Consider the following 57,671-nt stretch of genomic DNA (forward strand, 5'->3'; position numbering starts at 1 on the left):
AAGCCAAGGCGCTGCGCAAGCTGCGCCACCCGACGAGAAGCGAGCATTTGCGCTCCTTCCTCGACGAGTGATCACAGAACCCCCGGCCCAGGCCGGGGGTTTTGCTTTATGCAGATTAAATGCCCCGCACGACCCCCCCTCCGAATAGCCCGTCTACACTCGAAACATTCCCCCAAGCCGTAACGAGACCGTTATGCCCAGATGGCCGACCGTGCTTTTTTTGCTGTCGCTGATGACCTGGACCGCAACGGCTGGCGCGTTGACTCTTACCGACGAAGAACGTAGCTGGCTGACGGCTCACCCGGAATTGCGCCTGGGCGTGGACGCGTCCTGGCCGCCGTTTGAATTTCGCGACGAGCATGGGCGTTATCAGGGCCTGGCAGCAGACTACATCAACGTCATCCGTCAACGGCTGGCCATCAAACTCACGCCCATCGAGCCAGTCAGCTGGACTGAAGTCTTGCAGCAGGCCAAACAAGGCAAGCTAGACATCTTGCCGGGCATCATGTCGACTCCAGAGCGTCAGACGTATCTGTCGTTCACCCGGCCTTATCTCGACTTTCCGATCGTTATTCTGGCTCATGTCGGGGGCCCCCAACCGCGCAAACTCGAAGACCTGTACGGGCTTAAGATCGCCGTGGTGGAAAACTATGCCCCCCATGAACTCTTGCGCACCCACCATCCCGACCTGAATCTGGTGGCGATGCCCAATGTCAGCTCGGCCCTGCAAGCGCTCGCCACTGACGCAGTGGATGCCGTAGTGGGCGATCTCGCCTCCAGTGTCTGGAGCCTGCGCCAGCTCAAGCTCGACGGGCTCTATGTCAGCGGTGAAACACCCTATCGCTATCAATTGGCGATGGCCGTGCCCCCGAACAGCAAGCTGCTGGTCAGCATCCTGGACAAAGTCCTGGCAGACATGACCCCGAGTGAAATCAGTGCCATTCAGGAACATTGGGTCGGTAACGTCCTGGACCATCGAACCTTCTGGCTCGACGTGCTGATGTACGGCCTGCCAGGATTACTGTTTCTGGTGATCGTGCTGGCAGTGGTGATCCGGATCAACCGCCGGCTCAGTTCGGAAATTGCGCGCCGGGTCGCTCTGGAACAGGAGCTGCGCAGCAGCGAGTATCATTACCGCGGGCTGGTAGAGAGTCTTTCGGCGATCGCCTGGGAAGCCCAGATCAGCGATTACACCTACAGTTATGTGTCACCTCATGCTCAAGATCTGCTTGGTTATCCCCTGTCTCATTGGCTAATTCCGGGCTTCTGGCGCAACATCATCCACCCCGCGGACCTGATCCGGGCCCAGACCTTCTGCGACCGTGAAGTAGCGGCCGGGCGCGATCACAGCGTCGATTACCGGGTTATCACCGCTGACGGCCGCTGCCTTTGGGTTCGCGATATCGTCAGCCTGATCGAGCACGCCCATGAACCGGTACTGCGCGGGCTGATGATCGACATCAGCGAAGCCAAGCGTACCGAAGAGGCGCTGCGCCTGTCGGAACAGAAGTTCGCTTCGGTGTTCCAGCAATGCCCGGATATTCTGGTAATCGCGCGGCTATCCGACGGCTGTCTGCTGGAGGTCAACGAAGCGTTCGAGGAACAGATCGGCCTCAAGGCCGAAGACGTCATAGGTCAGACCGCCACCGATCTGAATATCTGGGGCGTACCCGGCGTGGGGCCGGGTTTGTTGCAGCGCTTGCAGGCCGGCAGCATCCGCAATTTGGAGATGCCCTTTCGCCGCAGCAATGGCCAGGTGTTTACCGGCCTGATTTCCGCCGAGCCTTTCGATCTCGATACGACCCCGGCCCTGGTGGTCGTCGTGCGGGATATCAGTCAGCTCAAGGAAACCCAGCAACAACTGCAAACCTCCGAAGAGAAATTCGCCAAGGCCTTTCATGCTTCCCCCGACGGCTTGCTGTTGTCCCGGCAGAGCGACGGTTTGTTGTTGGAAGTCAACGAAGGTTTCAGCCGTATTACCGGTTTCAACAGCGCAATGTCCGTGGATCGGTCGGCCCTGGATCTGGGGATCTGGGTCAACCTCAACGAACGCAAGCAGATGCTCGAGCTATTGCACCGGGATGGTTTCGTCCGTGACTTCGGTTGTCACATCCGCCGCAAAGACGGGCAAATCCGGCTTTGTGAGGTTTCAAGCCGGCCGTTGCCCATCGGCGATGAGGACTGCATGCTGACCATCGCCCGGGACATTACCGAGCGGCACCTGATGCAGGAGAAACTGCAACAGGCCGCCACGGTGTTCGAGAGCACCGCCGAGGGTGTATTGATCACCGACACCCAACAGCACATCAGTGCAGTCAATCGTGCATTCACCGAAATCACTGGCTACAGCGAGACTGAAGCATTGGGCCACACCCCTCGCCTGCTCGCCTCGGGTCTGCACGACAGCGCATTTTATGCGGCGATGTGGCATCAATTGACCGCAGACGGTCATTGGCAAGGCGAGATTTCCAACCGGCGCAAGAATGGCGAGCTCTACCCGAGCTGGCTGACCATCAGCGCGGTGCGAAACCGGGACAACTTCATCACCCACTTTGTTGCGGTGTTCGCAGACATTTCCAGCCTCAAACACGCTCAAGCCAAACTCGACTACCAGGCGCACCACGACCCGCTGACCGGTCTGCCAAACCGCACACTGTTCGAGAGTCGGCTACTGACTGCGCTGAATAGTCAGCAGGAAAACGGCGGCCAGGGCGCGGTGCTGTTCCTCGATCTGGACCGCTTCAAACACATTAACGACAGCCTCGGTCACCCGGTCGGCGACCTGCTGCTCAAAGGCATCGCCGTGCGCCTCAAGGAGCAACTGCGCGATATCGATACCGTGGCGCGATTGGGTGGCGACGAATTCATCATCCTGCTCCCCGGCCTGCAACAGTCCAGCGATGCCGACAACATTGCCACCAAACTGCTCAATTGCTTCGCCGCCCCTTTCCAGGCTGGTGAGCACGAGTTTTTCATCAGCGCCAGCATTGGCACCAGCCTGTACCCCAAAGACGGCTGCGACGTCGCCACGCTGGTCAAGAACGCCGACGCCGCGATGTATCGCTCCAAGGCCAAGGGCCGTAACCGGGTTGAAAGCTACACCCGCGATCTCACCGCCCAAGCCAGCGAGCGCGTGGCGCTGGAACATGAACTGCGGCGTGCCATCGAGCGCAATGAGCTGTTTTTGTACTACCAGCCCAAAATCAGCCTGGACGATCATCGAGTGGTCGGCGCCGAAGCGCTGATTCGCTGGCATCACCCCACCTTCGGCGATGTACCTCCCGAGCACTTCATTCCCCTGGCCGAAGAAAACGGCATGATCCTGCAAATCGGCGACTGGGTACTTGAGACCGCCTGCCGACAGATGTACGAGTGGAGTCAGGTCTATGAGTGCCTGGGCCCACTCTCTGTCAATCTTGCGGGTGCGCAACTGCGCCAACCGAACCTGCTAGGCCGGATCGAGCAATTGCTCAAGGACAACCACCTCAAACCCGATCTCCTGCAACTGGAGATCACCGAAAACTTCATCATGAGTCAGGCCGAAGAAGCGCTGGCGGTGCTCCATCAACTCAAACGCCTGGGTGTGCAACTGGCGATCGACGATTTCGGCACCGGCTATTCGTCCCTGAGCTACCTCAAACGCCTGCCGCTGGACATCCTCAAGATCGACCAATCCTTCGTCCGCGGCCTGCCGGACGACCCACACGACGCGGCGATTGTTCGTGCAATCATTGCACTGGGCCGCAGCATGCAATTCACCGTCATCGCCGAGGGCGTCGAGACCCTGGCGCAGCAGCAATTCCTGACTGCGGAGGGCTGTGAACAGATCCAGGGGTACATCGTCAGCCCGCCATTGCCACCAGACGAATTCGCTGCGACGTTTCTTCATACAACCATATTGGATTTTTCGGATAGCACAGCCGAGAAACCATCGCTATAATCCGCGGCCTACTGAGGGCCTATAGCTCAGTTGGTTAGAGCAGGGGACTCATAATCCCTTGGTCGTAGGTTCGAGTCCTACTGGGCCCACCAAACAAGAAAGCCGCGCAAATGCGCGGCTTTTTCGTACCTGACGCGTAGGTTTGTTTTGCTGAAGGTTTCGAACTATCGGATGACGTCCGATGACCTTGTAGGCAAACTCCTAGAATCGCGTAATGGGCGCATTTGGGCACTTTGCCGCCTTGTTGGGCTTTTCTTCGACGGGATACTCTCCGGACTTCGCTGCCAATGCAGCGATCGGGTGTGGTAACCCGGTGAAACCAGCGCAACAGTGCTCTCATCACGAACACAGGCAGTTTTTATGCTTGTGATCTTGATATGGCGGCTGTGCGTGGGACGCCCTCGGGCGTGCCGGTTTCCTTGGTTCCCGGTTTACCACCCTGCGTACAGCTGCCACCTTTTCGTGTGGTAACGAAAAGGACAGCTCCTCGAACCCAGGAGTAAAACCATGACCAAAACAATTCCGCCCGCAACTGCAGAGCTGAAAACCATCGGCCTCACGCCCTTCACCTATTGCTCGGATCAGCCACTGTTCCACGTCAGCGCTGGCGTCCCCATCCTCGACGCATTGACTCAAACCTCCGACCTGCTGTTTCTCGCCAAATCATTTGCCGAGGACGCAGCCTTCGCAAAAGACACCGACCGCCACGCTTGGGCCGCACATTACCTGACGGCGATGAGCAAAGCGGTGATTGATGATGTGGTGAAAGTGCTGACACCGAGACCTGTCCGCACGGCGACGGAGTCCGAAGAATAGCGGTTACTACGCCATGAGATACGGATGCGCCAGATCCTGGAAATGCTAACGCGGCCAAATCCGTTTGAGAGACAGCAAAAAGCCCCGGTGCTTTCGCACCAGGGCTTCTTGTAAATCTGAATATCGGCCTCTCCTTTCACGGTTTCCCGCTTATCCTGCTCACTGGGCTAGGAGTGGCTGGCGCCACCGAAATCAACACCTCTTGCTTCCAAGGTTCCGGTCCGTGCTGACGAGGCGAAGATAGCGTTTGCATCAAATAAGAGCAACCGCGCACTGACCAATTATTTTGGCGCAGCAGAGTATTCTCCGAATGCGTTACCGATTTCACGTATGGATCCTACCTACGCAATTTTCCTAAAAAAACATTGTGGGGCGTGGTGCAGCGCAATGTAGACCAGTATCGTCTGGCAAGCTGATTTATAAGGGAACCGGTAATGGCCGTGGGTAATTACATAGAAGCGGTTGAGATCATCCGGCGACTGGAGGGAGGCATCACGCGTCCCTTTCTGTGCCGCGCCAGCAATGACAAGCACTATGTGGCCAAGGGTTTGGAATTACCGCCCACCGAGCGCATAGCCGAGCTGCTCTGCGCCCGGCTGGCAGCTCAATTTGGCTTACCGATCCCCGAGCATGGCTATATCTATATTGACCCAGCCCTGCTGCGCTATAACCTGGAAGCACGAAACGATCTTGGGCCTGGAGACAGCTATGCTCTCGCCTATGTCGCGGACGCTGCAGATATGTTGTATTCGCAAGTACAGCAGGTTCCAAGCGACCTACAAAAAGCCGTCTTCATCTTTGATTACTGGGTAGGTAACGGTGATCGTCAGTTAGGGCCATTCGGCGGCCGACCCAACCTGCTGATGTGCGGCCTCGACAATCAGCTGCAGTTGATCGATCACAATCAAGCGTTCCAATGGCCGCTAGATGCTCAAAAATTCGCACAAAGCCATGTGTTTGGGCCGAGCAATCGGACCTGGCAACTGGATCTGGTCGACAAAGTTGAATACGGCCAGCGGATGCACGACACTGCTATGCGGTTTCGTGACCTATGCTTGGACATACCCGATGAATGGCGTGAGTCTATCGGCAAACCGGGGCTCGACATTCTCCTCGAAGGAATCAAAAGTAACCTGATGCTTTGCCAATCGGACGAGTTCTGGAGCGTCCTGCAATGAAATACACCTGCCTTTACAGCATCGTGCGCTTCGCGCCTTTTGCCGAAACCGAAGAATTTGCCAATGTCGGCATTGTTCTCTCGGCTCCGGCCATAGGGCGCATGGAGTACAGGCTCGCCCGTAAAAACCTGAAACGGGTCAATCATTTCTTCGAGTGCAGCAACCTATTCGCCAAGGCCATGGAAATTGCCCAGAACGAATTGGATAACGTTCGCCTCATGACAACAGAAGCCCAAGAGTCGCAGATCGTTAACCACTTTCGTTTCCTGACCGAGCCGAAGGAGTCACTGATTCGCTTCAGCCCCATGCGCTCAATATTGGTGGAAAACTTCGACGCGGCCCTCGGAACGCTATATAGCCGCTATATCGAACGCCAAGGCATAGGCCGTGATCGTCGCGAAGAGAACATGGTTCGAGAAATTCGAACCCTGTTCTCGGAAGCATCGATCCGCAATTTCCGCGATGACACCCTGATCGGCGACCTGACCAAACTGCACCTGCCCTTGGTTCACCGAAACGAGATAGTGGCCGCTATCAAACCATTGGCTTTTGATCAGGCCGAGCCAAGCGCGATACTCGACCACTGCGACCAGTGGCTGATGAAGTTCGTACGCGCCGAACAAGAAGGGATTATTCAACTAAAAAACGTACTAATCCCTATCACCACTCCCGCCGAGAATGAATCGCCCCGCCACCGTAAAGCGGTGCAGGTTGCCAAGACCAGCATCCAGGAGCGCGGCCTGCAGTTGGTCGACTTCCAGGCTACGCAAGCAATCGCTGCCTTCGCGCAGAACTACGCTCGGTAGTCTCATCTGACGGCGATAAGCAAAGCGGTGATTGATGATTAGTGAAGGTGCTTGTACCGCGACCCGCCCGGACTGCATCCAGCGGCGTCCTGAATGTTTACGCCCAAACACTCAACGCTGGAATAGCCTGCACTGGCCGCAACCCTTCAAGCATTTCACCCGTCAACACAACCTCATACGTATCCGCCGGCCTACCCCACTGCTCCACAATGACCATGCGCTCTACCAAAAGCCCTGCCAATCCAGTAATCGTATCGGCCAATGCCTCTACGATTTGTTGAGTCCGCGACCACACACGATCAGTAATCTCTTTAAGCTCGGCAGTTATGCGCTCGGACGACGCTGGGTCCGTATCGGGGTAGGCGATATTACGCAGCAAGTGCCGTAACTCTCTTATTTTCGCGTAGTCCTGTTCCGCTCCAAACTCTCCTTTCAGGATGGCTGCCGCTTTCGACTTATCGACGCGTTTCTCGGGCGAATGCTTTGCAGGTAATGTCTGCGCCATGGCTCCGGCGAAGAGGACCATCATCCGACGTTCCAAATGTTCCTTCATTGCTTCGATCGACGAAATTGACCGAGTCAAGGTAATGGAAGCCCCCCCATGGTGCGTCAAGACCATAGTAACTTTCAGGGTCACATCACCCGTTTCAAAGCCCAGGGCTCGGGCTACGACGTAATGTCCCATTTCGTGATTGGCAATCTGCAGTGCATAGTCGCGCAGAGCCGCAGGCATGCTCTTCATTTCGATCCCCTCGCTTCACAGCCCTTGGTGCGCATTCGACTACGAGTGACAATTTGTGTCCATCCAATTAACCCTTTGAGGGCATGGACTGCCTGTAATATGCCTGCCCATTGCTCTGTACCGCTGGAGATGTCCCTTTGCCTGACACCCGCCCACCCGTTCTCGACGAAATCGACCGCCAATTGATCGCGGCCCTGCAGATTAATGCCCGCGAAAGCGTGGCCATGCTCGCCCGGCAACTGGGGATCGCGCGCACCACCGTCACTTCACGCCTGGCGCGGCTGGAAAAAGCCAAAGTGATCACCGGTTACGGTGTGCGCCTGGGTCAGCGAGTGGTGGATGGCGGATTGCAGGCGTACGTCGGGATCACCGTGCAACCGCGCTCCGGCAAGGAAGTGCTGCGTCGTCTTAGCGCGATGGCACAGGTGCAGCAGTTGTGTGCGGTGAGTGGTGAGTTTGATTATGTGGCGTGGTTGCGCACTGATTCGCCGGAGCAACTTGATCAGTTGCTGGATCAGATTGGCAGTGTGGATGGCGTGGAGAAGACGACGACTTCGATCATCTTGAGCAGCAAGATTGATCGGGGGCAGCCGGTTTGAGTTTCTGCCGGTAGGTCTTGGGTGTCTGGTCTGGCCTCTTCGCGGGCAAGCCTCGCTCCTACACAATGTGTAGCGATACCTAGTCATATTGTTCAAACAATTAGCAAAACGACGACACATTGCGTCTTATTAACGTGTTCTACGCTCTCTAGAATGGCTGCCATCTTTTCCTATACTCAGACGCGCACCCTGCGTCAGGTCGCCAGTAAGGTCAGCCATGAACAAGAACAATCGCCATCCTGCAGACGGTAAAAAACCGGTCACCGTTTTCGGCCCGGACTTTCCTTTCGCCTTCGACGACTGGATCGAACACCCGGCCGGGCTGGGCAGTATTCCCGCGCAAAATCACGGCGCCGAGGTGGCGATTGTCGGGGCTGGTATTGCAGGCCTGGTGGCCGCCTACGAATTGATGAAGCTGGGGCTTAAACCCGTTGTCTACGAAGCCTCGAAAATGGGCGGCCGTCTGCGCTCCCAGGCCTTCAATGGCGCTGAAGGCATCATCGCCGAACTCGGCGGTATGCGTTTCCCGGTGTCGTCCACCGCGTTTTATCACTATGTCGACAAACTCGGCCTCCAGACCAAACCGTTCCCGAACCCGCTGACACCCGCTTCGGGCAGCACCGTGATCGATCTGGAAGGCAAAACTCATTACGCACAAAAACTGGCGGATCTTCCTGCACTGTTCCAGGAAGTGGCTGACGCCTGGGCGGATGCTCTGGAAGCCGGCTCGCAGTTCTCCGATATCCAGCAAGCGATCCGCGACCGTGACGTGCCGCGCCTCAAGGAACTGTGGAACACCTTGGTGCCGCTGTGGGACGACCGCACGTTCTATGATTTCGTCGCTACCTCCGAAGCCTTTGCCAAGCTCTCGTTCCATCACCGTGAAGTGTTCGGCCAGGTCGGTTTCGGCACCGGCGGCTGGGACTCGGACTTCCCCAACTCGATGCTGGAAATCTTCCGAGTGGTGATGACCAATTGCGACGATCACCAGCACTTGGTAGTCGGCGGCGTGGAACAAGTGCCGTTGGGCATCTGGCGCCATGTGCCGGAGCGTTGCGTGCACTGGCCCGAAGGCACCAGCCTCAGTTCGCTGCACAGCGGCGCGCCGCGCTCCGGCGTGAAGAAAATTGCCCATGCGCCGAACGGGCGTTTTACCGTTACCGATAACTATGGCGATAAACGCGAATACGCGGCAGTACTGACCACCTGCCAGAGCTGGCTGCTGACCACCCAGATCGAGTGCGACGAAAGCCTGTTCTCGCAAAAGATGTGGATGGCCCTGGACCGCACCCGCTACATGCAGTCATCGAAAACTTTCGTGATGGTCGATCGCCCGTTCTGGAAGGACAAAGATCCGGAAACCGGTCGCGACCTGATGAGCATGACCCTCACCGATCGCCTGACCCGCGGCACCTACCTCTTCGACAACGGCGACGACAAGCCAGGGGTGATTTGCCTGTCGTACTCGTGGATGAGCGACGCGCTGAAAATGCTCCCGCACCCGGTGGAAAAACGCGTGAAGCTGGCACTGGACGCGCTGAAGAAGATCTACCCGAAAGTCGACATCGCCGCACGGATCATCGGCGATCCGATCACCGTGTCGTGGGAAGCCGACCCGCATTTCCTCGGGGCCTTCAAAGGCGCCCTGCCCGGCCACTACCGCTACAACCAGCGCATGTACGCGCACTTCATGCAGGACGACATGCCGCCCGAGCAGCGCGGGATTTTCATCGCCGGCGATGATGTTTCGTGGACGCCGGCCTGGGTCGAAGGCGCGGTGCAGACGTCGCTCAACGCGGTATGGGGGATCATGAAACACTTCGGCGGTGAAACTCACGCCGAAAACCCGGGTCCAGGAGATGTGTTCAACGAGATCGGTCCGATCGCCCTGCCCGAGTAAGAGGAATCCGAAATGCGCGTAGCCCTTTACCAATGTCCACCGCTGCCCCTGGATGTCGCAGGTAATCTGCAACGCCTGCATAAACTGGCGCTGGAGGCCAAGGGCGCAGACTTGCTGGTGCTGCCGGAGATGTTCTTGACCGGCTACAACATCGGCATCGATGCGGTCAGCGTGTTGGCGGAGGTGTACAACGGTGAATCGGCGCAGCATATCGCGCGTATTGCCAAAGCGACGGGGATCGCCATTTTGTATGGCTACCCGGAGCGTACCGAAGACGGGCAGATCTACAACGCCGTGCAGTTGATCGACGCCAATGGCGAGCGGTTGTGCAACTACCGCAAGACTCACCTGTTCGGCGACCTCGATCACTCGATGTTCAGCCCCGGACCGGATGAATTTCCGCTGGTTGAACTCAACGGCTGGAAGCTTGGCTTTTTGATCTGTTACGACCTGGAATTCCCGGAAAACGCCCGACGTCTGGCGTTGGCCGGTGCCGAGCTCATCCTGGTACCGACGGCGAATATGATTCCCTACGATTTCATTGCCGACGTCACCGTCCGTGCCCGGGCCTTCGAAAACCAGTGTTATGTGGCCTACGCCAACTACTGCGGGAGCGAAGGTGAAATCCAGTATTGCGGCCAGAGCAGCATTGCCGCGCCGGATGGCAGCCGCATCGCCCAGGCTGGACTTGATGAAGCACTGATTGTCGGTGAGCTGGATCGTCAACTGATGATCGATTCCCGCGCCGCCAATCGCTACTTCCTCGACCGCCGTCCCGAGCTATACGGCGAGCTGAACAAGCCCTAATCCGCTAGCATTAGCACTTCTCTGTTCTGGAAGTGCTCATGCCTGCGCTGAATCATCCTCGCCTTCACACTGAAACCCTGGCCAACGGCTTGCGGGTGACGCTGCGTCATGCTCCCGATTTGAAGCGCTGCGCCGCCGCGTTGCGGGTCGCTGCCGGCAGTCACGACGTGCCACTGGCCTGGCCGGGGCTGGCGCACTTTCTTGAGCATTTGCTGTTCCTGGGGACAGAGCGCTTTCCCGCAGAACAGGGGCTGATGGCCTACGTGCAAGGTCATGGCGGGCAGGTGAATGCGCGGACCAGCGAACGTACGACGGATTTCTTTTTCGAACTGCCGCCTCAGGCGTTTAGGGGTGGACTGGAGCGCCTGTCAGACATGCTCGCTCATCCACGTATGAATCCGGACGATCAGCGGCGGGAACGGGAAGTGCTCCACGCCGAATTTGTCACCTGGTCGCGGGATACTGCGGCTCAACGGCAATTTGCGTTGTACGACGGCTTGACGGTGGCACATCCGTTGCGGGCATTTCATGCCGGCAATCGCTACAGCTTGCCGGTGCCGCAGGCGGAATTTCAGAAAGCACTGAAGGACTTCCATCAGCGGTTTTATCGCACCGGGCAAATGGCTCTGAGCCTGGTCGGGCCGCAGAATCTTGAAGCATTGCAAGTGCTGGCGGAGCAGTTCGCGGCCACGCTGCCGGTTGGGGATAAAGTCGCGCAAGCCGCTCCCCTGTCATTGATGGACGGATCGGCGAAAAGTTATCAACAGGAGAGCGAACGACGACTTGATCTGCTTTTTGCATTCGAAGCGTTGCCGGACTCATCTGCCCAAGCATTGATGTTTCTATGCCACTGGTTGAACAGCGCCAAACCTGGCGGACTGCTCGCGCATTTGCAGCGTCAGGGTCTGGCTGACAATTTGAAAGCTGCGCCGCTGTATCGCTTTGCCGGGCAAGCCTTGTTGCATCTGGAGTTCACTGCATCATTCGGGTCGGCCAATGCCATTCGCCAACAGTTGATCGATTGGTTGAGCTTCTTCGCTCAACAGGATTGGGCTCCGTTGCACGAGGAATATGCGGCACTGCTTGAGCGCCAGCAGCAAGTCAATGGCGCCTTGCAACTGGCACGCCTGGACAGCGAACAACTGGAAAATGGCCTGTCCGAAGCCGGTGTTGTGGCACTCACACAGATCCTGCGCGAAATCGGCACTGTGGATAACTTCAGTGACCACTGGCGATTGCCCGCCGCCAATCCGTTTTTGCGCTCCTCAACATCGGCGTCCAACGCCGGGCTGATCCGCGGTCAGACCAGTGCTCACCGTGGTCTGCGCACCTTTGCGCAGGATCGCTCGCGCAGCCGTCGCCACCCTTCATCGATGCAGTTCAGCCAAGCGCTGGGGGACAAGAGTGATGAAGGCGCAGTGTATCTCCATTGGCGGCTTGAGCTGCCCGCCACTGCCGATCTGCAAGCCAAACTGCAACGCAATCTGCGCGATGTATGTGAAGAGGCCCGTCAGGCTGGGGTCGAATTGTCCTTCAGCGCCACGGGCAACCAATGGCTGCTGAAACTGACTGGCTTGCAGGAACCGATGCCCAGCGTCCTGGAGCATGCGCTGAAATATCTGACACAAACTGATGCCGATTCGCCTCGAGGCGAGCCTGAAACCCCGTTGATGCCGATCCGCCAGTTGCTTAAATCACTGCCTGAACATTGCCTGGAGTCGGCGATACGCTCTGACGATGCAAAACACCTGTGGGCAACCGCCCATTGGGATGGCCTGGCTCTGGGTTTCAGCCCGCAGACCCAATCGGCCATGGGCCTGGCCCTGAGCCGGATCCCCGGCACGCCGGACAATCAACAGCCCGCACCGCCCGTGATCAATGCTCGACAGCTATGGAGCCACATCGACACCGCATCCAGCGAACACGCGATACTGCTTTTTTGCCCGACCGCCAGCCAGGAAATCGTCGACGAAGCCGCATGGCGCCTGCTCGCGCACCTGTGCCAGACGCCGTTCTATCAGCGCCTGCGGATCGAATTGCAACTGGGTTATGCGGTGTTCAGCGCGCTGAGGCAGATTCATGGCCAGACCGGGCTGCTATTCGGCGTGCAATCACCGGATGTCGCACCCGTGGAATTGCTTGGGCATATCCAGCAATTCCTCAATGGACTGCCAGCGATTATCGACAACCTCGATGACGTCAGCCTCAACCATCAGCGCCAGACGCTTTCCGATCAATTCAACGACAGTGTGCTGTCCATCAAAGACGCTGCAGAACTGCTGTGGCAGGCCAAGCTCGCCGGCCACTCGTCGGATTATCTGCCGCAACTGAGTACTGCCATCAGGCAACTGGATCGCGTCGCATTATTGAGCGCCGCGAGACGGTTGATCTGTATCGACGGCGGCTGGCGCTGCTTGGCCAACAGCCCTTTGCCGGGCATGCCGTGGCAAGCGGCAAAATGATCATTACCGGGGCTACAATAAGCTTTCTTAAAGATTCACAGGCAAACTCTTTGAAATTTTGAGTAACATAGCAGCCTAACTATCTGCAACGCCTATACCTATAGATAGCGCTGTCTCACCACCTCTAAAGGAGTCAACTTATGTCCTGGACCAAACCTGCTTACACCGACCTGCGTATCGGCTTCGAAGTCACCATGTACTTCGCAAGCCGCTAAGCTCTGCCGTCTGGTAGAGAATGCAGTGCTACGCCTCGGCTCGCCGGGGCGTTTTTATTTTCAGCTTTCAATGATGGAGCGGCCATGTTTGTCCAGATTCTAGGTTCCGCCGCCGGCGGCGGTTTCCCCCAATGGAACTGCAACTGCGTGAACTGCGCAGGTTTTCGCGACGGCAGCCTGCGGGCCGAGGCGCGTACCCAGTCGTCCATCGCGATTTCCGATGACGGCGTGAACTGGGTGCTGTGCAATGCTTCGCCGGACATCCGCGCCCAGCTCCAGAACTTCGCGCCGATGCAGCCCGGTCGCGCACTGCGTGATACCGGCATCAGCGCAATCATCCTGATGGACAGCCAGATCGATCACACCACCGGCCTGCTCAGCCTGCGCGAAGGTTGCCCGCATCAGGTCTGGTGCACCGACATGGTCCATGAAGACTTGAGCACCGGTTTCCCGCTGTTCACCATGCTGACTCACTGGAATGGCGGGCTGACCTGGAACCGTATCGAACTCGATCAGAGCTTCACCGTCCCGGCCTGCCCGAACCTGCGCTTCACCCCGCTACCCCTGCGTAGCGCTGCACCACCGTATTCGCCGCATCGCTTCGACCCGCATCCGGGCGACAACATCGGCCTGATCGTCGAAGACCTGAACACCGGCGGCAAACTGTTCTATGCACCGGGCCTGGGCAAGGTCGACGTATCGCTGCTACAGATAATGGCCAGTAGCGATTGCCTGTTGGTGGATGGCACGATGTGGGACGACGACGAAATGCAGCGCCGTGGCGTTGGCACGCGTACTGGCCGGGAAATGGGCCACCTGGCGCAGAACGGTCCCGGCGGCATGCTGGAAGTGCTGGAACAATTGCCCAAACAGCGCAAAGTGCTTATCCACATCAACAATACCAACCCGATTCTCGATGAAGATTCGCCGGAGCGTGCGGAATTGGTTCGGCGTGATGTTGAAGTGGCGTATGACGGCATGAGTATTGTGTTGTAGCGGAGGGCCTCTTCTGTAGGAGCGAGGCTTGCCCGCGAAGGCGCCCCACCAAACACCACAGAATCCACCGGTTGTTCCCCCGGAGAACCGCAATGACTGACACCGCAATGTCCCCCGCCGAATTCGAAGCGGCCCTGCGCGCCAAGGGCGCCTACTACCATATCTATCACCCGTATCACGTGGCGATGTATGAAGGCCGGGCGACCCGCGAGCAGATCCAGGGCTGGGTCGCCAACCGCTTTTACTATCAGGTGAATATCCCGCTCAAGGACGCCGCTATCCTGGCCAATTGCCCGGACCGCGAGATTCGTCGCGAATGGATTCAGCGCCTGCTGGACCACGACGGCGCCCCCGGCGAAGAGGGCGGCATCGAAGCCTGGCTGCGTCTTGGGCAAGCGGTCGGCCTCGACCCGGATCAACTGCGCTCTCAGGAACTGGTGCTGCCCGGCGTGCGTTTCGCCGTGGATGCCTACGTCAACTTCGCCCGCCGGGCCCGTTGGCAAGAAGCCGCCAGCAGTTCGCTGACTGAGCTGTTCGCGCCGCAGATCCACCAATCGCGCCTCGACAGCTGGCCGCAGCATTACCCGTGGATCGACCCGGCCGGTTACGAATATTTCCGCACGCGTCTGGGCCAGGCGCGCCGGGATGTGGAGCACGGTCTGGCGATCACTTTGCAGCATTACACTACGCGGGAAGGTCAGGAGCGCATGCTGGAAATTCTCCAGTTCAAACTGGACATTCTTTGGAGCATGCTCGATGCCATGAGCATGGCCTACGAACTGAACCGCCCGCCGTACCACAGCGTGACCGAACAGCGGGTCTGGCATAAAGGAATCATCGTATGAGTTTCGATCGCAGCAAAACCCCGACATGGCGCACCGGCTATCGCTTCCAGTACGAACCGGCGCAAAAAGGCCATGTGCTGCTCTACCCGGAAGGCATGATCAAACTCAACGACAGCGCCGCGCTGATTGGCGGTTTGATTGATGGCCAGCGCGATGTCGCGGCGATCATCGCCGAACTGGGCGGGCAGTTTCCCGACGTGCCTGAGCTCGGTGACGACATCGAGCAATTCATGGAGGTTGCCCGTGCTCAGCACTGGATCGAACTTGCCTGATTCCGTGTCAGACAAGTTACCGCCCAAGCCTGAAATCGGCCTGCCACTGTGGTTGCTGGCCGAGCTAACCTATCGCTGCCCGTTGCAATGCCCGTACTGCTCCAATCCATTGGATTTCGCCGAGCAAGGCAAAGAATTGTCCACTGAACAGTGGATCAAAGTCTTTCGCGAAGCCCGGGAGATGGGCGCGGCGCAGCTGGGCTTTTCCGGCGGTGAGCCACTGGTGCGCCAAGACCTCGCCGAGCTGATTGCTGAGGCGCGCAAGCTGGGTTTCTACACCAACCTGATCACCTCCGGCATCGGTCTCACCGAGCAGAAAATCAGCGACTTCAAGAAGGCCGGTCTGGACCACATCCAGATCAGTTTTCAGGCCAGCGACGAGCAAGTGAACAACCTGCTGGCCGGCTCAAAAAAGGCCTTCGCGCAAAAACTCGAAATGGCCCGCGCGGTGAAGGCTCACGGCTACCCGATGGTGCTGAACTTCGTCACCCATCGGCACAATATCGACAAGATCGACCGGATCATTGAGCTGTGCATCGCCCTTGAGGCGGACTTCGTCGAACTCGCGACGTGCCAGTTCTACGGCTGGGCCCAGCTCAATCGGGTTGGCCTGTTGCCGACCAAAGAACAATTGGTTCGCGCCGAACGCGTCACCAATGAATACCGAGCCAAACTGGAAACCCAAGGGCATCCGTGCAAGCTTATTTTCGTCACGCCGGACTATTACGAAGAACGCCCGAAAGCCTGTATGAATGGCTGGGGCAGTATTTTTCTGACAGTCACGCCGGACGGAACCGCCCTGCCCTGTCATGGCGCCCGACAGATGCCGGTGCAATTTCCCAACGTGCGCGACCATAGCATGCAGCACATCTGGTACGACTCGTTCGGTTTCAACCGCTTTCGCGGCTACGACTGGATGCCCGAGCCGTGCCGCTCCTGCGACGAGAAAGAAAAGGATTTCGGCGGCTGCCGCTGTCAGGCGTTCATGCTCACGGGTGACGCGAACAACGCCGACCCGGTGTGCAGCAAGTCGCAACATCACGGCGTGATTCTCAAGGCCCGCGAAGAAGCCGAACACGCGACCCAGACCATCGAACAATTGGCCTTTCGCAATGAACGAAACTCACGCCTTATCGCCAAAAGCTGAACCCTTGAGCGCCGCCAGGGCTGTGGCGGCCGGCATCGACTTCGCCGAGCTGCAGGTCGGGCAACATGGCCTGTTCTGGAACGAGTACCGCCCCGAGGACGCCGCCTGTCGAATCTGGCAGTGGCGCGACGGCCAGGCTCGTTGCCTGACGCCACCTACCTTCAGTGTGCGCAGCCGGGTGTACGAATATGGCGGCGGCGCGTTTTGCCTGACCGATGACGGGCTTGTTTTCGTCAATGAGGCTGATCAACAGCTGTATCGGCAATCGCTGACGGGTGAGACGCCTGAGGTGCTGACTTCAAGTGAATGCCGCTACGGCGATTTGCACTTCGCCAACGGGCAAGTGCTGGCGGTGGAAGAGAACCGCGATCGACATCGCCTGGTGGCTATCGATCTGACTGATGGCCAACGTCATCTGCTGGCCGAAGGCGCCGATTTCTACGCGGCTCCGACCCTGAGTCCTGACGGTCGACGTCTGGCCTGGATCGAGTGGAATCGCCCGGATCAGCCCTGGACCGCTACTCGCCTGATGGTTGCCGAGCGCCAGAACGATCACACCTTTGCGCAACCGCGCTGTGTGGCGGGTGACGGTGCTCAGGAATCGCTGCAACAACCTCGATTCGATGACAGCGGTCGTTTATTTTGTCTGACGGATCGTGGCGGTTTCTGGCAGCCTTGGGTGGAGTCGAGCGACGGTCTGAGCCCACTTCCAAGCACTGCAGCCGACCATGGACCGGCGCCTTGGCAACTGGGTGGTTGCACCTGGTTGCCGTTGGGCGAAGACAGTTATCTGACGAGTTGGACCGAAGGCGGTTTTGGCCGATTGGGGCTTTGCCATGGCGATGGTTCCTGTGACGATTTTACGGGCGACTACAGCCGCTTCCGCCATCTCGCACAGGATGAGCAGTTCATCTACTGCATCGCCGCTTCGCCGGTCAGTTCGTCGGCAGTCATTGCCATTGACCGCGAAACACGACAGGTCAAGGTTCTGGCCGGCGGTATAGCGCCATTGCCCACCGAGCAGATCAGCCGCCCGCAAACCCTGCGCTACCCGAGCGGTTCGGATGAGGCCCACGGTTTCTTCTACCCGGCGATGACCGGCGACACGAAACCGCCATTGGTGGTGTTCATTCACGGCGGCCCGACTTCGGCCTGCTACCCGATGTTCGACCCGCGAATCCAGTATTGGGCACAACGCGGCTTCGCCGTGGCCGACCTCAATTACCGAGGTAGCAGCGGCTATGGCCGCGCTTATCGCCAGGCATTGCATTTGAGCTGGGGCGATGTGGATGTGGAAGATGCCTGTGCGGTGGTCACCTACCTCGCCGAACGTGGGCTGATCGACAACGATAAGGCGTTTATCCGTGGCGGCAGTGCTGGTGGCTACACTACGTTGTGCGCACTGGCCTTTCACAAGGTCTTTCGTGCGGGCGCCAGCCTGTATGGCGTCAGCGATCCCGTTGCGCTAAGCCGCGCCACCCACAAATTCGAAGGCGATTATCTGGATTGGTTGATCGGCGACCCGGTGCAGGACACTGAACGCTACGCCGCGCGTACGCCATTGCTGCATGCGAACAACATCAGCGTTCCGGTGATTTTCTTTCAGGGTGAACTCGACGTCGTGGTGGTACCGCAACAGACACGCGACATGGTCAAGGCGTTGCAGGACAACGGTATTCTGGTCGAAGCGCATTATTACGCGGATGAACGCCATGGCTTTCGCAAGGCCGGCAATCAGGCCCATGCGCTGGAGCAGGAGTGGTTGTTTTATCGGCGGGTGATGGCGCTCGCAGGCTGAAACCGCGTCGCGCCGTTCGCGGGCAAGCCTCGCTCCTACAGGGATAACATCATACCCGCAGGAGCGAGGCTTGCCCGCGAATGCTATTTACCTGACGCCGCGAAACTCAGCGCTTGGCGATGATATACACCGCATGCACGATCCCCGGAATATAACCGCACAACGTCAGCAGAATATTCAGCCAGAACGCCCCAGCGAAACCGACTTGCAGAAACACACCCAAGGGCGGCAACAGAATGGCGATGATGATTCGAATAAAGTCCATCGGGTAGCTCCTGATTGAAGTTGGCTCGTGTGAGCCATATAGCTAATCGACCTGTACCGTTCGTCAGGGTTCAGTGCGAATTCAGCTCATACCCTACACGCTAAACCTGCTACATGCCTTGAGCCTCAATGAGCTGAGCACTTTTCTGCAGGCAAAAGAAAACCCCGCCGAAGCGGGGCTTTGCAGACTGTTTCCCTGACATCCATTTCACTCCACCGTCCTGGCAGAATCCTACGTGTCCGTGTTGTTGCTTTGCGCTTCCTGCGCGACGTCCATGTGAAGTAGATTAGCTGTGGATCCAATCTTCGCCTATGGGAAAACAGCAGCACGTTATGTAAGAGAATGCTTACATAACTTAAAGGGTCAGAATTGTCCTGCGTCCAGCAGGAACAGCGATTCGCTACCCGCCTTTACCGACGCGCTCAACGAGTGAATACGCGGCAGCAGTCGTGCGAAATAGAACCGCGCCGTACCGAGTTTGCTCGCGTAGAAATCGTCCTGCGCTTCTTTACCTAAGGCTGCCTTGGCCATCAGTGCCCACATGTAGGCATAGGCCATGTAACCGAAGGCTTGCAAGTACTCGACCGACGCCGCGCCGATTTCGTTCGGGTCGTTTTTTGCCCGGTCCAGCAACCACGCGGTCAGTTCGTCGAGAGTGTCCACCGCATCATTCAGCGGCTGGGTGAATTCCGCCAGATCAGCACTGGCCGTCGCGATGAAATGACGAATCTCATCAGCGAACAGATTGTAGAACGCCCCGCCGCTGCCGACGATCTTGCGTCCTGCAAGGTCCAGCGCCTGAATACCGTTGGTGCCTTCATAGATCTGAGTAATTCGTACATCACGAACCAGTTGCTCCTGGCCCCACTCACGGATGTAGCCGTGACCGCCAAAAACCTGCTGGCCGTGAACCGTGGTTTCCAGACCCAGGTCGGTCAGGAAAGCCTTGGCCACCGGCGTCAGCAATGCAACCAGGTCTTCTGCTCGCTTGCGGGTGGTGGCGTCTTCGCTGAACTTGGCGGTGTCCAGTTGCATCGCTACATAAGTGGAGAAGGCACGGCCGCCTTCGTTCGAAGCTTTCATGGTCAGCAACATGCGACGCACGTCCGGGTGAACGATGATCGGGTCAGCCACCTTGTCCTTGTTCTGGGCGCCGGTCGGCGAGCGGCTTTGCAAACGATCGCGCGCGTATTCGATGGCGTTCTGGTAGGAACGTTCGCCAGTGGCCAGGCCCTGGATACCAACGCCCAGACGCTCGTAGTTCATCATGGTGAACATCGCCGCCAGGCCTTTGTTCGGCTCGCCGACCAGGTAACCCACGGCTTCGTCGAAGTTCATCACGCAGGTGGCGGACGCCTGGATGCCCATCTTGTGTTCGATCGAACCGCAGTTCGCCGGGTTACGCGCACCCAGGCTGCCATCGGCATTGACCATGAACTTCGGCACCAGGAACAGCGAAATGCCTTTCGGCCCCGCCGGTGCGTCCGGCAGTTTGGCCAGCACCAGGTGGATGATGTTCTCGGTCAGATCGTGCTCACCGCCGGTGATGAAGATTTTGGTGCCGCTGACTTTGTAGGAACCATCGGCCTGAGGCTCGGCCTTGGTGCGGATGATCCCAAGGTCAGTACCGGCGTGCGGCTCGGTCAGGCACATGGAACCGGCCCAGACGCCGGCGTACATGTTCGGCAGGTATGCGGCTTTCAGCTCTTCGCTGGCGTGGGCATTGATCGACAGGCAAGCGCCGGCGGTCAGCATCGGGTACAGACCGAACGACAGGCTTGCGGAGTTGACCATTTCTTCAACCTGCGCCGAAACCGTCTTGGGCATGCCCATGCCGCCGTAAGTCGGATCGCCACCGACACCGACCCAACCGCCTTCGGCGTAAGTCTGATAAGCCTGTGGGAAACCGACCGGGGTGGTGACGGAACCGTCGGCCCAGTGGCAACCTTCTTCGTCAGCTGCACGGCTCAGGGGCGCAATGCTTTTGCTCGTGACCTTGCCGGCTTCTTCGAGAATGGCTTCGACCGTATCCGCATCGACAGTCTCGGCCAGCGCAGGCAGTTCGGCCCAGAGTTTGGCGACCTCGAAAACTTCATTGAGGACGAAGCGCATATCGCGCAGGGGCGCTTTGTAGTCAGCCATGGCAAACCTCGCAAGATCTAAACAGGTGGTTCGTTGGAATAGTGATTTCGTTGTGTCCGAGTGTACCTCAACAACTTTTACGACACATAGGGTCATGCCATGACTGATTTGTTATTTTTAGTCACTGAGAGCCAGGCGAATATTCTAGGTCCGACAAAACGCATTCGCGGGCAAGCCTCGCTCCTACGGTTTTATGTCGTTCGCGCAATATGCACACGACGAAGACCTGTAGGAGCGAGGCTTGCCCGCGAAGCTTTTCAAATATTCGTCAGAGCGCAAACAATTCAGCCGGTAGCTTCATCAGACAATCGCTGCCTGCTTCGATGGCCGCGCGATGTGCGGCGGTACGCGGCAGCAAACGCCTGAAGTAAAACTCGCTGGTCGCCAGTTTTCCCCGGCAGTAATCGGCATCGCCGCTGCCCGCCCCCAATTGCGCCTGAGCCACCAACGCCATGCGCAACCACAGATAGCCGAGGATGATGTAGCCGCTGTACATCAGGTAATCCACCGAGGCAGCGCCGACTTCATCCGGATTTTTCATCGCAGCCATGCCGACCTTGGCAGTCAACTCGCCCCACTGCTGATTCAGACCATTGAGTTGCGCCACATAGCTGCCGAGTTGCGGATGTTCAGCGTTTGCCGCACAGAACTTGTGGACGATTTTGGTAAAGCCGCGCAGCAGCTTTCCCTGACTGCCAAGAACTTTGCGCCCAAGCAAGTCGAGCGCCTGAATACCGTTGGTGCCTTCGTAGATCGGCGCGATCCGGCAGTCGCGAACCAGCTGTTCCATGCCCCACTCACGAATGAAACCGTGACCGCCAAACACCTGCATGCCGAGGTTGGTCACCTCCAACCCGGTGTCGGTCATGAAGGCTTTACAGATCGGTGTCAGGAACGCCAGCAAATCCTCGGCGTCCTGACGCGCCGTTTCATCCGGGCTCAGATGGGCAACATCCAGCAACTGCGCGGTGTAATAGGTCAGCGCCCGGTTGCCTTCGTTGAAGGCCTTCATGGTCAGCAACATCCTGCGCACATCGGGATGCACGATGATCGGGTCGGCGACTTTTTCCGGTGCTTTCGGTCCGGTCAGCGAGCGCATTTGCAGACGGTCGTTGGCGTATTTGATCGCCCCCTGAAAGCTCGCCTCACCCAGACACAAACCTTGCATGCCGGTGCCAAGCCGTGCGTGGTTCATCATGGTGAACATGCAGTTCAGGCCCTTGTTCGGCTCACCGATCAAGAAGCCCTTGGCCTCGTCAAAATTCAGCACACAGGTGGCCGAGGCCTTGATGCCCATTTTGTGTTCGATCGAACCGCAGCAAACACCATTGCGCTCGCCCGCCTCGCCCTCGGCATTGGGTAGGAATTTGGGAACGATAAACAACGAAATACCCTTGGTACCGGCAGGAGCGTCCGGCAGTTTGGCCAGCACCAGGTGAATGATGTTGTCACTCAGGTCGTGCTCGCCGGCGGAAATGAAAATCTTGCTGCCAGAGATCGCGTAACTGCCATCGACCTGAGGCACGGCGCGGGTCTTGATGATGCCCAGATCGGTGCCGCAATGGGCTTCGGTCAGGCACATGGTGCCGGTCCATTGGCCAGCAGTGAGTTTGCTCAGATAGGTTTGTTTCTGTTCTTCGGTGCCATGGGCGTGAATCGCCGACATCGCACCGTGAGTCAGGCCGGGATACATGCCCCAGGAGGTGTTGCTGGAATCGACCATTTCACCGATGACCAAACCCAAAGAACTTGGCAACCCCTGGCCACCATAAGCCGGATCCGCCGCCAGACCCTGCCAGCCGCCTTCAACGTATTGCGCGAAAGCCTGCTTGAAGCCTGTAGGCGTTGTGACCACGCCGTTGTCGAAATGGCAACCTTCTTCGTCGCCGCTGCGGTTGAGCGGTGCGAGAACGTTCTCACAGAATCTCGCGCCTTCTTCAAGGATCGCATTGATCATGTCCGGGCTGGCATCAGTGGCGCCCAGCGCGGCGTAGTTGCTGTGAAAATCGAAGACGTGGTCGATCAGAAAGCGCATATCGCGCAGGGGAGCTTTGTACTCGGGCATGGTCATTTCTCCGGCAGCAGATTGCTCAACCTACTGCCGCCAACCACGCCTCACAATTACAGTCCAGACGCTGAATGCGCCATCATCACTCAACCCGCAGCGGCGCCCATGCGCACCGCGCCACGGCGGTTCTGACCGAAGGCCATCACACAGTTTCGCCCCGCGCCTTTGGCGTTGTAGAGCGCCTGGTCAGCGGATTTGAGCACCTCTTCAGGCGTGCGCTGTTCCAGCCGTTCAGCGACACCGAAGCTGACCGTGACCGATACACTCGAAGCGCCTGAACCCGTGCGGCGTTGGCGTCCCTGCTGGTCATCCTGAGGGCGGTCGTTCTGATTGCGCAGCTGGATGTTGTAGGTGGCGATGGATTCGCGGATGACTTCCAGGTGCGGCATACACTCTTCGAGGGTTTTGCCTGCGAACACCAGAGCAAATTCTTCACCGCCGTAGCGATATGCCCTACCGCCACCGCTGATTTTTGACAGCTTGCTGGCGACCAGTCGCAGCACTTGGTCGCCGACATCGTGACCATGGGTGTCATTGAATTTCTTGAAGTGATCGACGTCGCCCATGGCCAGCACGTAATTGCGTCCCAACCGTTGCATGCGTTCGTTCAGGGCGCGGCGACCCGGCAGACCGGTGAGTTCATCGCGAAAAGCCATCTGATAGGCCTCATGGGCAACCGCGGCGGCGATCATCAGCATCACCTGGCTGCACATGATGTTCAGGGTGAACGGCAGGATGAAGGTTTTCGGCAACATCCAGAATAATCCCAGCACCCCCACCAGTTGCGCAGCGTGCAGGGGTCTTGGATTGCGCCAGTATTGCCAGGCCAGTAACAGGAACGAGGCAATGAATACCGGATAAGACAACTGGATCAAGCTCATCCAGGCGCCATGCAGGGCTGGCCAGCGAATCTCCGACAGCCATATCAACAGCGCCTGTGGATAACTTTGTTCCAACCCCAGCGCCACGCTGCCGAACGCCAGCAACACGGCGAAACGCGCCACCATGTCCTGGAACAGGTGAGTACGCTCTTGCCAGGCGGCAAACAAGCCAAACAGTAACGGCAACAGCAGACAACACAGATGGAAGACCACGGCGGCGTCTTCACGCACTTTGCCGTTGTCGCGGTAGTAGTCGGTCTGGGTGTCGAGCAAGAAATAGGCGATGTACACCGTGACCATCAGAAACAGTTCACGCTGCCGTCGGTAAACCGCGCAATACGCCCCGCCGAGCAACAGCACCAGAGTTGGCAGCACGTTGAACAACGAAGTGAAGAAAACGTTGAGATCCTTGACGTAGGCAGCCGCAAGCCCCGCGAGCAGCAACAGCAGCGATGGCAAAAAATGACTGAAACGTACAGCGGAAGAACGCGGCAAGGGTAAAAAGCTCCGACCCGGCAAACAAAGATGGCAGTGTGCCTGCATTTAGAGCAGCGAAGCACGTGCAATGTGACGCGTGTCACATCGCCATCCTCTTTAACGGCAGCAATGGCGTTCTTCTTAGCGTTTTAGTCAGGAATATTTACAGGCACAGCCCGTTTGCGTCAGGCACAAAAAAACCGCTGCTCCCGAGGAAACAGCGGCTTTATGAAGGGACTACGTAGGGCTTAGTAACCCAGTGCGAAGTCTTCTTCTTTCATGTCCATCAGGTTGTTGGCGCCCGACAACATGGTGACAACGTGAGTGCGGGTACGCGGCAGGATGCGCTGGAAGTAGAAGCGCGCAGTCTGCAGCTTGGCGGTGTAGAACGCCTCTTCGGTGGTGCCGGCAGCCAGTTTCTCCGCAGCCAGACGCGCCATGTCAGCCCAGAAGTAGGCGAGGCAGGCGTAACCGGAGTACATCAGGTAGTCCACCGACGCGGCGCCAACTTCTTCGCGGTCTTTCATGGCCGCCATACCGACCTTCATGGTCAGCTCGCCCCACTCTTTGTTCAGCGCAGCCAATGGCTCGACGAACTCTTTGACCGCGTCATTGCCTTCGTTGGTCTGGCAGAACTTGTGGACGATCTTGGTGAAGCCTTTGAGCGCCTCGCCTTGAGTCATCAGCACTTTACGGCCCAGCAGGTCGAGTGCCTGGATACCGGTGGTGCCTTCGTACAGCATCGAAATGCGGCTGTCGCGAACGTTCTGCTCCATGCCCCACTCGGCGATGAAGCCGTGGCCGCCGTAGATTTGTACGCCGTGGTTAGCGGATTCGAAACCGACTTCAGTCATGAAGGCTTTGGCGATCGGCGTCATGAACGCCAGCAGCGCGTCGGCTTTCTTCTTCTCTTCTTCATCGACGCCGTATTTGACGATGTCGACTTGCTTGGCGGTGAAGTAAACCATCGCCCGGTTGCCTTCGGCGAAAGCCTTCATGGTCAACAGCATACGACGTACGTCCGGGTGAACGATGATCGGGTCAGCGGCTTTGTCCGGTGCTTTCGGGCCAGTCAGGGAGCGCATTTGCAGACGATCACGAGCGTATTTCAAGCCGCCCTGGAAGCCTATCTCGGCGTGTGCCAGACCTTGCAGCGCGGTGCCCAGACGGGCGGTGTTCATAAAGGTGAACATGCAGTTCAGGCCTTTGTTCGCCGGGCCGATCAGGTAACCGGTGGCCGCGTCGAAGTTCATCACGCAGGTGGCGTTACCGTGGATGCCCATCTTGTGTTCCAGGGAACCGCAGGTCACAGCGTTGCGAGCGCCGATCGAACCGTCTGCGTTTGGCATGAACTTCGGAACGATGAACAGGGAAATGCCTTTGGTGCCGGCCGGTGCATCCGGCAGACGTGCCAGAACGATGTGGACGATGTTGTCGGCCATGTCGTGTTCGCCGGCCGAGATGAAGATCTTGGTACCGGAAACTTTGTAGGAACCGTCGGCCTGAGGCTCGGCCTTGGTGCGCAGCATGCCCAGGTCAGTGCCGCAGTGCGGTTCCGTCAGGCACATGGTGCCGGTCCATTCGCCAGAAACCAGTTTGGTCAGGTAGGCCTCTTGTTGCTCAGGCGTACCGTGTTCGGAAATGGTGTTCATCGCGCCATGGGACAGGCCTGGGTACATGCCCCACGACCAGTTGGCTTCGCCAACCATTTCGCTGACGGCCAGACCCAGAGACTCTGGCAGGCCTTGGCCGCCGTGCTCTACGTCGTGAGCCAGGCTTGGCCAGCCACCTTCGACGAATTGTTTGTAGGCTTCTTTGAAACCGGTCGGGGTTTTAACGCCGGACTCGCTCCAGGTGCAGCCTTCGGTGTCACCCACGCGGTTCAGCGGAGCCAGCACCTGCTCACAAAACTTGGCGCCTTCTTCGAGAATGGCGTCAACCATGTCCGGAGTTGCGTCTGCACAAGCCGGAAGGCTCTGATAGTGCGCTTCGTAGCCGAGCAGTTCGTCACGAACGAAGCGAATATCACGCAAGGGGGCCTTGTAGTCAGGCATAGCGATAAACCTCTGCTGATGTAACCGGGAATGAACGACCGCGTTGATTTGTTGTGGCGGTCAAACAGTTGTTTGAAACATACGTTTACGCCCAATTCTTGTCAAGCGCCGATCTTTTGCCGTTCGTCATCGCACCATGAAAACCTCGGCCACACAGTTGCGCAACGCCGTTGACTGAGCAACACGCCATGTAGGAGAGATTAGTTGAGGCAGAAGGACTTACGCAGAAAAACGCCGCGAACAGGCGCGGCGTTGGAGTAACGAATTCAGCGAGGGATCAGGCGAACGTATCAATCAGCGTACCGAGCATTTCATCGGAAGCCTTGGCGACTTTGACGCCCAGATCCACCTGGAATTTGCCCTGAGCCATCTCGACTATATTGCTGGCCAGGTCCGATTGCTGGCTGCGGTCTACCGAACGCAGACGATCGACCTGAATCTCGGAGGATTGACTGGTGACCGAACGCTCGATGGTGTTGTTGGCGATCTGACCCGAAGCCTGATCGGCACGGTTCTGCCCTGTCTGAATAGTGCTCAGACCGGCATAAAAAGCGGTGTTTCCTGAGATTTCCATGGGGAGAACTCGTCCGACAAAGGATCAACAGTGGTCATTGAATCAGACACGTCGACAAAAGGCCCGACAAAAACACTAATGGCACAGTGCCTTATCATAGGTAAAACCCAAGCCAACCCTCAGTCCAGCAGATCCAGCTGCAGATGTTCGGCCACCGCGTCGGCTGTCACCGTCTTGAGTTTCGGCACTCGCCCCAGGCACGGCGCAGGAATGCGCTCGGCCAGCGTCGCGAGGTTCTCTTCCAGGCGCGAAGTCTTCGGATCGACGATGTTGGCCACCCACCCTGCCAACTGCAAACCGTCCCGTGCGATCGCCTCGGCTGTCAGCAGTGCATGATTGATGCACCCCAGCCGTACGCCGACCACCAGGATCACCGGCAGCCCCAACGCCATGGCCAGGTCCGACAGATTGTCCTGATCCGCCAACGGCACTCGCCAGCCGCCAGCCCCTTCGATCAAGGTGAAGTCTGCCTGCATATCGAGAATCTGCCGCATCGGTGTCAACAGTGATTGCACAGTCAACGCCACGCCAGCCTCCCGCGCGGCCAGATGCGGTGCGATCGCCGGCTCGAACGCGACCGGATTGACCTGATCGTAGGTCAACGGTATCGAGCACTCGGCCAACAGGGCCAGCGCATCGGCGTTGCGCAATCCCTTGGGCGTCAGGTCGCAACCGGAGGCTACCGGTTTGCCCGCCGCCGTGCTCAAACCCGCCAATCGCGCGGCATGCAGCAAACCGGCGGCGACGGTGGTCTTGCCGACATCGGTGTCAGTACCGGTGATGAAATAGGCTGCACTCATAAGGGTTTCTCCAACACGGCGTAAACCACTTGATAAGTCGCCGGCAGTCCCTGTGCCTGACGATACTGCTCGTAAGCCTCGATCAGGCCGAGGATCCGCGCCCTGCCGGTCAAACCGCCCGGCCGACCGGGGTTCAGATTGTGCGCCCCAAGTGCCTTGAGCTCATGGGTCAAGCTGCGGACATCGGGGTAATGCAATACATGCGGCTGTGTTTCGAGGCTGACGACCTTCAAACCGCTCCCCGCGCAAAGCTGTTGGTAAACACCGAACTCGCGGAAGCGGTTGACGTGCACCATGCCGTCGACCTGACGCCAGCTATCGCGCAATTCGTACAGCGTGCCTGCACACAGACTAGCAAACGCAAAAATACCGCCCGGTTTCAGCACCCGATGCGCTTCATTGAGCACTGAGGCAAAATCCGCGCACCATTGCACCGCCAGACTGGAGAAGACCAAGTCGCAGGTCGAATCCTGCAACGGCAAGCGCTCGGCATCACCCGCGATGAAATGTGTGGCGCCACCCAAGGGACGGGCGTGATTGAGCATGCCTTCTGCAATATCAAGGGCCAGTCCGTTAGCGGCAGGAAAACGCTCACCCAGGGCACGGCTGAAATACCCGGTGCCGCAGCCCATATCCAGCCAACGAGCAGGGACAAAATCCTCCGGTAACCGATGCAACAACTCGCTGCCAACGTCGCGCTGCAATTCGGCCACGCTGTCGTAGCTCGCCGCCGCACGGGAAAAGGATGCCGCCACCTGGCGTTTGTCGGGCAAGCCGCCGGGCAGGTTGGGAAGGGATAAATCAGTCATCACCGAACTCATGCAAAAAGGCCTGAATCGCCCCTGCCACACCGTGGGGGTCTTCCAGAAGAAACGCGTGGCTGGCCTGTTCGATCAGGCCGATTTCGACATCCGGCAGCAGTGCCAGCAAATCCCTCGCCGCTTCGGCCGGGACCAGACCGTCGAGGCCGCCAAACAAATGCAATTGCGGGCCACGAAACGTTTGCAACGCTTGCCGGGTATCCAGCTGGGCAAGCAACTCCAGGCCGCTCATCAGCACCGGCGAAGACGTATGCGGTGCGCCAGCGAGCAACAGTCGCGATATCCCGCGCGGGTCTTCAGCACCTTGGGCGCAAAGCAGCGAGAAGCGTTTCAACGTCATGCGCGGGTCAGCCTTGCAGCCGGCCAAAAATGCATCGAAGGTCTCACCGGGCATCGCGCTCGGCCACTGCTCATGGGCGACAAAAGAAGGATTACTCGCCAGGGTCACCAGGCCGCAGCAGCGGTCACCGCGTCGCGCCGCCAATTCGGACGCCAGCATGCCGCCCAACGACCAGCCACCGAGCCAGGCATCCTGTGGCAACGTCGAGTCCAACTCATCGAGCCATTCTTCAAGATCGCTCGATTCCAGTTCCGGCAACGGCTCGATCTCGACGCGCAGGTGCTCATCCAAACCCTGCAAGGCGGCCGCCAAAGGTTCGAGCGGAGAAATTCCGAGCCCCCAGCCTGGTAGCAGAATCAGACGATCACGCATGGCTTGGCTCCGGTCCCAGTTGTTGAAAACAATCGGCCAGTCCATTTAACAATAGCTGCACCTGTGCCTCGCTGTGAGCGGCGGTCAGGGTTACGCGCAAACGTGCGCTGCCGGCGGGTACGGTCGGTGGACGAATCGCGGTCACCATCAGCCCGCGTTCTCGCAGCATTTGCGACAGCCGAACCGCACGCCCGGCGTCGCCGATCATGATCGGCTGGATCGGCGTGAAGCTGTCCATCAACTCCAGGCCAATCTGCTCGGCGCCATTGCGGAACTGGCGAATCAGCGTCCGCAGATGCTGACGTCGCCAATGTTCGCTGCGCAACAGCTCCAGGCTTTTCAGCGTCGCGCAGGCCAGCGCCGGCGGTTGGCTGGTGGTGTAGATGTAAGGGCGAGCGAACTGGATCAGGCTTTCGATCAACTCTTCACTGCCCGCCACAAAAGCGCCGGCCGTACCGAACGCCTTGCCGAGGGTGCCGACCAGTACCGGCACGTCTTCCTGACTCAGACCAAAATGCTCGACGATCCCGCCGCCATTGGCACCCAACGGACCAAAACCGTGAGCATCATCGACCATCAGCCAGGCGCCCTTGGCCTTGGCTTCCCGCGCCAGCGCCGGCAGGTCGGCGATGTCACCGTCCATGCTGAACACGCCATCGGTGACCACCAGCGTATTGCCGGTGGCCTTCTCAAGACGCTTGGCCAGACTGTCCGCGTCGTTATGCAGATAGCGATTGAAACGCGCACCGGACAACAACCCTGCATCCAGCAACGACGCATGATTGAGACGGTCTTCCAGCACCGTATCGCCCTGCCCGATCAGTGCGGTGACCGCACCGAGGTTGGCCATGTAACCGGTGGTGAACAGCAACGCTCGCGGGCGTCCGGTGAACTCGGCGAGGGCTTCTTCCAGTGCGTGATGCGGGCCGCTGTGGCCGATGACCAAATGCGAAGCGCCACCGCCCACGCCCCAACGCGACGCGCCCGCGCGCCAGGCTTCGATCACTTGTGGGTGATTGGCCAGACCGAGGTAATCGTTGTTACAGAACGCCAGCAACGGCTTGCCATCGACCACCACTTCCGGGCCTTGAGGGCTCTCGAGCAGTGGGCGCTGGCGATAAAGGTTTTCGGCACGACGGGCAGCAAGGCGTGCGCTGAGATCGAAAGGCATGCAGGCCTCGAAGGTCAGATGTGGGGAACTGTCCTGACTTGTCTGGAGACCGAGTCACGGCCATCGCGGGCAAGCCACGCTCCCACAGGTTGAGCGCGGTTAATGTGGGAGCGGGCTTGCTCGCGAAAGCAGTGTGACATTCAACATTGATGTCGGCTGTACTGACGCCTTCGCGAGCAAGTCGAATCGTCGCACCGCCGCTCCCACATTCGATTTGTGCTGGATCAGACAGCAGCGTTATAGAACTGCTCGCTGCTCTTCTGCTCCACCAGTGCCTGTTCGATCGCGGCCTGATGCACTTCGTCGGCGTGCTCTTCGCGCGCTTCCGGCAGGATGCCCAGGCGCGAGAACAGTTGCATGTCCTTGTCCGCCTGCGGGTTGGCGGTGGTCAGCAATTTTTCGCCGTAGAAAATCGAGTTGGCACCGGCGAAGAACGCCAGGGCTTGCATCTGCTCGTTCATCGCTTCGCGGCCGGCGGACAGGCGCACGTGGGACTTCGGCATCAGGATGCGTGCGACTGCGAGCATGCGAATGAAATCAAACGGATCGACATCATCGGCATTTTCCAGCGGCGTACCGGCGACTTTCACCAGCATGTTGATCGGCACCGACTCTGGATGCTCCGGCAGGTTGGCCAACTGAATCAGCAGATTGGCGCGGTCGTCGAGGGACTCGCCCATGCCGAGAATGCCGCCGGAGCAGATCTTCATCCCCGAATCACGCACGTAGGCCAGGGTTTGCAGGCGTTCGCTGTACGTACGGGTGGTGATGATGCTGCCGTAGAACTCAGGCGACGTGTCGAGGTTGTGGTTGTAGTAGTCGAGGCCGGCCTTGGCCAGTGCTTCGGTCTGATCCTGATCCAGGCGACCGAGGGTCATGCAGGTTTCCAGACCCAGCGCTTTCACGCCTTCGACCATCTTCAGCACGTAAGGCATGTCTTTGGCCGACGGGTGTTTCCACGCCGCGCCCATGCAGAAACGGGTCGAACCGATGGCCTTGGCGCGAGCGGCCTCTTCGAGGACCTTCTGCACTTCCATCAGTTTTTCTTTTTCCAGGCCAGTGTTGTAGTGGCCGGACTGCGGACAATATTTGCAATCTTCCGGGCAAGCACCGGTTTTGATCGACAGCAGCGTCGAGACCTGGACGCGGTTGGCGTCGAAGTGCGCGCGGTGCACCGTCTGCGCCTGGAACAACAGGTCGTTGAATGGCTGAACGAAGAGTGCTTTGACTTCGGCCAAAGACCAGTCATGACGCAGGGTTGCAGTGGTGCTGGCGCTCATGGGCGTTTCCTTGTTTATGCTTGGCAAGCGGCTGGGGAATGGAATACCCACAGACGCGACACGGATGTTCGGCATATTTAAGGAAGACTCATGCACTGTCAACCACGATACGAAGGACCGGTTTACATCTGGTTAAAAAACAAACAGATTTGTTTGCTCTGCGCAGAGCCCGCGGACGACGCCACGCCGATCTGCATGGCTTGCGAAACCGAGTTGCCCTGGCTGGGCGAGCATTGCCAAACCTGTGCCCTGCCCTTGCCCGCCACGGGCCTGACATGCGGCCAATGCCTGAAACACCCGCCAGCCTTCGAACGGGTCGCTGCGCCCTGGACTTACAGTTTTCCGGTCGACAGTTTGATCACCCGTTTCAAACATAGCGCGAAGTGGCCGTTTGGCCGCCTGCTCGCCGAACTTCTCGCTCAGTTCCTGCAACATCGCTTCGATGAAGATCTGGATCGGCCCGATGCGCTGATACCGGTACCGCTGGCTTCCAAACGTCTGCGTCAGCGGGGTTTCAACCAGGCGGCAATGCTCGCCCGCTGGCTCAGCGTCAGCCTCGACATTCCTTGCGATGAAACGCTGTTACTGAGAATCCAGGACACCAGCGCGCAACAAGCGCTGAATGCCGACGCCCGTAAAAAGAATCTGCGCCACGCCTTTGCCCTGGCGCCCGCGGCCTCGATCAAAGGTCGCCACTTCGCCTTGGTGGATGATGTGCTGACCACCGGCGCCACTGCACAGGCCCTGGCTCGCTTGTTGATGGATGCCGGTGCCGCGCGGGTCGACGTCTACTGCCTGGCCCGCACCCCCAAACCAGGCGATGGAGGCTGACTTGACTCCCGTGCGCCAAGCCGCCAACGTCCTCCTCATCGTCACAGCCCAAAGCGTCTTGCCATGTCCTTGCCTACGTTGTTGTCCCAGCACATTGTCCGTCGTCCGCAGCGCATCGCGTTGCTGCAACACATCGCCGAACAAGGCTCGATCACCCGCGCGGCGAAAAGCGCGGGCCTGAGTTACAAAGCGGCGTGGGATGCCATCGACGAACTGAACAACCTCGCGCAGAAACCGCTGGTGGAGCGTAGCGTCGGCGGCAAGGGCGGGGGTGGCGCCAAGCTGTCCAGCGAAGGCGAGCGCGTGTTGCGCCTGTATCAAAAGCTGCAAGCCTTGCAGACTCAGGTGCTGGAAGCCGCCGAAGAGGCCAGTGACCTGGACTTGCTCGGGCGACTGATGCTCAGAACCAGTGCGCGCAATCAACTGCACGGCAAAGTCGTGGCGATCGATGCACAGGGACGCAACGACCGCATCCGTCTTGAACTGGCCGAAGGCTTGCGTATCGATGCGCAGATCACCCACGACAGTACTCTGCGCCTGGAACTGGAAATTGGCACCGAAGTGGTGGCACTGATCAAGGCCGGTTGGCTGGAGTTGCTGGGCATCGATCAAGCTGCAGCGCCCGACAACAACTGCCTGAAGGGCGCGATTGAAGAAATCCTCGACGCCGACGACGGCCCCAGCGAAGTGCGCATCGGTTTGCCCAATGGCCAGACACTCTGCGCCCTGGCCGAACCGCTGCACTTGCAATCCCTCGGGCTTGCCACTGGAAAAGCGGTGCTGGTGCAGTTTGCCCCATCCAACATTTTGCTCGGGACACCGCTCTGAAACAAAAGCGTCACTAACGCTCTTTATGGTGACTGCAAAAACCCGCAGGGAGCCTGATGTGAGCTTATTAGAAGACAACCAACCGACCGACCTCGAGAAGATGGTCGGCCTTAGCCGTCGTGGCTTCATCAGCGCTGGCGCCCTCTGCGGCGCGGCGATGTTTCTCGGTGGCAACCTGCTGAGTCGCAGTGTGCTGGCGGCCAGTGTCAGCGCCGGCTCCAGCAAACTGTTGGGCTTCGACAGCATTGCCGCTGCGACGACTGACGCGATCACCTTGCCGCCAGGCTATAAATCCTCGGTACTGATCAGCTGGGGCCAGCCTCTGCAAAAAAATGGTCCGGCGTTCGACCCGAGCGGCAACGGCACAGCCGAGGCGCAGGAAGTCCAGTTCGGCGACAACAACGACGGCATGAGCCTGTTCGAGTTCCCCGGTGAAAAAGACCGGGCACTGATGGCGATCAACAACGAATACACCAACTACCGCTACCTCTACCCCCACGGCGGCATGCCGCAATCGGCGGAAGACGTACGCAAGGCCCTGGCCTGCGAAGGGGTGTCGGTGATCGAAGTGCAGCGCAAGAACGGCCAGTGGCAGTTCGTCCAGGGCTCGCGCTACAACCGCCGCATTCACGGTAACGCGCCGATCAGTTTGAGCGGACCGGCGGCCGGTCACGAGCTGATGAAAACCAGCGCCGACAAACACGGCAAGAACGTCCTCGGCACCTTCCAGAATTGCGCCAATGGCAAGACACCGTGGGGCACTTACCTGACCTGCGAAGAGAACTTCACCGATTGCTTCGGCAGCAGCAATGCCGAGCAGAAGTTCGACACCGCGCAGAAACGCTACGGCGCAGTGGCAACCAGCAAAGACATCAACTGGCATCAACACGACCCGCGCTTCGACCTGGCGAAAAACCCCAACGAACTCAATCGTCATGGCTGGGTGGTGGAAATCGACCCGTTCGATCCGCAATCGACCCCGGTCAAACGCACCGCGCTGGGCCGCTTCAAACATGAAAATGCTGCCCTGGCCGAAACCAATGACGGTCGCGCCGTGGTGTACATGGGCGACGACGAACGTGGCGAGTTCATCTACAAATTCGTCAGCCGCGACAAGATCAACCACAAAAACCCCAAAGCCAACCGCGACCTGCTGGATCACGGCACCTTGTACGTGGCACGTTTCGACGCAGGCGACGGCAACGCCGATCACCCGAAAGGCCAGGGCCAGTGGATCGAACTGACCCACGGCAAGAACGGTATTGATGCCAGCAGCGGCTTTGCCGATCAGGCCGAAGTGCTGATTCATGCCCGCCTCGCAGCCAGCGTTGCGAGCGCCACGCGCATGGACCGTCCAGAATGGATCGTTGTCAGCCCCAAGGATGGCCAGGTTTATTGCACCCTGACCAATAACGCCAAACGTGGCGAAGAAGGCCAACCGGTGAATGGCCCGAACCCTCGCGAGAAAAACGTTTATGGGCAGATCCTGCGCTGGCGCACCGACCGCGACGATCACGCCTCGAATAGCTTTGCCTGGGATCTGTTTGTGGTCGCGGGCAACCCGGGCGTCCACGCCGGTACGCCAAAGGGCGGTTCGTCGAACATCACCCCGCAGAACATGTTCAACAGCCCGGACGGTCTGGGCTTCGACGAGGCCGGGCGCCTGTGGATCCTCACGGATGGCGATTCGAGCAACGCAGGTGACTTCGCGGGCATGGGCAATAACCAGATGCTGTGTGCCGATCCGGTGACCGGCGAGATCCGTCGTTTCATGGTCGGGCCGGTGGGCTGCGAGGTGACGGGGATCAGCTTCTCGCCGGATCAGAAAACCTTGTTTGTCGGGATTCAGCATCCGGGGGAAAACGGTGGGTCGACGTTCCCTGAGCATCTGCCTAACGGCAAGCCGCGGTCTTCGGTGATGGCGATTTCCCGCGAGGATGGCGGCATCGTCGGCGCCTGATAAACGCCCCCCTCATGATCGTTCCCACGCTCTGCGTGGGAATGCAGCCCGGGACGCTCTGCGTCCCAAAATCGGACGCGGAGCGTCCGGTGAGGCATTCCCACGCAGAGCGTGGGAACGATCCCCCTAAAGAAGCCCCGTCTGCGCTACCATGTTTGGCCCGACGCGGCAGCCTGCTGCGCGCAGGAGTCAGCATGGCCCACCCGTTTGAAACCCTCACCCCAGACCTCGTGCTCGATGCCGTCGAAAGCATCGGCTTTCTCAGCGACGCGCGCATTCTGGCGCTCAACAGCTACGAGAACCGTGTCTATCAGGTCGGCATCGAAGACTCCGAACCGCTGATCGCCAAGTTTTATCGTCCGCAACGCTGGACCAATGAAGCGATTCTCGAAGAACACCAATTCACCTTCGAACTCGCCGAGTGCGACATACCGGTCGTCGCGCCGATGATCCACAACGATGAAAGCCTGCACGAACACAACGGCTTCCGTTTCACCCTGTTTCCCCGTCGGGGCGGGCGGGCACCGGAGCCGGGCAATCTCGATCAGTTGTATCGCCTGGGCCAACTGCTGGGTCGTCTGCATGCGGTCGGTGCTACAAAACCGTTCGAACATCGTGAAGCGCTGGGCGTGAAGAACTTCGGTCATGACTCGCTGGCCACATTGCTTGAAGGTAATTTCGTTCCCAAAAGCCTGCTGCCAGCCTACGAGTCCGTCGCCCGCGACCTGCTCAAGCGCGTCGAAGAGGTCTATCAGGCCACGCCGCACCAGAACATCCGCATGCACGGCGATTGCCACCCCGGCAACATGATGTGCCGTGATGAGATGTTCCACATTGTCGACCTCGATGACTGCCGCATGGGCCCGGCGGTGCAGGATATCTGGATGATGCTGGCGGGTGATCGTCAGGAATGTCTGGGGCAATTGTCGGAATTGATGGACGGCTACAGCGAATTTCACGACTTCGATCAGCGGGAACTGGCGCTGATCGAACCGCTGCGCGCCTTGCGCCTGATGCACTACAGCGCCTGGCTCGCCCGTCGCTGGGACGACCCGGCGTTCCCTCGCAGCTTTCCGTGGTTCGGTACCGAGCGTTATTGGGGCGATCAAGTGCTGGCGCTGCGTGAGCAACTCGCCGCACTCAACGAAGAACCACTAAAACTCTTCTGACCAACACCGTCCCCTGTAGGAGCGAGGCTTGCCCGCGAAGAACGATGACGCGGTTTGTCTGACTAACCGCGTCATCGTTCTTCGCGGGCAAGTCGGATCGCCGCACCGCTCGCTCCTACAAAAATCAAAACACATCTATACAATCCCCTCTTTGTTAGCTGCCTAAGCAAGGATTCTCATGCAAGCCGCCAACCCGCGTCGCGGGTACATCCTGGGCCTGAGTGCCTACATCATCTGGGGACTGTTCCCGCTCTACTTCAAAGCCATCGCCAGCGTGCCCGCCGTGGAGATCATCATCCACCGAGTGCTATGGTCCGCGCTGTTCGGCGCCTTGCTATTGCTGGTCTGGAAGCATCCCGGCTGGTGGCGCGAGCTGCGTGAAAACCCGCGGCGCCTGGCTATCCTGGCCCTGAGCGGCACGCTGATCGCGGCCAACTGGCTGACCTATGTCTGGTCAGTGAACAACGGGCGCATGCTCGAAGCCAGCCTCGGTTATTACATCAACCCGCTGGTAAACGTGTTGTTGGGGATGCTGATCCTCGGCGAACGGCTGCGGCGCATGCAATGGCTGGCGGTTGGCCTGGCGGCGGTCGGTGTTGCGCAGCAAGTGTGGCAAGTCGGCAGTCTGCCGTGGGTATCGCTGGTGCTGGCGTTGACCTTCGGCTTCTACGGACTGATCCGCAAGCAGGCACCGGTCAAGGCGCTGCCGGGTCTGGTGGTGGAAACCTGGATGCTGGTGCCAATTGCTGTCGCCTGGTTGCTGTTCAATCCGACGGCGACCAGCGCGCAAGCCGAATTCTGGACTACCTCTGAAGCCTGGTGGCTGGTGGCTGCAGGTCCGGTGACGCTGGTGCCGCTGGTGTGTTTCAACGCCGCCGCCCGGCACTTGCCTTACACCACGCTAGGATTTCTCCAGTACCTGGCGCCGACGCTGGTGTTATTGCAAGCCGTTCTGCTGTTTGGCGAGCACCTGTCGTCCAGCACACTGGTGGCGTTCATCTTTATCTGGGCGGGTCTGGCGGTTTATAGCGTCGACGCGTGGATAAGTCTGCGCCGCCGCCGCTGATCAGAAAACGTACAAATCTCTACAGGCCACGTCTCCCGTGGCCTGCATCCATCCTTCCCAAGGTTATCCACAGTGTGATCCCCGGCGTTTGTGCGCAAGTCACTGAAACTGCTGGTTTTTTGATCAGATTCTGAAGAGCACCGGTCGACGTGGCCTGGGGAGGAGTCTCTACAGGTTATCCACAGGCAGGTGCACGTATAACTTGGATAACCTTTTCACGGTTCGCTGCGCAGCACCAATTCGACCATCAGATCGTCCGCCAGGGTTTCCAGGCGCGATTGCAGCACCTCCAGCGACAAGGTCAGTGGCACTGCAAGAATCGCCTCGGCATGGAACAGCGGCTCGCTGCTCATGGGCGCCGGTCGAACTTCGGTCACCAGCCGCTCCAGACTCACCCCCTGCTCACTCAACAGACGCGTAATGTCGCGCACAATTCCCGGACGGTCATTGCCCACCAGTTCCATGGCAATCGGCTTCCAGGTGCAGGACTGTTCGATGCTGCTCTCGGCGATCAGCACACGAATCCCCTGGGCCGACAATCCCTGTAGGGCGTCTACCAGTTCATCGTAGGCTTCAGCCGGTACGCCCACTCGAAGAATCCCGGCGAACTGTCCGGCCATGCGCGACATGCGGCTCTCCAGCCAGTTACCGCCGTGCTCGGCAATGCATTGGGCAATGCGCTCGACCTGCCCGGGCTTGTCCGGAGCGAATACAGTGAGTACGAGATGGTCCATGGCGCAGCCCTCTTGTCATGTCTTTTGTTATAGAAAAACAAGTATAGGCAAGGGGCTGGTGGGTGCCTGGAATAGAGTCAGATTGTGTGTTGAATCGACCGGCCCCTTCGCGGGCAAGCCTCGCTCCTACAGGGTCGGGCGTACCATATCGGCATGAACGACGCGGACCTGTAGGAGCGAGGCTTGCCCGCGAAGGAGGCACCACCCATAACCCTGCCAAACCACAAATCGTGTACAAGTTTTTATATTTAGCTGGAACAATCCAATGGTTTTTTGAGAACATCCAGCTCCCCGACATGACCGCAATGCGTCATGTGGTCGCAGAACGACGTAATTAGTCTAATTTTCACAACCGCAATTCATCATGTAGTATGCCGCAGCGCGCACTACATAACGCTGGATCGATGTCTGCCACAGGCGCCATCACAACCCTGAAAGCCCTGTCAGCAAGGCCGCAAAGCCGTTGATCGGATCGAACCCAGACGCCAGCAATGGCATGTACTGGTAGAGGGGTTTGTGGTTTAAATGGCCAGAGGCTTCATTGTCAAAATTGAAGAGCTGAAAAGCGAAATAGCTGAGCAGAGTGAGGCAAGCAATGACTGAACACGTTCAAGTCGGTGGCCTGCAGGTCGCCAAAGTCCTGTTCGACTTCGTGAACAACGAAGCCATTCCCGGTACCGGCCTCACCGCCGACACATTCTGGGCCGGTGCCGACAAGGTCATCCATGACCTGGCGCCGAAGAACAAAGCCCTACTCGCCAAACGCGATGATTTCCAGGCACGTATCGATGCCTGGCACCAGGCTCGTGCAGGTGTTGCGCACGATGCGGTGGCCTACAAAGCCTTCCTGCAAGACATCGGTTATCTGCTGCCAGAAGCGGCCGATTTCCAGGCAACGACACAAAACGTCGATGACGAAATCGCCCGCATGGCCGGTCCACAGCTGGTGGTTCCGGTGATGAATGCGCGCTTCGCGCTCAACGCCTCGAACGCCCGCTGGGGTTCGCTGTATGACGCGCTCTACGGCACCGACGCCATCAGCGAAGCGGATGGCGCGGAAAAAGGCAAAGGCTACAACAAGGTTCGCGGCGACAAGGTCATCGCCTTCGCCCGCGCCTTCCTCGACGAAGCCGCACCATTGGCTGCCGGTTCCCACGTCGACTCCACCGGCTACAAGATCGTTGACGGCAAACTGGTGGTCGCCCTCAAAGGCGGCAGCAACACTGGCCTGCGCGACGATGCCCAACTGATCGGTTTCCACGGCGATACAGCGGCTCCAACCGCGATCCTGCTGAAAAACAACGGCCTGCACTTCGAAATCCAGGTCGACGCCAGCACCCCGGTCGGCCAGACCGATGCGGCCGGCATCAAAGACATTCTGATGGAAGCCGCGCTGACCACCATCATGGACTGCGAAGACTCGGTTGCCGCGGTCGATGCCGATGACAAAGTGGTGATCTACCGCAACTGGCTCGGACTGATGAAGGGCGATCTGTCGGAAGAAGTCGCCAAGGGCGGTCAGTCCTTTACCCGCACCATGAACGCCGATCGCACCTACACGGCCCTCGATGGCAGCGAACTGAGCCTGCACGGTCGCTCGCTGTTGTTCGTGCGCAACGTCGGTCACCTGATGACCATCGACGCAATCCTCGATAAAGACGGCAACGAAGTGCCGGAAGGTATTCTCGATGGTCTGGTGACTTGCCTCGCGGCGATTCACAGCCTCAACGGCAACAGCTCGCGCAAGAACAGCCGTACCGGCTCGGTGTATATCGTGAAGCCGAAAATGCACGGCCCGGAAGAAGCCGCGTTCACCAACGAACTGTTCGGCCGCATCGAAGACGTCCTCGACTTGCCGCGCAATACCCTCAAAGTCGGGATCATGGACGAGGAGCGCCGTACCACGGTCAACCTCAAGGCCTGCATCAAGGCCGCCAGCGAGCGCGTAGTGTTCATCAACACCGGTTTCCTCGACCGCACGGGCGATGAAATCCATACCTCCATGGAAGCCGGCCCGATGGTGCGCAAGGCAGACATGAAGGCCGAGAAGTGGATCGGCGCGTACGAGAACTGGAACGTCGACATCGGGCTGAGTACTGGCCTGCAAGGTCGCGCCCAGATCGGTAAAGGCATGTGGGCCATGCCGGACCTGATGGCAGCGATGCTCGAACAGAAAATCGCTCACCCGATGGCCGGTGCCAACACCGCCTGGGTTCCCTCGCCGACCGCCGCCGCGTTGCATGCGTTGCATTACCACAAGGTCGACGTGTTCGCCCGTCAGGCCGAACTGGCCAAACGTGCGCGTGCTTCGGTGGACGATATCCTGACCATCCCGTTGGCCGTCAATCCGGACTGGAGCGCAGAGCAGATCAAGAATGAACTGGACAACAATGCCCAGGGCATTCTCGGTTATGTAGTGCGCTGGATCGACCAGGGCGTGGGTTGCTCGAAAGTGCCGGACATCAATGACGTCGGCCTGATGGAAGACCGTGCGACGCTGCGTATTTCCAGCCAGCACATCGCCAACTGGCTGCGCCACGGCATCGTCACTGAAAGTCAGGTCATGGAAAGCCTCAAGCGCATGGCGCCGGTGGTTGACCGTCAGAACGCCAACGACCCGCTGTACCGTCCGCTGGCACCGAATTTCGACAGCAACATCGCCTTCCAGGCGGCGGTCGAACTGGTGGTCGAAGGCACCAAACAGCCGAACGGTTACACCGAGCCGGTTCTGCACCGTCGTCGTCGCGAGTTCAAGGCTGCCAATGGCCTTTGAGTAAACGCTGACGCCGGACATGAAAAAGCCCTGATCGAAAGATCGGGGCTTTTTCATTTGTGCGTTGATCGTTCCCACGCTCTGCGTGGGAACGATCACGGCAAAGACTCCATCCCCAGCTCATGCTTGACCAATTCAAGCAGTTTGCCGCTATCGATGGGCTTGAGCAGAAAGTCCACTACGTGCAAGTGCATAGCTTCAATCGCATCCCTCACGTCCGCGTCGCCGGAGACGATGATGATCGGCAACGCCGCACGGGCCGATTCCCGCACCTGACGGATCAGTTCGAGGCCATCGACGTGCTTCATCCGCAGGTCGGTAATCACCAGCCCGATCGATGGCTTCGTCTCCAGCAATTTGAGCGCCGCTTCGCCACTGGCTGCCGTCATGCAGTGAATGCCGTCCAGCCCCAGAATTTGCGACAGTAATTCCCTGGAGTCCTTATCGTCATCGACGATCAGTACCCGCTGCGGCGGCAAGTCTGGTTCCAGCATGACGGCACTGAGCGCTTCGCGCTCGGCATCACTCAAAATATCGTGGTCGGACATGGCTTTCTCAACGTTTCAATTCGATCCCTTGGCACAGTGGTCAGACATCGTTCAGTAGAGCTTCAATGTGCACGTCGTCGGAAAGTTTTCCAATAGACAATGTAGGAGGTTTTTCCCACCGTTGTGTCAGACATTTCCCATATTCAGGCGGCGGCACTGCCTACCTAGACTTACGTCCAATGGGCACCCTGCCCTCAGGGGCCGACCATGCCTGGAACGATCTGACACAACGATCCGACACAACAACGAAAAAGACTGCGGTAATGGTTATGAGTAAAGCGGACGCCTTCACCCAGGCAGGGAAAACCGCGGTGTTGCAGAACATCCAGGGCACTTTGCAATTCCTCCAGCGCTTCCCGCCTTTCAACCAGATGGAAAACGCCCACCTGGCCTATCTGGTCGAGCAATGTCAGCTGCGTTTTTATGCCCCCGGCGAAAGCATTATCAAACCCGCCGATGGCCCGGTTGAGCATTTCTACATCGTCAAACAGGGCCGAGTCGTGGGCGAACGTCCGCATACGGCCAAGGGCGGGACTGAAACCACCTTCGAAATCACTACCGGCGAATGTTTCCCGCTCGCCGCGCTACTGGGGGAACGGGCGACTCGCACCGAACATCTGGCGGCCGAAGATACCTTTTGCCTACAGCTGAATAAGCTGGCGTTCATCAAACTGTTCGCACTTTCCAGCCCGTTTCGCGACTTTGCCCTACGCGGTGTCAGCAGTTTGCTGGATCAGGTCAATCAACAAGTCCAGCAAAAAGCCGTGGAAACCCTCGGCACCCAGTACTCGCTCAATACCCGGCTGGGCGAACTGGCCATGCGTCACCCGGTGACCTGCAGCCCGATCACGCCTCTGCGCGAAGCCGTGACGCTGATGCACGATCAGCAAGTCGGCAGCATTGTGGTGGTCGATGAGCAAAAGGCACCGCTGGGCATTTTTACCCTGCGCGACTTGCGACATGTGGTAGCCAATGGCACCAGCGATTTCAATGAAGCCATCGAATGGCACATGACCCGGGCGCCGTTTTACCTGACACCGGACCACAGCGCCTTCGACGCCGCGATCGCCATGACCGAGCGACACATCGCCCACGTCTGCCTGGTCAAGGACCAGCGCCTGTGTGGCGTGGTCTCGGAACGCGACCTGTTTTCCCTGCAACGGGTCGATCTGGTGCACTTGGCGCGGACTATTCGCAGTGCCCAGAAGCTGGAAAACCTGGTGGCGATGCGCGGCGAAATCGGCCAATTGGTGGAGCGGATGCTGGCCCACGGCGCGTCCTCGACCCAGATCACCCACATCATCACCCTGCTCAACGACCACACCGTGTGCCGGGTGATCGAACTGGTCCTCGCCGAGAAAGGCGACCTCGGCGTGCCGTTCAGTTGGCTGTGTTTCGGCAGCGAAGGCCGTCGCGAGCAGACGCTGCATACCGATCAGGACAACGGCATTCTGTTCGAAGCCCGCGACGCGGCCCACGCCGCCGAGATTCGTGGCAAGTTGCTGCCCATCGCCCAGCAGATCAATCAGAACCTGGCGCTGTGTGGCTTCCCCCTGTGCAAAGGCAACATCATGGCCGGCAATCCCGAGCTGTGTCTGTCCCGGGCCGAATGGGCGCGACGTTTTGCGGCGTTTATCCGCGAGGCGACACCGGAAAACCTGCTGGGGTCGAGCATCTACTTCGACCTGCGCGTGGTCTGGGGCGACGAGCAAGGCTGCGAGCAATTGCGCCGGGGGATTCTCGATCAGGTCGACGACAACCGCTTGTTCCAGCGGATGATGGCCGAGAACGCCCTGCGCAACCGACCGCCCGTGGGACGTTTCCGCGAATTCGTGCTGGCTCGCAAGAATGGCGAGAAAGCCACGCTCGACCTGAAACTCCAAGGCCTGACCCCTTTCGTCGATGGCGCTCGAGTACTGGCCCTGGCCCACGGCATCGACACCAACAATACCCTGGAGCGCTTTCGCCAATTGGTGGACAAAGAGGTCATCGAACGGCTGGACGGCGCAGCCTATGAAGAGGCGTATCACTTCATCCAGCAAACCCGCATGCAGCAACATCAGCTACAGACCCGTGAGAATTTGCCCTACTCCAACCGCCTCGATCCCGACAGCCTCAATCATCTGGACCGACGCATCCTGCGTGAATCCCTGCGCCAGGCCCAACGCCTGCAAAGCAGCCTGACCCTGCGGTATCAGTTATGAGCCTGTTTTCATGGCTGCGTCCGGTCAGCCCCATATTGCCGGGGGAACTGCAACAACGCCTGGAGCACTTGCCTGCCGTGGCCGAGTTGGGCGCCTGCAGCCTGCGCGAGCAACGCTGGGTGGTACTCGACCTGGAAACCACTGGGCTGAACCTGAACAAGGATCAGTTGCTGTCCATCGGGGCGGTGGTGATCGAGGACGGGGCGATCGATTTCAGCCAGCAGTTCGAACGTACGCTGCAATGCACCGAACTCAAACTCGGCCCCAGCGTGTTGATTCACGGTCTGGGCCCGAGCGCCATTGCCGCCGGCAGTGACCCCGCGCAAGCCTTGCTCGAATTCATGGAGTTCGTCGGCGACAGTCCGGTGTTGGCGTTTCATGCGCCGTTCGACCAGCACATGCTGGGGCGGGCGCTGAAAGAACATCTGGGTTACAAGTTGCAGCATCCGTTTCTGGACGTGGCAGACATCGCGCCGCTGCTGTGCCCGCAGGCACACTTTCGCGAGGCCGGGCTGGACGAGTGGATCGACTGGTTCAAGCTGGAGGTCTTCGAACGGCATAACGCCAGTGCCGATGCCTTGGCGACGGCGGAGCTGGTGTTGATTTTGTTCAGCCGGGCGCGGCAGCAGCAGATTCATAGCCCGCTGAATTTGCAGCAGCGGCTGAGTCAGTGGAAACGCAGACAGCGCGCGCCCTCCCTTTAAGATTACGGCGCCTGTTCTGGCGCCTTCGCGGGCAAGCCACGCTCCTACAGGTTTTGTGTCGTGCGCCAATTTCGTGAACGACACAAAACTTGTAGGAGCGAGGCTTGCCCGCGAAGAACGATGACACGGTCAAACTGAATACACCCCACCAAAACCACCCGACCAGCGCCAATTGCTTACCTCCCCCGCCTCTGCCACAATCGCGAACAATTCTCGTTACTTAACACTTCCCATTCGGTAATTGCTGCGTGTCGTCAGTCCAAAGCCCCCAAAGTGAGCTCGTTGGTGCGTTATATCGCGACCATCGCGGTTGGCTATTGGCCTGGCTGCGGCGCAACGTGGCCTGCCCGCAACGGGCCGAAGACCTGAGCCAGGACACCTTCGTGCGCTTGCTCGGCCGTGACGAACTGAAGGCGCCTCGCGAACCCCGGGCATTTCTGGTGGCGATCGCCAAAGGCCTGCTGTTCGACTATTTCCGCCGCGCCGCGCTGGAACAGGCCTACCTCACCGAGTTGATGCTGATCCCCGAAGGCGAACAACCGTCGGTGGAAGAACAGCAACTGATCCTCGAAGACCTCAAAGCCATCGACCACTTGTTGGGCAAACTCTCGAGCAAGGCCCGGGCGGCGTTTCTCTATAACCGTCTCGACGGCCTCGGCCATGCAGAAATCGCCGCGCGCCTGGGGGTGTCGGTGCCGCGGGTTCGCCAATACCTGGCGCAAGGTATTCGCCAGTGCTACATCGCCTTGTATGGTGAGCCGGTATGAGCCCGGTCAGCTCCAAGCCCGTGTCGGCACAAGTGCTGGATGCCGCGATTGCCTGGCAACTGTCGCTGGATTCCGGCAACGCGGTCGAGCGTGAAGAGTTCGCCAAATGGCATGCCGCCCACGAGGAACATGCTCGGGCCTGGCGTCAGTTGGGCATGCTCGACCAGCGTTTCAGCGTCGCCAGCGGCCCGGCCCGCACCGCTTTGCTGCAATCGCGCGAAAGCCTCCGGCGGCGGGTGCGCAAACTGGGTAGCGGCCTGGCCAGCATCGTCGCGGTGATCGGCTTGGCGTTGTTCGCCGGTGATCGTTATCTGCCCATCGACTATTGGCTGGCCGACCAGCGCACCGCTACCGGTGAGCAGCGCACCCTGCGCCTGACCGATGGCACGCTGATCAACCTCAACACCCACAGTGCGGTGGATGTGCGCTTCGACGAGAAGCAGCGACTGATCGTCCTTCAGGAAGGGGAAATCCTCGTCGAAACCGGCCATGGCGATGCCCGGCCGTTTATCGTCGAGACCCGCGAAGGCAGCATGCGCGCATTGGGGACACGGTTTTTGGTCAAGCGTGAAGAAGAAGGCACGCGCTTGAGCGTATTGAAGTCAGCGGTCGCCGCCCATCCCGAATCGAGTCTCGAGGAGCAGATCCTGCGCGAAGGCCAGCAAGTGCTGATGCGCAGCAATGGCCTGGGCTCCATCATCGCGCTCAATCCGGGCGCCGATGCCTGGACTCACGGCATGCTGGTGGTGGACAACGCGCGGCTGGAAGATCTGGTCCGGGAGCTCGGCCGCTACCGTCGCGGGCATCTTGGCGTCACACCCGAAGTCGCCGACCTGCGCATCACTGGCAGCTTCCCCTTGAACGATACCGACAAGGCGCTGAGTGCACTTTTACCAACCCTGCCGGTGCAGATCGAACAGCACACGTCGTGGTGGGTGACGGTCGCGAAGGCTGAAACCAGGCCCTGAATTCAAGCCCGCTAAATGATCGTTCCCACGCTCCTGCGTGGGAATGCAGCCCGTGACGCTCCGCGTCACATTCAAGAGCAGACGCAGAGCGTCCATAGAGGCATTCCCACGCAGAGCATGGGAACGATCGGCCCAGATGGCTGAATCAAAATTATTTTCATCTCGCCCTATCACTTTTGGATTCTCGTCCGGCACCTAGGCAATTGAGAAATATTTCCATTCAGGAGCCGCTGTATGTCCCGTTCGCTCGACACCGTGTTGCGCCCCCGTTTACTGGCGGTCGCCATTGCCCTTTGTACCCCTCTGGCCAGCAGCCCACTGATTGCCGTCGAACAGGCGTCCAGCGTTCGCGCCTACAACCTGCCGGCCGCGCCGTTGGCCAGCACCCTGAACCAGATTGCCAGTCAGGCCGGACTGGCGCTGTCGTTGAATCCGTCGCTGGCGGCGGGCAAGACTTCGGCACCGGTGAAGGGCCAGTTCGACGCCACCGGCGCCCTGCGTGAAGCCTTGCGTGGCACCGGTCTGCAACTGGAACAGAGCAGCGCCGGCACCTACAGCCTGGTGGCCATGCCCGAAGGAGTGATGGCGTTGCCGGAAACCGCGATCATCGGCGCGGGAAATGTTGAAAACGCCTGGGGCCCTACCGAAGGTTACCTGGCCACCCGCACTGCCGCTGGCACCAAGACCGACACCGCGATTGCCGAACTGCCTCGCTCAGTTTCTGTGGTCACCCGCGAGCAGATGGATGATCGCTCCGTGCTCAGCCTCAACGATGCCCTGCGCTATACCGCCGGTGTACAGAGCAGCGGTTATGGCTCGGACTCGCGCAATGATTGGCTGCTGGTGCGCGGTTTTATACCGACTCAGTTCCTCGATGGTTTGCCGCTGCCAAAAGGAAACTACGCCACGCCGAAAATCGAACCGTGGAACCTTGAACGCATCGCCGTCCTGCGTGGCCCGGCGTCCTCGGTCTATGGCCAGACGCCGCCCGGCGGTCTGCTGGACATGGTCAGCCGTCGACCCGAGGCACAAAGCAGCCACGAAGTGGAACTGCAGGCCGGCAGCAACGAACACAAACAGATCAACTTCGACAGCACCGGCAAGATCGACGACGAAGGCCAGTTTCTCTATCGCGTCAGCGGTGTGGTTCGCGACAGCAATGCGCCGGTCGATCACATTCCCGACAAACGCTACAACCTGGCACCCAGCCTGACCTGGAACATCAATGACGACACCCGTCTGACCTTGTTGTCCCAATACACCCGCGACGACACCGGCATCACCGGGCAGTTTCTGCCGCTGCAAGGCACAAAACTGAGTACGCCCGCCGGCAAGATTTCCCATCACAAGAACCTTGGCGATCCGGACTGGGAATTCTACGACCGTACCTATTACGCGCTGGGTTATGCCTTCGAACACCGCTTCAACGACACCTGGCAGTTCCGCCAGAACCTGCGCTACACCAAAAATGACCTGGAATCACAAGGCATCACCGCCGGCGGGCAGATCTGGCCGGCCGGCCCGGATGAAGCGGTCAGCGATGATGGCACCATTCAGCGCACCGCCGGCAAGGTCGATGAGGACACCAGCCAGTTCGCGGTGGACAACAACTTCCAGGCTGACTTCCAGACCGGAGCCCTGAGCCACACCTTGCTGCTGGGCCTGGATCACCAGCGCTCCAACAGCAATTCCCGCTGGTTGTGGGGTTCGGCGGGCGTGCCGTCCAGCAACATCAACCGACCGGTTTATGGACAAGACTTTTCCAACGTCACCTACTTCACGATGTACGACTACAACCAAAAGACCCAACAAACGGGCCTCTACGCTCAGGATCAGATTGCCCTGGACAACTGGCGCCTGACCCTCGGCGGGCGTGAAGACTGGGTCCACACCGGTACGGTGTTTCATAATCAGAACGATGCAACCAACACCCAGCGCGACAAGCAATTCAGCGGCAACGCAGCGCTCAGCTACGTCTTCGACAATGGCGTGACGCCCTACCTGTCGTATGCGGAATCTTTCCAGCCCGCGACCGGCACCGTGGTCAACAGCACCGATTCGTTCAAGCCTACCGAAGGCAAACAGTACGAAGCCGGGATCAAGTACCAGCCACCCGGTACCAAAACACTGCTGACCGCTGCCGTGTTCGACCTGACTCAGGAAAACCTGTCGGTCACCGAAGGCGGCATCACCCGCCAGGTCGGTGAAGTCCGGGTGCGCGGCCTGGAACTGGAGGCCAGCGGCGACATCACCGACAACCTCAAGCTGATCGGCTCGTACACCTACAACGACAGCGAAATCACCAAAGGCGCCAGCGCAGAAAAAGGCAAGCGCATGGCCCAGGTGCCGCGCAACCAGGCCACCGCGTGGGCCGACTACACCTGGCACAACGGCCTGCTCGAAGGTTTCGGCGTGGGCGCCGGCGTGCGCTATGTCGGCGACACCTACGGCAATACCACCAACACCGACTGGGGCCACGTCGGCTCCTACACCGTGTATGACGCCTCGGCGCATTACGATCTTGGCCGTTTGAACAGCTCGCTCAAGGGTGTGTTGGTGGCGATAGACGCCAAAAACTTGTTCAACAAGGACTACCTGTCCACCTGCGACGGTTTCTACTGCTACTACGGCGACGAACGCAACGTGGTCGCCAGCGTGAATTACAAGTGGTAACCGATTGACCCCATCGCGACACAACAAGGGTCACGGCACAGCCGTGGCCCTTTTGCATCTGGATGAATCATGAAAAGCAAAACCATCCGCCGCTGGTCATTCGTTCACACCTGGACCAGCCTGATCTGCACAGTCTTCCTGCTGATGCTGGCCCTTACCGGCCTGCCGTTGATCTTCCACCACGAGATCGACCATTTGCTGGGCGATGCCGCCGAATTGAAATCGATGCCGGCCGATACCCCTCCGCTGAATTTGCAGCAGCTGGTGCAAGCGGCTGAAAAGCATCGTCCCGGCGAGGTCATGCAGTATTTCGGCTACGACGAAGAAGACCCTAACGGCGTGATCGCCATCATGGCGCCCACCGCCGGCACCGAGCCGAACTCATCCCACACCTTCATGCTCGACGCTCGCACCGGCGAAGCATTGGAAATGCCATCGGCCAATGGCGGGCTGATGATGGTCATGTTGCGTTTGCACGTGGACATGTTCGCTGGCCTGCCGGGCAAGTTGCTGCTGGCGTTCATGGGGATGCTGTTTGTGCTGGCGATTGTTTCCGGAACGGTGCTGTACTTGCCGTTCATGCGGCGCTTGAAGTTCGCCACCGTGCGCCACGACAAATCCATTCGTCTGCGCTGGCTCGACCTGCATAACCTGATCGGCGTGGTGACCCTGACCTGGGCGCTGGTGGTCGGTGTGACCGGCATGATCAATGCCTGCGCCGACTTGCTGATCGCCGCGTGGCGCAACGACAGCCTGAGCGCGATGGTCGCGCCTTATCACGATGTGCCACCGCTGACTCAATTGGCGCCTGCGACCCACCTGCTCGACATCGCCAAAGACGTCGCGCCGGGTATGCAGCCCGACTTCATCGCCTTCCCCGGTACGCGGCTTTCCAGCGAACACCATTACGCGGTATTCATGAAAGGCAGTACCCACCTGACTTCACACCTGCTGACCCCGGTGCTGATCGACGCCAGCACTCTGCAAGTCACGGCAGTGGCCGAGCGGCCGTGGTACATGGACGCCATGGGCATGTCGCAGCCGCTGCACTTCGGTGATTACGGCGGCATGCCGATGAAAATCCTCTGGGCGACCCTCGATGTGCTGACCATCCTCGTGCTCGGCAGCGGGGTTTATTTGTGGGTGGTGCGGCGCAAGGTCGCGAAACCTGTGCTCGAAAACGCGGGGAGCCCGGCATGAGACCGAGACAGTCGAATTTCTGGAAGGTCTTCGCCACGCCCACCGCCATCGCCCTGCTCAGCGCCGCGGGACTGTTCGCTGCGTTGTTGGGCGATGGCGTTTGGGACGCATTGAGCTGGCTTGGCTTAGGGATTCCCGCGGTCCTCGCCTTGCGCGGATTTCTGCAACGCCACTAAAAACTGTAGGAGCGAGGCTTGCCCGCGAAAGCGGAGTGTCATTCAACACTGATATCGACTGACACTCCGCTTTCGCGGGCAAGCCTCGCTCCTACAAGGGCTAAAGCCATGTTGAGCTATCGGCCCAACGCGCTATGCTGCCGACACTGCCCATGATCGAGATGCTGCCATGTCCGTCCCCAGCATGACCTTGTTCCACAATCCCGCGTCGCCCTTCGTTCGCAAAGTCATGGTGCTGCTGCACGAAACCGGTCAAACCAACCGTGTTGCGCTGCAAGCCAGCCAGCTCACGCCGGTCAGCCCCGATCTGGCACTCAACGAAGACAACCCGCTAGGCAAAATTCCAGCCCTGCGCCTGGCCGACGGCAATGTGCTGTACGACAGCCGGGTGATCCTCGACTATCTCGATCATCAGCACGTTGGCAATCCGCTGATCCCTCGCGACGGTTCGGCGCGCTGGCGGCGCCTGACCCTGGCCTCCCTGGCAGACGGAATCATGGATGCCGCGGTGATGGTTCGCTATGAAGTGGCCCTGCGCACTCCGGAAAAGCACTGGGACGAATGGCTCGACGGTCAGCGCGACAAGATTCGTCGCGCCCTGGCGCTGCTGGAGGCCGACGCGATTGCCGAGCTGACCAGCCATTTCGATGTGGCGGCGATCAGTGTGGCCTGTGCCTTGGGTTACCTGGATCTGCGCCATCCGGATCTGGAATGGCGCAAAGAGAATCCGAAGCTGGCAGAGTGGTATTTCGAAGTGAGTCAGCGGCCTTCGATGATTGCGACGATGCCCAAGGTTTAAATATTCGCTGGCTGTACCGGCCTCTTCGCGAGCAAGCCCGCTCCCACATTTAATCTTTGGTGTGCACAACTTTTTTGTTCACTGGAGATCTTTTGTGGGAGCGGGCTTGCTCGCGAATGCACCACACCGGATCCAACGGAAACAACCCGGCAATCCGCGTCGCCAACATCTCCCCCACTCGCTGATCCTCGCGCAATCCCAACGACCGGCTCATTCCACGGCTCCAATATCAAATTCCAGCGGCTTCGCGGTTTTCTGCCCGATCCCGTACCAATCCAGCTTCCGCGTCAGCACCATGAACACGCCCAGCAAACCGAACAGCAGCAGCGAGCCCATCAACAGCGCGTAATCCTCGGCACTCAGCAAGCCGTAGAGCAAGCCATACAACGCCGCCAATCCCGCCGAAAAACTCAAACCGTGGCGCACGCTGCGCAGCACATGGCAGACATAGAAACCGATCAACGCCACACAGCCACTCGCCGACAGCAGATACGCCAAGGCAAAGCCGATGTGCTCGGACAGCGACAGCAGCAACAGGTAGAAGAACGCCAGCGCCACGCCCACCAGCGCATATTGCACCGGGTGTACCGCCAGGCTTTTCAGTACTTCGAAGAGGAAGAAACCGGCGAAGGTCAGGACGATGAACAACAACGCGTATTTGATCGCCCGGTCGCTTTTCAGGTATTGGTCCACCGGGTCGATGAAGCTCACGCCGAAGCTGCGACCGCTGAACGCCTCGCAGTGACCGCCAGACACGCAACTGTTCAATGCTTCTTGCAGGTTGGTGGAAAAAAATGAGGTCTGCCAATGGGCCGTGAAACCCTGATCGGTGATTTCACGCTGGGCCGGCAGGTAGTTACCGATGAAGCTGGGATGAGGCCAATTGGCGGCCAGTGAAACCTTGCTGGTCTTGCCTACCGGAAGAATCTGCAACTGGCCGGTGCCTTGCAGGCGCAAGTCGAAACCGAACGCCAGTTCCGTGGCCTGTCTGGTATCCAGCGCTGGCAGCGTCACGTGCACACCCTCGCCCAACCAGCCCACTTGGCTACCCGGTACAAAATCCAGCTTCTGGCCATTGAGTTGGAGTTTCAGGGCATTTTCGATGCCACGAATGTCGCTGATGCCGACGGCCAGGAACGGTTGGTCGAAGCGGTAATCGGCGAAGTCCTCCTTGATACCCAGTTGCGCCGGGACCGAGAAATGCCCACTGATGCGGTTATCGGCATGGAACAGCCGGGCTTCGTAGATACCCCGGGCACGCAGTTCGGTCTGGACCTGGCCGTCCAGCTCGAAGCGCTCCGGCAGGAAATATAAACGCCCACGCTCTTCACCGACATCCTGATAGCGCTCGTTGGTTTTGTTGTTGGTTTTCCAGGTGCGCACTGTTTTGCGATAGGGCACCACCATCAGCGGGCCGCTCAGTTGCTGGCTGTAGCTGGAGCTGCGGGCGATATCTTCGAGCACACCGTCGCGCAGTTGTTGCCGCTCCTGGATTACGCCATTGATCATCAGCAACGGGATCAGCAGCAACAGAATCAAAAGGGCAATCGCCCCGAGTTTTAGGGTCAGGCTACGGTTCATGGGACTCTCCCTGTTTGGATGGGGAAAGTCTGGGGTCGATGTGTGGGGGTTTTATGGGGGGAATATGGAGATTTTGTGGAGGCTGGGCCGGCCTCTTCGCGAGCAAGCTCGCTCCTACATGAGTTTTGTGTTTATCATTTTTTTGTGCAACGACGCAGATCCAGTGTAGGAGCGAGCTTGCTCGCGAATGCCGCGACTCGGTCCTAAGACAGGCTCAATTTGACTTCAACCCCGCCGTCGACATTACCGATACTCATCGCACCGCCATGCAACTTGACCACCTCTTCAACGAAGTTAAGCCCTAACCCCGTACTTTTACGCCCACTGTCCAGACGCGGCAGTGAGTAAAAGCGCTCGCTCAAACGCGGCAATGCATAATCGGGAATCGCCTCGGCCTGGTTGAACAGCCTGAACTCAATCTGCTCACCGACTCGTTCGGCACTGAATCGCAGCAAGCCCTGAACCGGGGTGAAGTCCAAGGCATTCTCCAGCAGATTGCCCAGTGCCTGACGCAACAGAAACGGCTCGCCGAGCAGGTTCAAATCCGCTGCGATTTGCAGTTCCACACGCAACTGCTTGCCTTCGATTCGCGCAGCCTGCGCGCTTAACAGCTCTCCCACCAAACTCGCCAACGGCACCGCCACCCGCTCTTCCAGCCCTTGGCGCTGTTCCACCTGCGCCAGGTTCAACAGTCGTTCAATCAACTGCTGCATACGCGCACTTTCGCTATCGATATTGCTGACGAAACGCTGTTGCTGGGCCAGCGGCATCTCGCCTTGCAGTAACTCCGCCGCGCCACGAATCGCCGCCAGCGGGCTTTTCAATTCATGGGTCAGGGTATGCACATACCGCTCGACGTAGGCTTTGCCCTCGAGCTGAGTGCGCATCTGCTCCACCGCCGTGGCCAGTTGTTCCAGCTCGCCGCCACGATAATGCGGCACCTCGACCCGCCGCCCTTCGCTAATGGCCTGGGCATACGCCGTCAACCGCCGTAGCGCCGCGCTCAGCCACCAGGACAACAGCGCACCGAACAGCAAACCAAGGCCGATCAGCCCGGCGCCATAAATCAGCAGTCGCCGCTCGGTGCGATCAACGTAGGGCTGCAGCGAGCTGTTGGGCTTGGCTACCGTCACCACGCCGATGATCTGGCCGTTGTCGCGAATCGGCGCCCCGACGTGCATCACCGACGAGTTCGAATCATCCGGGTTGCCGCGCGTCGAACGAGCGCCGTACTCGCCGCGCAAGGTCAGGTAGACATCATTCCAGCGCGAGTAGTCCTGGCCCACCGCAATGCCGCTGGAATCCAGCACCACGATGCCCTTGGCATCGGTGACGTAAATGCGGTGGTTGACCTGATTCTTCGGCAGGCCCCAGATATTCGCCTTCGGTTGCCGTTCGCCGTAAGCCTTGAGCAGCTCGGGCCAGCGGTTCTGGCTGAGGGTGCCGGCCTTGAAGTCGTCACGCAGGATCTCGGCCATCAGGTTGGCGGTGTCCACCAGGGTTTCTTCGGTGGACTGGCGCACCCCGGGGCGGATTTCTTCCATCACGGTGTTGAGCACGAAGTAACCGGTCAGGCCGATAAACAGCACGTAGACCAGAAAAATCCGGATCCCCAGGGGCATCAGCTGTGCCCCGGGCTGTAGCTGTAACCGAGGCCGCGGTGAGTCTGGATCGGCTCGGCATCGGCTTTCACCAGCCGCAATTTGGCGCGCACGCTTTTGATGTGGCTGTCGATGCTGCGCTCATAACCGGCATCGGCGGCCACACCCAGGGCATCGAGCAATTGCTCGCGGCTGAAGACTCGCTCGGGTTGCTCCAACAGGCATTGCAGCAAACGAAACTCATGGCGAGTCAGACTCAGAGACTGACCACGATAGCTGATTTGCACCCGCTCGCTGTCGATGCGAAACAGCGCCGAGGAAACCTCCGCCACCGCTCGTGGCGCCATGCGCTTGAGAATCGCCCGGACCCGCGCCGCTACTTCCCGGGGGCTGAACGGTTTGACCACGTAATCGTCGGCACCGATCTCCAGACCGACCACGCGGTCAATCTCGGCGTCACGGGCGCTGAGGAAGATCACCGGCACTTCGCTGAAACGCCGCAACTGCTTGCAGGTTTCGAAGCCGCTGATGTCCGGCAGGCCGATGTCGAGAATGATCAGGTCGGCCGGCGTGGCGCGCTGATGTGCGAGCGCCGCCGCGCCAAGGCTCAACCAGGTGGTGGTGAAGCCCTCGCCCTGCAAGGCGAAAATCAGGGTGTCGGCAATCGCCGCTTCGTCTTCGACAATCAGGATATGAGGCATGGGGTCCGAGGGCGGCAGTGGAATGGGCGAACGGTGACTCAAGGGGGAATCGGCGTCAATCTGGCTGAGCTAAATTGCGGAGGGGTCTGTAGTACCTAGCAGTTTTGATAGTAGGCAATGGATAAAAAAGGCCTGATGCTGAAGGAACAGCTTTTTGGACCTAGCTCGGAGTTCAGTCGATGTCTACTCCTTCACGCAAAACGATACTGTTGGCAACCGATCAACAGCAGTCGGTGCTGAATGCCCTCGACGCGAATCAGCCTCACTCCATTGCCTACACACTCTATGGCTACCGTCCACGGGAAAACGGTTTGCTCAGCCAGCTCGGGTTTAATGGCGAACTGCCGGACCGGCTGACCGGGCTTTATCATTTGGGGAGAGAGTATCGGCAGTTCAATCCTGTGTTGATGCGGTTTAACAGTCCGGATAGATGGAGCCCGTTTGGGAGGGGTGGGTTGAATGCGTATGCGTACTGTGATGGGGACCCAAGAAATAAATTGGACCCGAGCGGGCACACTCCTGTTTGGCTGAAAAACTTTCTAAGATCACGTGGATTGATGAGGCGTCCGATTCAAAGAGCAATTGCAGCGGATGCGAGCACGTTCCGCCTTCCGCAAACAGTTCAGAGAAATACTCAGAAAAATATCCAGGCGTCCATCCCAGAGGATGGACGACCTAAAGAAATTGTAGAGATACAAAATCGCTTGGAGCTGGATCGCCAGAATCATGCTTTCAATCTTGAACAGTATCCCAACATCACCAATTACAGGAATCAGTCACACGTTCAAATTGATGGGAGCTTCATACCATCCAGAAAGGCGTATTCCAAGCTCGCCGTAGAACATCACAACAAAACCGGTCCCTCTATTTCTGCTCCTGCCGCCCGCCCCAAAAAAATAAGCTTCGAAGACCATGCAACGGTACATGAAGTCGAAACTCTGGTAGAGAAGCCTGTAGGGGGATGGAAAAAGGTGGCGGATATAAGGAAATAGACTCCGGTTACTCACAGCGATACCGCTGGTTCACTCTATGAAAGACTGCTTTTACTTAACAATCCGGCTTATCCGCCGTAAACCGCCGAGCCGGATTCACCGCCGCCCCAAACTCTCGCAACGCCTTGGCACCAATCAGCAACGGATAGTTGAAACTGCTACGGTCGGTAAGATTGACCTCAACCGTGCGCTTGACGTTACCCAGGCACAACTCCAGATCAACCACTGGCCGCTTGGTCGGTTCGATCGTTTCCTTGTCATCCTCGTCCTCTTCGGAGCGGGTCTTGATCTTGCTGATCCGCGCGACCTTGTGTTCGTAGACCTTGTTGCTGGCGCCTTTGGTGGCGAGGCGGAAACGCACCCACTCGTCGCCATCGCGGGTGAAGGTTTCGATGTCTTTGGCCGACAGCGACGCGGTCAGGGCGCCGGTGTCCATTTTGGCCTTGAGGACTTCGCCGCCGATTTCCGGCAGCGCGATGTATTCGTAACGCCCGTACAGGGTCGGCTCGGCGGCCAGGACTGGAAGAGCCACGAGGGAGAGCAGTGCAAGGAGAGATTTCACGTAATGGGCTTCCTTGGAGAGTGGGCAGCAGGATTTTAGACCGTTGTCTGGATGATCGTTCCCACGCTCCGCGTGGTAATGCCTCATGTGACGCTCTGCGTCACGCTTTGGGGACGCGGAGCGTCCCGGGCTGCATTCCCACGCAGAGCGTGGGAACGATCGGTATGAGGAGATTAATGGTCCAAACGTGAAACATTCGTCACCATCAATTTGGCCTGCCTCCCGAAGCTGCTTATCATGGCGCGCCCACATGCGTTCAAGAGTTGCTTATGCGCCGCCTGCTCACCGGCTGTCTGGTTACCCTGCTGCTGTTGCTCAACACCTTGGTCCTGTTCGGGCCGCTGATGGTGTTCGCACTGCTCAAACTGCTCCTTCCCGGTCACTTTCGCGATAACGCCTCGTCGGCGGTGATGTGGATTGCCGAAACCTGGGCCGAGATCGACAAGCTGATCTTCCGTCTGTGCATTCCCACGCAATGGGACATTCGCGGCGGTGACGATCTGCACCGCGACACCTCATACCTGGTGATCAGCAACCATCAATCCTGGGTCGATATTCCGGCACTGATCCAGACATTGAACCGGCGCACGCCATTCTTCAAATTCTTCCTCAAGAAAGAACTGATCTGGGTGCCGTTCCTGGGTCTGGCCTGGTGGGCGCTGGATTACCCGTTCATGAAACGCTACACCAAGGCGTTTCTCGCCAAAAACCCGGAGCTGACCGGCAAGGATCTGGAAATCACCAAACAAGCCTGCGAGCTGTACAAGCGTCAACCGGTGACGGTAGTCAATTACCTCGAAGGCACTCGATATAGCACGGCGAAAAGTACCCAGCAGCAATCACCGTTCGCCCATCTCCTCAAGCCCAAAGCGGGTGGCGTGGCCTTCGTGCTGGCGGCAATGGGCGAACAACTGGATGCGATTCTCGATGTGGCGGTTGTTTACCCGCAGCAAAAAATTCCGGGGTTCTGGGAGTTGATCAGCGGCAACGTGCCGAGGGTGATCATCGACATCAAGACCCGCGAACTCGACCCGGCGTTGTGGCAAGGCGATTATGAAAACGATGC

50 protein-coding genes and 1 tRNA gene (2 of these 51 cut by a window edge) are annotated in these 57,671 nt (G+C 58.9%); 32 read left to right on the top strand and 19 right to left on the bottom strand.

The genetic code is table 11. The features are described 5' to 3' along the window. The 6 genes from rpoD to MEB48_RS13145 form a co-directional block, all read left to right on the top strand. Nucleotides 1-71, top strand: the 3' end of a protein-coding gene (gene rpoD, locus MEB48_RS13120) for an RNA polymerase sigma factor RpoD (RefSeq protein ID WP_095052662.1). 1,777 nt of this gene lie to the left of the window's left edge; only the last 71 of its 1,848 coding nucleotides appear in the window; its start codon lies beyond the left edge, outside the window; its stop codon occupies nucleotides 69-71. Between the two features lie 122 nt (nucleotides 72-193). Continuing rightward, the gene (locus tag MEB48_RS13125) at nucleotides 194-3,940 is read left to right on the top strand and encodes a bifunctional diguanylate cyclase/phosphodiesterase (protein WP_237884645.1); all 3,747 of its coding nucleotides are present in this window, start codon (nucleotides 194-196) and stop codon (nucleotides 3,938-3,940) included. A gap of 15 nt (nucleotides 3,941-3,955) precedes the next feature. Beyond that, nucleotides 3,956-4,032: transfer RNA gene (locus tag MEB48_RS13130), tRNA-Ile, on the top strand. A gap of 415 nt (nucleotides 4,033-4,447) precedes the next feature. Further along, the gene (locus MEB48_RS13135) at nucleotides 4,448-4,756 is read left to right on the top strand and encodes a DUF3077 domain-containing protein (RefSeq protein WP_237884646.1); all 309 of its coding nucleotides are present in this window, start codon (nucleotides 4,448-4,450) and stop codon (nucleotides 4,754-4,756) included. 434 nt (nucleotides 4,757-5,190) lie between these two features. Further along, nucleotides 5,191-5,934: a HipA family kinase gene (locus MEB48_RS13140; protein ID WP_237884647.1), complete on the top strand. Its 744-nt coding sequence runs from the start codon at nucleotides 5,191-5,193 to the stop codon at nucleotides 5,932-5,934. Beyond that, the gene (locus MEB48_RS13145) at nucleotides 5,931-6,740 is read left to right on the top strand and encodes a DUF3037 domain-containing protein (RefSeq protein ID WP_237884648.1); all 810 of its coding nucleotides are present in this window, start codon (nucleotides 5,931-5,933) and stop codon (nucleotides 6,738-6,740) included. Before MEB48_RS13140 ends, MEB48_RS13145 begins: the two co-directional genes overlap by 4 nt. A 97-nt stretch (nucleotides 6,741-6,837) precedes the next feature. Here MEB48_RS13145 and MEB48_RS13150 read toward each other — a convergent pair whose 3' ends face one another. Continuing rightward, complete coding sequence (locus MEB48_RS13150; protein ID WP_237884649.1) at nucleotides 6,838-7,482, bottom strand: peptidase M41; 645 nt, start codon at nucleotides 7,480-7,482, stop codon at nucleotides 6,838-6,840. A 137-nt stretch (nucleotides 7,483-7,619) separates the two neighbouring features. Between MEB48_RS13150 and MEB48_RS13155 the strand changes: the two genes are divergently transcribed. The 10 genes from MEB48_RS13155 (at nucleotide 7,620) to MEB48_RS13200 (ending at nucleotide 18,523) form a co-directional block, all read left to right on the top strand. Further along, complete coding sequence (locus tag MEB48_RS13155; protein WP_007980298.1) at nucleotides 7,620-8,081, top strand: Lrp/AsnC family transcriptional regulator; 462 nt, start codon at nucleotides 7,620-7,622, stop codon at nucleotides 8,079-8,081. Nucleotides 8,082-8,298: 217 nt separating this feature from the next. Then, nucleotides 8,299-9,981 (top strand): flavin monoamine oxidase family protein, encoded by a 1,683-nt coding sequence (locus MEB48_RS13160; protein ID WP_237884650.1) that lies wholly within the window; start codon nucleotides 8,299-8,301, stop codon nucleotides 9,979-9,981. 12 nt (nucleotides 9,982-9,993) lie between these two features. Beyond that, nucleotides 9,994-10,788 carry a carbon-nitrogen hydrolase family protein gene (locus MEB48_RS13165; RefSeq protein WP_237884651.1) on the top strand — a complete coding sequence of 265 codons (795 nt, stop codon included), beginning with the start codon at nucleotides 9,994-9,996 and terminating at the stop codon, nucleotides 10,786-10,788. A 38-nt stretch (nucleotides 10,789-10,826) separates the two neighbouring features. Then, nucleotides 10,827-13,250 (top strand): pyrroloquinoline quinone biosynthesis protein PqqF, encoded by a 2,424-nt coding sequence (gene pqqF, locus MEB48_RS13170; RefSeq protein WP_237884652.1) that lies wholly within the window; start codon nucleotides 10,827-10,829, stop codon nucleotides 13,248-13,250. 140 nt (nucleotides 13,251-13,390) lie between these two features. Next, nucleotides 13,391-13,465: a pyrroloquinoline quinone precursor peptide PqqA gene (gene pqqA / locus MEB48_RS13175; RefSeq protein ID WP_003422658.1), complete on the top strand. Its 75-nt coding sequence runs from the start codon at nucleotides 13,391-13,393 to the stop codon at nucleotides 13,463-13,465. 84 nt (nucleotides 13,466-13,549) lie between these two features. Next, complete coding sequence (gene pqqB / locus MEB48_RS13180; protein WP_237884653.1) at nucleotides 13,550-14,461, top strand: pyrroloquinoline quinone biosynthesis protein PqqB; 912 nt, start codon at nucleotides 13,550-13,552, stop codon at nucleotides 14,459-14,461. Nucleotides 14,462-14,553: 92 nt separating this feature from the next. Continuing rightward, the gene (pqqC, locus tag MEB48_RS13185; protein ID WP_123497360.1) at nucleotides 14,554-15,306 is read left to right on the top strand and encodes a pyrroloquinoline-quinone synthase PqqC; all 753 of its coding nucleotides are present in this window, start codon (nucleotides 14,554-14,556) and stop codon (nucleotides 15,304-15,306) included. Continuing rightward, nucleotides 15,303-15,578, top strand: a complete 276-nt coding sequence (gene pqqD / locus MEB48_RS13190) for a pyrroloquinoline quinone biosynthesis peptide chaperone PqqD (RefSeq protein WP_237884654.1) — start codon at nucleotides 15,303-15,305, stop codon at nucleotides 15,576-15,578. Before pqqC ends, pqqD begins: the two co-directional genes overlap by 4 nt. Before the next feature lie 4 nt (nucleotides 15,579-15,582). Continuing rightward, a complete protein-coding gene (gene pqqE / locus MEB48_RS13195) occupies nucleotides 15,583-16,725 on the top strand; it encodes a pyrroloquinoline quinone biosynthesis protein PqqE (RefSeq protein ID WP_237884712.1) in 1,143 nt (380 codons plus the stop codon). Continuing rightward, nucleotides 16,691-18,523 carry a S9 family peptidase gene (locus tag MEB48_RS13200; RefSeq protein WP_237884655.1) on the top strand — a complete coding sequence of 611 codons (1,833 nt, stop codon included), beginning with the start codon at nucleotides 16,691-16,693 and terminating at the stop codon, nucleotides 18,521-18,523. Before pqqE ends, MEB48_RS13200 begins: the two co-directional genes overlap by 35 nt. 106 nt (nucleotides 18,524-18,629) lie before the next feature. Here MEB48_RS13200 and MEB48_RS13205 read toward each other — a convergent pair whose 3' ends face one another. From MEB48_RS13205 to bioB, 11 genes are all read right to left on the bottom strand, one after another. After that, the gene (locus MEB48_RS13205) at nucleotides 18,630-18,788 is read right to left on the bottom strand and encodes a YqaE/Pmp3 family membrane protein (RefSeq protein ID WP_007904205.1); all 159 of its coding nucleotides are present in this window, start codon (nucleotides 18,786-18,788) and stop codon (nucleotides 18,630-18,632) included. Nucleotides 18,789-19,151: 363 nt separating this feature from the next. Continuing rightward, entirely contained in the window at nucleotides 19,152-20,930 is a 1,779-nt protein-coding gene (locus MEB48_RS13210) for an acyl-CoA dehydrogenase C-terminal domain-containing protein (protein WP_237884656.1), read from the bottom strand. A 268-nt stretch (nucleotides 20,931-21,198) separates the two neighbouring features. Next, nucleotides 21,199-22,995 carry an acyl-CoA dehydrogenase C-terminal domain-containing protein gene (locus tag MEB48_RS13215; RefSeq protein ID WP_237884657.1) on the bottom strand — a complete coding sequence of 599 codons (1,797 nt, stop codon included), beginning with the start codon at nucleotides 22,993-22,995 and terminating at the stop codon, nucleotides 21,199-21,201. Nucleotides 22,996-23,084: 89 nt separating this feature from the next. Then, nucleotides 23,085-24,374 (bottom strand): GGDEF domain-containing protein, encoded by a 1,290-nt coding sequence (locus MEB48_RS13220; protein ID WP_237884658.1) that lies wholly within the window; start codon nucleotides 24,372-24,374, stop codon nucleotides 23,085-23,087. Nucleotides 24,375-24,604: 230 nt separating this feature from the next. Further along, a complete protein-coding gene (locus tag MEB48_RS13225; RefSeq protein WP_237884659.1) occupies nucleotides 24,605-26,410 on the bottom strand; it encodes a phenylacyl-CoA dehydrogenase in 1,806 nt (601 codons plus the stop codon). 277 nt (nucleotides 26,411-26,687) lie between these two features. After that, the gene (locus tag MEB48_RS13230) at nucleotides 26,688-26,984 is read right to left on the bottom strand and encodes a pyrroloquinoline quinone biosynthesis protein PqqE (RefSeq protein ID WP_237884660.1); all 297 of its coding nucleotides are present in this window, start codon (nucleotides 26,982-26,984) and stop codon (nucleotides 26,688-26,690) included. 119 nt (nucleotides 26,985-27,103) lie between these two features. After that, nucleotides 27,104-27,784, bottom strand: a complete 681-nt coding sequence (bioD, locus tag MEB48_RS13235; RefSeq protein ID WP_237884661.1) for a dethiobiotin synthase — start codon at nucleotides 27,782-27,784, stop codon at nucleotides 27,104-27,106. Further along, a complete protein-coding gene (bioC, locus tag MEB48_RS13240) occupies nucleotides 27,781-28,593 on the bottom strand; it encodes a malonyl-ACP O-methyltransferase BioC (protein ID WP_237884662.1) in 813 nt (270 codons plus the stop codon). Before bioC ends, bioD begins: the two co-directional genes overlap by 4 nt. After that, on the bottom strand, nucleotides 28,586-29,317 hold the full coding sequence (locus tag MEB48_RS13245; protein ID WP_237884663.1) for an alpha/beta fold hydrolase: 732 nt from the start codon (nucleotides 29,315-29,317) through the stop codon (nucleotides 28,586-28,588). Before MEB48_RS13245 ends, bioC begins: the two co-directional genes overlap by 8 nt. After that, on the bottom strand, nucleotides 29,310-30,488 hold the full coding sequence (bioF, locus tag MEB48_RS13250) for an 8-amino-7-oxononanoate synthase (RefSeq protein ID WP_237884664.1): 1,179 nt from the start codon (nucleotides 30,486-30,488) through the stop codon (nucleotides 29,310-29,312). The genes MEB48_RS13245 and bioF overlap by 8 nt, the downstream gene beginning before the upstream one ends. Before the next feature lie 224 nt (nucleotides 30,489-30,712). Further along, nucleotides 30,713-31,768 carry a biotin synthase BioB gene (bioB, locus tag MEB48_RS13255; protein ID WP_030129970.1) on the bottom strand — a complete coding sequence of 352 codons (1,056 nt, stop codon included), beginning with the start codon at nucleotides 31,766-31,768 and terminating at the stop codon, nucleotides 30,713-30,715. Nucleotides 31,769-31,858: 90 nt separating this feature from the next. Here bioB and MEB48_RS13260 point away from each other — a divergent pair, with 90 nt between their 5' ends. The 5 genes from MEB48_RS13260 (at nucleotide 31,859) to rarD (ending at nucleotide 37,622) form a co-directional block, all read left to right on the top strand. Further along, on the top strand, nucleotides 31,859-32,599 hold the full coding sequence (locus MEB48_RS13260) for a ComF family protein (protein WP_237884665.1): 741 nt from the start codon (nucleotides 31,859-31,861) through the stop codon (nucleotides 32,597-32,599). A gap of 63 nt (nucleotides 32,600-32,662) precedes the next feature. After that, nucleotides 32,663-33,427 carry a TOBE domain-containing protein gene (locus MEB48_RS13265; RefSeq protein WP_237884666.1) on the top strand — a complete coding sequence of 255 codons (765 nt, stop codon included), beginning with the start codon at nucleotides 32,663-32,665 and terminating at the stop codon, nucleotides 33,425-33,427. 58 nt (nucleotides 33,428-33,485) lie between these two features. Beyond that, nucleotides 33,486-35,387: a PhoX family protein gene (locus tag MEB48_RS13270; RefSeq protein WP_237884667.1), complete on the top strand. Its 1,902-nt coding sequence runs from the start codon at nucleotides 33,486-33,488 to the stop codon at nucleotides 35,385-35,387. Between the two features lie 194 nt (nucleotides 35,388-35,581). Next, nucleotides 35,582-36,556 carry a serine/threonine protein kinase gene (locus MEB48_RS13275; protein WP_237884668.1) on the top strand — a complete coding sequence of 325 codons (975 nt, stop codon included), beginning with the start codon at nucleotides 35,582-35,584 and terminating at the stop codon, nucleotides 36,554-36,556. A gap of 178 nt (nucleotides 36,557-36,734) precedes the next feature. After that, nucleotides 36,735-37,622: an EamA family transporter RarD gene (rarD, locus tag MEB48_RS13280; RefSeq protein WP_237884669.1), complete on the top strand. Its 888-nt coding sequence runs from the start codon at nucleotides 36,735-36,737 to the stop codon at nucleotides 37,620-37,622. Between the two features lie 215 nt (nucleotides 37,623-37,837). Here the strand turns inward: rarD and MEB48_RS13285 are convergent, their stop codons facing one another. Beyond that, nucleotides 37,838-38,356, bottom strand: a complete 519-nt coding sequence (locus MEB48_RS13285; protein WP_237884670.1) for a glycine cleavage system protein R — start codon at nucleotides 38,354-38,356, stop codon at nucleotides 37,838-37,840. 595 nt (nucleotides 38,357-38,951) lie between these two features. Here MEB48_RS13285 and MEB48_RS13290 point away from each other — a divergent pair. Continuing rightward, nucleotides 38,952-41,129 (top strand): malate synthase G, encoded by a 2,178-nt coding sequence (locus MEB48_RS13290; protein ID WP_237884671.1) that lies wholly within the window; start codon nucleotides 38,952-38,954, stop codon nucleotides 41,127-41,129. A 95-nt stretch (nucleotides 41,130-41,224) separates the two neighbouring features. Here MEB48_RS13290 and MEB48_RS13295 read toward each other — a convergent pair whose 3' ends face one another. Further along, on the bottom strand, nucleotides 41,225-41,677 hold the full coding sequence (locus MEB48_RS13295; RefSeq protein WP_237884672.1) for a response regulator: 453 nt from the start codon (nucleotides 41,675-41,677) through the stop codon (nucleotides 41,225-41,227). A gap of 263 nt (nucleotides 41,678-41,940) precedes the next feature. On the opposite strand from MEB48_RS13295, the gene MEB48_RS13300 reads away from it, so the two are divergent. The 8 genes from MEB48_RS13300 to MEB48_RS13335 all read left to right on the top strand — a co-directional run bounded on the left by MEB48_RS13300 (nucleotide 41,941) and on the right by MEB48_RS13335 (nucleotide 51,168). Further along, nucleotides 41,941-43,881 carry a putative nucleotidyltransferase substrate binding domain-containing protein gene (locus MEB48_RS13300; RefSeq protein ID WP_237884673.1) on the top strand — a complete coding sequence of 647 codons (1,941 nt, stop codon included), beginning with the start codon at nucleotides 41,941-41,943 and terminating at the stop codon, nucleotides 43,879-43,881. Continuing rightward, complete coding sequence (locus MEB48_RS13305) at nucleotides 43,878-44,585, top strand: 3'-5' exonuclease (protein ID WP_237884674.1); 708 nt, start codon at nucleotides 43,878-43,880, stop codon at nucleotides 44,583-44,585. The genes MEB48_RS13300 and MEB48_RS13305 overlap by 4 nt, the downstream gene beginning before the upstream one ends. Before the next feature lie 248 nt (nucleotides 44,586-44,833). Then, nucleotides 44,834-45,352 (top strand): RNA polymerase sigma factor, encoded by a 519-nt coding sequence (locus MEB48_RS13310; protein WP_237884675.1) that lies wholly within the window; start codon nucleotides 44,834-44,836, stop codon nucleotides 45,350-45,352. Beyond that, a complete protein-coding gene (locus tag MEB48_RS13315) occupies nucleotides 45,349-46,320 on the top strand; it encodes a FecR domain-containing protein (protein ID WP_237884676.1) in 972 nt (323 codons plus the stop codon). The genes MEB48_RS13310 and MEB48_RS13315 overlap by 4 nt, the downstream gene beginning before the upstream one ends. Before the next feature lie 234 nt (nucleotides 46,321-46,554). Then, nucleotides 46,555-48,993, top strand: a complete 2,439-nt coding sequence (locus tag MEB48_RS13320) for a TonB-dependent siderophore receptor (protein WP_237884677.1) — start codon at nucleotides 46,555-46,557, stop codon at nucleotides 48,991-48,993. A 69-nt stretch (nucleotides 48,994-49,062) separates the two neighbouring features. Continuing rightward, nucleotides 49,063-50,193, top strand: coding sequence for a PepSY-associated TM helix domain-containing protein (locus tag MEB48_RS13325; protein WP_237884678.1), 1,131 nt, complete (start codon nucleotides 49,063-49,065; stop codon nucleotides 50,191-50,193). Continuing rightward, a complete protein-coding gene (locus MEB48_RS13330; protein WP_237884679.1) occupies nucleotides 50,190-50,369 on the top strand; it encodes a hypothetical protein in 180 nt (59 codons plus the stop codon). Before MEB48_RS13325 ends, MEB48_RS13330 begins: the two co-directional genes overlap by 4 nt. Nucleotides 50,370-50,538: 169 nt before the next feature. After that, nucleotides 50,539-51,168 carry a glutathione S-transferase gene (locus tag MEB48_RS13335; RefSeq protein WP_237884680.1) on the top strand — a complete coding sequence of 210 codons (630 nt, stop codon included), beginning with the start codon at nucleotides 50,539-50,541 and terminating at the stop codon, nucleotides 51,166-51,168. A gap of 49 nt (nucleotides 51,169-51,217) precedes the next feature. Here MEB48_RS13335 and MEB48_RS13340 read toward each other — a convergent pair whose 3' ends face one another. From MEB48_RS13340 to creB, 4 genes are all read right to left on the bottom strand, one after another. Beyond that, nucleotides 51,218-51,382 (bottom strand): hypothetical protein, encoded by a 165-nt coding sequence (locus MEB48_RS13340; RefSeq protein WP_237884681.1) that lies wholly within the window; start codon nucleotides 51,380-51,382, stop codon nucleotides 51,218-51,220. Continuing rightward, a complete protein-coding gene (creD, locus tag MEB48_RS13345; RefSeq protein ID WP_237884682.1) occupies nucleotides 51,379-52,749 on the bottom strand; it encodes a cell envelope integrity protein CreD in 1,371 nt (456 codons plus the stop codon). Before creD ends, MEB48_RS13340 begins: the two co-directional genes overlap by 4 nt. Nucleotides 52,750-52,952: 203 nt before the next feature. Continuing rightward, on the bottom strand, nucleotides 52,953-54,371 hold the full coding sequence (gene creC / locus MEB48_RS13350; RefSeq protein WP_237884683.1) for a two-component system sensor histidine kinase CreC: 1,419 nt from the start codon (nucleotides 54,369-54,371) through the stop codon (nucleotides 52,953-52,955). After that, entirely contained in the window at nucleotides 54,371-55,051 is a 681-nt protein-coding gene (gene creB / locus MEB48_RS13355) for a two-component system response regulator CreB (RefSeq protein ID WP_237884684.1), read from the bottom strand. Before creB ends, creC begins: the two co-directional genes overlap by 1 nt. A 179-nt stretch (nucleotides 55,052-55,230) precedes the next feature. On the opposite strand from creB, the gene MEB48_RS29250 reads away from it, so the two are divergent. After that, nucleotides 55,231-56,043 (top strand): RHS repeat-associated core domain-containing protein, encoded by an 813-nt coding sequence (locus tag MEB48_RS29250; protein ID WP_330932706.1) that lies wholly within the window; start codon nucleotides 55,231-55,233, stop codon nucleotides 56,041-56,043. A gap of 55 nt (nucleotides 56,044-56,098) precedes the next feature. Here the strand turns inward: MEB48_RS29250 and rloA2 are convergent, their stop codons facing one another. After that, on the bottom strand, nucleotides 56,099-56,605 hold the full coding sequence (rloA2, locus tag MEB48_RS13365; protein ID WP_095052621.1) for a retropepsin-like aspartic peptidase RloA2: 507 nt from the start codon (nucleotides 56,603-56,605) through the stop codon (nucleotides 56,099-56,101). 269 nt (nucleotides 56,606-56,874) lie between these two features. Between rloA2 and MEB48_RS13370 the strand changes: the two genes are divergently transcribed. Then, nucleotides 56,875-57,671, top strand: partial view of an acyltransferase gene (locus tag MEB48_RS13370; protein ID WP_237884685.1) — the 5' portion only. 91 nt of this gene lie beyond the right edge of the window; the window shows 797 of its 888 coding nt (coding positions 1-797); its start codon is at nucleotides 56,875-56,877; its stop codon lies beyond the right edge, outside the window.

It is taken from the genome of Pseudomonas sp. PGPR40 (assembly GCF_022014505.1).
GTDB lineage: Bacteria > Pseudomonadota > Gammaproteobacteria > Pseudomonadales > Pseudomonadaceae > Aquipseudomonas.

Excerpts from the sequence above, each read along its gene's own strand:
- rarD (WP_237884669.1), top strand. The coding sequence starts at position 36,735 with ATGCAAGCCGCCAACCCGCGTCGCGGGTACATCCTGGGCCTGAGTGCC.
- bioD (WP_237884661.1), bottom strand. The coding sequence starts at position 27,784 with ATGAGTGCAGCCTATTTCATCACCGGTACTGACACCGATGTCGGCAAG.
- bioC (WP_237884662.1), bottom strand. The coding sequence starts at position 28,593 with ATGACTGATTTATCCCTTCCCAACCTGCCCGGCGGCTTGCCCGACAAA.
- MEB48_RS13290 (WP_237884671.1), top strand. The coding sequence starts at position 38,952 with ATGACTGAACACGTTCAAGTCGGTGGCCTGCAGGTCGCCAAAGTCCTG.
- MEB48_RS13300 (WP_237884673.1), top strand. The coding sequence starts at position 41,941 with ATGGTTATGAGTAAAGCGGACGCCTTCACCCAGGCAGGGAAAACCGCG.
- creB (WP_237884684.1), bottom strand. The coding sequence starts at position 55,051 with ATGCCTCATATCCTGATTGTCGAAGACGAAGCGGCGATTGCCGACACC.
- MEB48_RS29250 (WP_330932706.1), top strand. The coding sequence starts at position 55,231 with ATGTCTACTCCTTCACGCAAAACGATACTGTTGGCAACCGATCAACAG.
- MEB48_RS13215 (WP_237884657.1), bottom strand. The coding sequence starts at position 22,995 with ATGCCCGAGTACAAAGCTCCCCTGCGCGATATGCGCTTTCTGATCGAC.
- MEB48_RS13230 (WP_237884660.1), bottom strand. The coding sequence starts at position 26,984 with ATGGAAATCTCAGGAAACACCGCTTTTTATGCCGGTCTGAGCACTATT.
- MEB48_RS13150 (WP_237884649.1), bottom strand. The coding sequence starts at position 7,482 with ATGAAGAGCATGCCTGCGGCTCTGCGCGACTATGCACTGCAGATTGCC.
- MEB48_RS13245 (WP_237884663.1), bottom strand. The coding sequence starts at position 29,317 with ATGCGTGATCGTCTGATTCTGCTACCAGGCTGGGGGCTCGGAATTTCT.
- MEB48_RS13225 (WP_237884659.1), bottom strand. The coding sequence starts at position 26,410 with ATGCCTGACTACAAGGCCCCCTTGCGTGATATTCGCTTCGTTCGTGAC.
- creC (WP_237884683.1), bottom strand. The coding sequence starts at position 54,371 with ATGCCCCTGGGGATCCGGATTTTTCTGGTCTACGTGCTGTTTATCGGC.
- MEB48_RS13125 (WP_237884645.1), top strand. The coding sequence starts at position 194 with ATGCCCAGATGGCCGACCGTGCTTTTTTTGCTGTCGCTGATGACCTGG.
- MEB48_RS13335 (WP_237884680.1), top strand. The coding sequence starts at position 50,539 with ATGTCCGTCCCCAGCATGACCTTGTTCCACAATCCCGCGTCGCCCTTC.
- MEB48_RS13145 (WP_237884648.1), top strand. The coding sequence starts at position 5,931 with ATGAAATACACCTGCCTTTACAGCATCGTGCGCTTCGCGCCTTTTGCC.
- MEB48_RS13275 (WP_237884668.1), top strand. The coding sequence starts at position 35,582 with ATGGCCCACCCGTTTGAAACCCTCACCCCAGACCTCGTGCTCGATGCC.
- MEB48_RS13265 (WP_237884666.1), top strand. The coding sequence starts at position 32,663 with ATGTCCTTGCCTACGTTGTTGTCCCAGCACATTGTCCGTCGTCCGCAG.
- bioB (WP_030129970.1), bottom strand. The coding sequence starts at position 31,768 with ATGAGCGCCAGCACCACTGCAACCCTGCGTCATGACTGGTCTTTGGCC.
- MEB48_RS13205 (WP_007904205.1), bottom strand. The coding sequence starts at position 18,788 with ATGGACTTTATTCGAATCATCATCGCCATTCTGTTGCCGCCCTTGGGT.
- MEB48_RS13135 (WP_237884646.1), top strand. The coding sequence starts at position 4,448 with ATGACCAAAACAATTCCGCCCGCAACTGCAGAGCTGAAAACCATCGGC.
- MEB48_RS13340 (WP_237884681.1), bottom strand. The coding sequence starts at position 51,382 with ATGAGCCGGTCGTTGGGATTGCGCGAGGATCAGCGAGTGGGGGAGATG.
- pqqC (WP_123497360.1), top strand. The coding sequence starts at position 14,554 with ATGACTGACACCGCAATGTCCCCCGCCGAATTCGAAGCGGCCCTGCGC.
- MEB48_RS13210 (WP_237884656.1), bottom strand. The coding sequence starts at position 20,930 with ATGGCTGACTACAAAGCGCCCCTGCGCGATATGCGCTTCGTCCTCAAT.
- pqqD (WP_237884654.1), top strand. The coding sequence starts at position 15,303 with ATGAGTTTCGATCGCAGCAAAACCCCGACATGGCGCACCGGCTATCGC.
- bioF (WP_237884664.1), bottom strand. The coding sequence starts at position 30,488 with ATGCCTTTCGATCTCAGCGCACGCCTTGCTGCCCGTCGTGCCGAAAAC.
- pqqF (WP_237884652.1), top strand. The coding sequence starts at position 10,827 with ATGCCTGCGCTGAATCATCCTCGCCTTCACACTGAAACCCTGGCCAAC.
- MEB48_RS13295 (WP_237884672.1), bottom strand. The coding sequence starts at position 41,677 with ATGTCCGACCACGATATTTTGAGTGATGCCGAGCGCGAAGCGCTCAGT.
- creD (WP_237884682.1), bottom strand. The coding sequence starts at position 52,749 with ATGAACCGTAGCCTGACCCTAAAACTCGGGGCGATTGCCCTTTTGATT.
- MEB48_RS13200 (WP_237884655.1), top strand. The coding sequence starts at position 16,691 with ATGAACGAAACTCACGCCTTATCGCCAAAAGCTGAACCCTTGAGCGCC.
- MEB48_RS13285 (WP_237884670.1), bottom strand. The coding sequence starts at position 38,356 with ATGGACCATCTCGTACTCACTGTATTCGCTCCGGACAAGCCCGGGCAG.
- MEB48_RS13330 (WP_237884679.1), top strand. The coding sequence starts at position 50,190 with ATGAGACCGAGACAGTCGAATTTCTGGAAGGTCTTCGCCACGCCCACC.
- MEB48_RS13140 (WP_237884647.1), top strand. The coding sequence starts at position 5,191 with ATGGCCGTGGGTAATTACATAGAAGCGGTTGAGATCATCCGGCGACTG.
- MEB48_RS13305 (WP_237884674.1), top strand. The coding sequence starts at position 43,878 with ATGAGCCTGTTTTCATGGCTGCGTCCGGTCAGCCCCATATTGCCGGGG.
- MEB48_RS13320 (WP_237884677.1), top strand. The coding sequence starts at position 46,555 with ATGTCCCGTTCGCTCGACACCGTGTTGCGCCCCCGTTTACTGGCGGTC.
- MEB48_RS13325 (WP_237884678.1), top strand. The coding sequence starts at position 49,063 with ATGAAAAGCAAAACCATCCGCCGCTGGTCATTCGTTCACACCTGGACC.
- MEB48_RS13160 (WP_237884650.1), top strand. The coding sequence starts at position 8,299 with ATGAACAAGAACAATCGCCATCCTGCAGACGGTAAAAAACCGGTCACC.
- MEB48_RS13260 (WP_237884665.1), top strand. The coding sequence starts at position 31,859 with ATGCACTGTCAACCACGATACGAAGGACCGGTTTACATCTGGTTAAAA.
- MEB48_RS13165 (WP_237884651.1), top strand. The coding sequence starts at position 9,994 with ATGCGCGTAGCCCTTTACCAATGTCCACCGCTGCCCCTGGATGTCGCA.
- pqqB (WP_237884653.1), top strand. The coding sequence starts at position 13,550 with ATGTTTGTCCAGATTCTAGGTTCCGCCGCCGGCGGCGGTTTCCCCCAA.
- MEB48_RS13315 (WP_237884676.1), top strand. The coding sequence starts at position 45,349 with ATGAGCCCGGTCAGCTCCAAGCCCGTGTCGGCACAAGTGCTGGATGCC.